This window comes from Plantactinospora sp. ZYX-F-223 (genome assembly GCF_039649625.1).
GTDB lineage: Bacteria > Actinomycetota > Actinomycetes > Mycobacteriales > Micromonosporaceae > Plantactinospora.
In genome coordinates this window covers 57,672-114,925 of sequence record NZ_JBDJAV010000024.1, presented here as the reverse complement: position 1 = coordinate 114,925, position 57,254 = coordinate 57,672, and the positions used below count along the sequence as shown (strand labels likewise).

56 protein-coding genes and 1 pseudogene (2 of these 57 cut by a window edge) are annotated in these 57,254 nt (G+C 71.1%); 21 read left to right on the top strand and 36 right to left on the bottom strand.

The window, feature by feature from the left end; translation table 11 throughout:
- A protein-coding gene (locus tag AAH979_RS24120) for a S8 family serine peptidase (protein ID WP_346260389.1) crosses the window boundary here: on the top strand, positions 1-2,115 show its 3' portion. Its footprint begins 1,164 nt before the window's first position; only the last 2,115 of its 3,279 coding nucleotides appear in the window; its start codon lies beyond the left edge, outside the window; the stop codon is at positions 2,113-2,115.
- Between the two features lie 71 nt (positions 2,116-2,186).
- On the opposite strand, the gene AAH979_RS24115 is transcribed toward AAH979_RS24120, so the two are convergent.
- The 3 genes from AAH979_RS24115 to AAH979_RS24105 form a co-directional block, all read right to left on the bottom strand.
- Positions 2,187-2,429, bottom strand: coding sequence for a DUF397 domain-containing protein (locus AAH979_RS24115; protein ID WP_346260429.1), 243 nt, complete (start codon positions 2,427-2,429; stop codon positions 2,187-2,189).
- Positions 2,430-2,794: 365 nt separating this feature from the next.
- Positions 2,795-3,247 (bottom strand): hypothetical protein, encoded by a 453-nt coding sequence (locus tag AAH979_RS24110; RefSeq protein ID WP_346260388.1) that lies wholly within the window; start codon positions 3,245-3,247, stop codon positions 2,795-2,797.
- Between the two features lie 55 nt (positions 3,248-3,302).
- Positions 3,303-4,334, bottom strand: coding sequence for a 4-hydroxy-3-methylbut-2-enyl diphosphate reductase (locus AAH979_RS24105; RefSeq protein ID WP_346260387.1), 1,032 nt, complete (start codon positions 4,332-4,334; stop codon positions 3,303-3,305).
- A gap of 102 nt (positions 4,335-4,436) precedes the next feature.
- Here AAH979_RS24105 and xseA point away from each other — a divergent pair, with 102 nt between their 5' ends.
- Together xseA and AAH979_RS24095 are read left to right on the top strand one after the other, a co-directional pair.
- The gene (gene xseA / locus AAH979_RS24100; RefSeq protein ID WP_346260386.1) at positions 4,437-5,657 is read left to right on the top strand and encodes an exodeoxyribonuclease VII large subunit; all 1,221 of its coding nucleotides are present in this window, start codon (positions 4,437-4,439) and stop codon (positions 5,655-5,657) included.
- Between the two features lie 60 nt (positions 5,658-5,717).
- The gene (locus AAH979_RS24095) at positions 5,718-5,954 is read left to right on the top strand and encodes an exodeoxyribonuclease VII small subunit (protein ID WP_346260385.1); all 237 of its coding nucleotides are present in this window, start codon (positions 5,718-5,720) and stop codon (positions 5,952-5,954) included.
- Between the two features lie 57 nt (positions 5,955-6,011).
- On the opposite strand, the gene AAH979_RS24090 is transcribed toward AAH979_RS24095, so the two are convergent.
- Entirely contained in the window at positions 6,012-6,818 is an 807-nt protein-coding gene (locus AAH979_RS24090; RefSeq protein WP_346260384.1) for a hypothetical protein, read from the bottom strand.
- Between the two features lie 81 nt (positions 6,819-6,899).
- Positions 6,900-7,532, bottom strand: a complete 633-nt coding sequence (locus AAH979_RS24085) for a DUF4245 domain-containing protein (protein ID WP_346260383.1) — start codon at positions 7,530-7,532, stop codon at positions 6,900-6,902.
- A 176-nt stretch (positions 7,533-7,708) separates the two neighbouring features.
- Here AAH979_RS24085 and glpX point away from each other — a divergent pair, with 176 nt between their 5' ends.
- On the top strand, positions 7,709-8,740 hold the full coding sequence (gene glpX, locus AAH979_RS24080) for a class II fructose-bisphosphatase (RefSeq protein ID WP_346260382.1): 1,032 nt from the start codon (positions 7,709-7,711) through the stop codon (positions 8,738-8,740).
- 32 nt (positions 8,741-8,772) lie between these two features.
- Here the strand turns inward: glpX and AAH979_RS24075 are convergent, their stop codons facing one another.
- On the bottom strand, positions 8,773-9,702 hold the full coding sequence (locus AAH979_RS24075; protein WP_346260381.1) for an NAD-dependent epimerase/dehydratase family protein: 930 nt from the start codon (positions 9,700-9,702) through the stop codon (positions 8,773-8,775).
- A gap of 171 nt (positions 9,703-9,873) precedes the next feature.
- Between AAH979_RS24075 and AAH979_RS24070 the strand changes: the two genes are divergently transcribed.
- On the top strand, positions 9,874-10,614 hold the full coding sequence (locus AAH979_RS24070; RefSeq protein WP_346260380.1) for a TetR/AcrR family transcriptional regulator: 741 nt from the start codon (positions 9,874-9,876) through the stop codon (positions 10,612-10,614).
- Here the strand turns inward: AAH979_RS24070 and AAH979_RS24065 are convergent.
- From AAH979_RS24065 to AAH979_RS24040, 6 genes are all read right to left on the bottom strand, one after another.
- Entirely contained in the window at positions 10,593-11,561 is a 969-nt protein-coding gene (locus tag AAH979_RS24065; protein WP_346260379.1) for an NAD(P)/FAD-dependent oxidoreductase, read from the bottom strand. The genes AAH979_RS24070 and AAH979_RS24065 overlap by 22 nt on opposite strands.
- 111 nt (positions 11,562-11,672) lie before the next feature.
- A complete protein-coding gene (locus tag AAH979_RS24060) occupies positions 11,673-12,317 on the bottom strand; it encodes a rhomboid family intramembrane serine protease (RefSeq protein ID WP_346260428.1) in 645 nt (214 codons plus the stop codon).
- A gap of 132 nt (positions 12,318-12,449) precedes the next feature.
- Positions 12,450-13,139 (bottom strand): lytic transglycosylase domain-containing protein, encoded by a 690-nt coding sequence (locus AAH979_RS24055; protein ID WP_346260378.1) that lies wholly within the window; start codon positions 13,137-13,139, stop codon positions 12,450-12,452.
- A gap of 305 nt (positions 13,140-13,444) precedes the next feature.
- Positions 13,445-14,863: a PhoH family protein gene (locus AAH979_RS24050; RefSeq protein WP_346260377.1), complete on the bottom strand. Its 1,419-nt coding sequence runs from the start codon at positions 14,861-14,863 to the stop codon at positions 13,445-13,447.
- 363 nt (positions 14,864-15,226) lie between these two features.
- Positions 15,227-15,544 carry a hypothetical protein gene (locus AAH979_RS24045; RefSeq protein WP_346260427.1) on the bottom strand — a complete coding sequence of 106 codons (318 nt, stop codon included), beginning with the start codon at positions 15,542-15,544 and terminating at the stop codon, positions 15,227-15,229.
- Positions 15,545-15,800: 256 nt separating this feature from the next.
- The gene (locus AAH979_RS24040) at positions 15,801-16,145 is read right to left on the bottom strand and encodes a hypothetical protein (protein ID WP_346260376.1); all 345 of its coding nucleotides are present in this window, start codon (positions 16,143-16,145) and stop codon (positions 15,801-15,803) included.
- 264 nt (positions 16,146-16,409) lie between these two features.
- Here AAH979_RS24040 and AAH979_RS24035 point away from each other — a divergent pair, with 264 nt between their 5' ends.
- From AAH979_RS24035 to otsB, 3 genes are all read left to right on the top strand, one after another.
- Positions 16,410-16,850, top strand: a complete 441-nt coding sequence (locus AAH979_RS24035) for a helix-turn-helix transcriptional regulator (protein WP_346260375.1) — start codon at positions 16,410-16,412, stop codon at positions 16,848-16,850.
- Positions 16,851-17,008: 158 nt separating this feature from the next.
- A complete protein-coding gene (locus tag AAH979_RS24030; protein ID WP_346260374.1) occupies positions 17,009-17,377 on the top strand; it encodes a hypothetical protein in 369 nt (122 codons plus the stop codon).
- A gap of 206 nt (positions 17,378-17,583) precedes the next feature.
- Positions 17,584-18,408, top strand: coding sequence for a trehalose-phosphatase (otsB, locus tag AAH979_RS24025; protein ID WP_346260373.1), 825 nt, complete (start codon positions 17,584-17,586; stop codon positions 18,406-18,408).
- 59 nt (positions 18,409-18,467) lie between these two features.
- Here otsB and AAH979_RS24020 read toward each other — a convergent pair whose 3' ends face one another.
- The 4 genes from AAH979_RS24020 to AAH979_RS24005 all read right to left on the bottom strand — a co-directional run bounded on the left by AAH979_RS24020 (position 18,468) and on the right by AAH979_RS24005 (position 23,238).
- Positions 18,468-19,238, bottom strand: a complete 771-nt coding sequence (locus AAH979_RS24020; protein ID WP_318397611.1) for an isoprenyl transferase — start codon at positions 19,236-19,238, stop codon at positions 18,468-18,470.
- Between the two features lie 17 nt (positions 19,239-19,255).
- Positions 19,256-20,404: a geranylgeranyl reductase family protein gene (locus tag AAH979_RS24015; protein WP_346260372.1), complete on the bottom strand. Its 1,149-nt coding sequence runs from the start codon at positions 20,402-20,404 to the stop codon at positions 19,256-19,258.
- An 11-nt stretch (positions 20,405-20,415) separates the two neighbouring features.
- Entirely contained in the window at positions 20,416-21,303 is an 888-nt protein-coding gene (locus AAH979_RS24010; protein WP_346260371.1) for a hypothetical protein, read from the bottom strand.
- 63 nt (positions 21,304-21,366) lie between these two features.
- Entirely contained in the window at positions 21,367-23,238 is a 1,872-nt protein-coding gene (locus AAH979_RS24005) for a phosphoenolpyruvate carboxykinase (GTP) (RefSeq protein WP_346260370.1), read from the bottom strand.
- A 501-nt stretch (positions 23,239-23,739) separates the two neighbouring features.
- On the opposite strand from AAH979_RS24005, the gene AAH979_RS24000 reads away from it, so the two are divergent.
- From AAH979_RS24000 to AAH979_RS23990, 3 genes and pseudogenes are all read left to right on the top strand, one after another.
- Complete coding sequence (locus AAH979_RS24000; RefSeq protein ID WP_346260369.1) at positions 23,740-24,189, top strand: GtrA family protein; 450 nt, start codon at positions 23,740-23,742, stop codon at positions 24,187-24,189.
- 61 nt (positions 24,190-24,250) lie between these two features.
- Positions 24,251-24,826: pseudogene (locus AAH979_RS23995) on the top strand (GtrA family protein); the annotation flags it as partial.
- 287 nt (positions 24,827-25,113) lie between these two features.
- A complete protein-coding gene (locus AAH979_RS23990; protein ID WP_346260368.1) occupies positions 25,114-25,614 on the top strand; it encodes a MaoC/PaaZ C-terminal domain-containing protein in 501 nt (166 codons plus the stop codon).
- Positions 25,615-25,721: 107 nt separating this feature from the next.
- Here AAH979_RS23990 and AAH979_RS23985 read toward each other — a convergent pair whose 3' ends face one another.
- Positions 25,722-26,294 carry a PH domain-containing protein gene (locus AAH979_RS23985; RefSeq protein WP_346260367.1) on the bottom strand — a complete coding sequence of 191 codons (573 nt, stop codon included), beginning with the start codon at positions 26,292-26,294 and terminating at the stop codon, positions 25,722-25,724.
- A 233-nt stretch (positions 26,295-26,527) separates the two neighbouring features.
- Positions 26,528-27,481, bottom strand: coding sequence for a biotin--[acetyl-CoA-carboxylase] ligase (locus AAH979_RS23980; protein WP_346260366.1), 954 nt, complete (start codon positions 27,479-27,481; stop codon positions 26,528-26,530).
- Positions 27,482-27,623: 142 nt separating this feature from the next.
- Here AAH979_RS23980 and AAH979_RS23975 point away from each other — a divergent pair, with 142 nt between their 5' ends.
- On the top strand, positions 27,624-29,216 hold the full coding sequence (locus AAH979_RS23975; RefSeq protein WP_346260365.1) for an acyl-CoA carboxylase subunit beta: 1,593 nt from the start codon (positions 27,624-27,626) through the stop codon (positions 29,214-29,216).
- 67 nt (positions 29,217-29,283) lie between these two features.
- Here AAH979_RS23975 and AAH979_RS23970 read toward each other — a convergent pair whose 3' ends face one another.
- The 6 genes from AAH979_RS23970 to AAH979_RS23945 form a co-directional block, all read right to left on the bottom strand.
- The gene (locus AAH979_RS23970) at positions 29,284-30,240 is read right to left on the bottom strand and encodes a hypothetical protein (RefSeq protein WP_346260364.1); all 957 of its coding nucleotides are present in this window, start codon (positions 30,238-30,240) and stop codon (positions 29,284-29,286) included.
- On the bottom strand, positions 30,233-30,733 hold the full coding sequence (locus AAH979_RS23965; protein ID WP_346260363.1) for a SigE family RNA polymerase sigma factor: 501 nt from the start codon (positions 30,731-30,733) through the stop codon (positions 30,233-30,235). The genes AAH979_RS23970 and AAH979_RS23965 overlap by 8 nt, the downstream gene beginning before the upstream one ends.
- Before the next feature lie 94 nt (positions 30,734-30,827).
- Positions 30,828-31,871 carry a 2-dehydropantoate 2-reductase N-terminal domain-containing protein gene (locus tag AAH979_RS23960; protein ID WP_346260362.1) on the bottom strand — a complete coding sequence of 348 codons (1,044 nt, stop codon included), beginning with the start codon at positions 31,869-31,871 and terminating at the stop codon, positions 30,828-30,830.
- Between the two features lie 53 nt (positions 31,872-31,924).
- Positions 31,925-32,665 (bottom strand): M50 family metallopeptidase, encoded by a 741-nt coding sequence (locus AAH979_RS23955; protein ID WP_346260361.1) that lies wholly within the window; start codon positions 32,663-32,665, stop codon positions 31,925-31,927.
- Positions 32,666-32,802: 137 nt separating this feature from the next.
- On the bottom strand, positions 32,803-33,063 hold the full coding sequence (locus AAH979_RS23950) for a hypothetical protein (RefSeq protein WP_346260360.1): 261 nt from the start codon (positions 33,061-33,063) through the stop codon (positions 32,803-32,805).
- A 59-nt stretch (positions 33,064-33,122) separates the two neighbouring features.
- On the bottom strand, positions 33,123-35,285 hold the full coding sequence (locus AAH979_RS23945; RefSeq protein ID WP_346260359.1) for a protein kinase: 2,163 nt from the start codon (positions 35,283-35,285) through the stop codon (positions 33,123-33,125).
- 91 nt (positions 35,286-35,376) lie between these two features.
- Here AAH979_RS23945 and AAH979_RS23940 point away from each other — a divergent pair, with 91 nt between their 5' ends.
- From AAH979_RS23940 to AAH979_RS23920, 5 genes are all read left to right on the top strand, one after another.
- Positions 35,377-35,604, top strand: a complete 228-nt coding sequence (locus tag AAH979_RS23940; protein WP_346260358.1) for an acyl-CoA carboxylase subunit epsilon — start codon at positions 35,377-35,379, stop codon at positions 35,602-35,604.
- Between the two features lie 91 nt (positions 35,605-35,695).
- A complete protein-coding gene (locus tag AAH979_RS23935; protein ID WP_346260357.1) occupies positions 35,696-36,160 on the top strand; it encodes a hypothetical protein in 465 nt (154 codons plus the stop codon).
- Between the two features lie 1,353 nt (positions 36,161-37,513).
- On the top strand, positions 37,514-38,659 hold the full coding sequence (gene mycP / locus AAH979_RS23930) for a type VII secretion-associated serine protease mycosin (protein WP_346260356.1): 1,146 nt from the start codon (positions 37,514-37,516) through the stop codon (positions 38,657-38,659).
- A 66-nt stretch (positions 38,660-38,725) separates the two neighbouring features.
- Positions 38,726-39,451, top strand: coding sequence for a Maf family protein (locus AAH979_RS23925; RefSeq protein WP_346260355.1), 726 nt, complete (start codon positions 38,726-38,728; stop codon positions 39,449-39,451).
- Positions 39,452-39,494: 43 nt separating this feature from the next.
- Positions 39,495-40,148 carry an O-methyltransferase gene (locus AAH979_RS23920; RefSeq protein WP_346260354.1) on the top strand — a complete coding sequence of 218 codons (654 nt, stop codon included), beginning with the start codon at positions 39,495-39,497 and terminating at the stop codon, positions 40,146-40,148.
- Positions 40,149-40,231: 83 nt separating this feature from the next.
- Here the strand turns inward: AAH979_RS23920 and AAH979_RS23915 are convergent, their stop codons facing one another.
- From AAH979_RS23915 to AAH979_RS23905, 3 genes are all read right to left on the bottom strand, one after another.
- On the bottom strand, positions 40,232-40,987 hold the full coding sequence (locus AAH979_RS23915) for an ABC transporter permease (RefSeq protein ID WP_203864409.1): 756 nt from the start codon (positions 40,985-40,987) through the stop codon (positions 40,232-40,234).
- Positions 40,988-41,044: 57 nt separating this feature from the next.
- Entirely contained in the window at positions 41,045-42,001 is a 957-nt protein-coding gene (locus AAH979_RS23910; RefSeq protein ID WP_346260353.1) for an ATP-binding cassette domain-containing protein, read from the bottom strand.
- Positions 42,002-42,113: 112 nt separating this feature from the next.
- Positions 42,114-42,866 (bottom strand): PadR family transcriptional regulator, encoded by a 753-nt coding sequence (locus tag AAH979_RS23905; protein ID WP_346260352.1) that lies wholly within the window; start codon positions 42,864-42,866, stop codon positions 42,114-42,116.
- Between the two features lie 304 nt (positions 42,867-43,170).
- Between AAH979_RS23905 and AAH979_RS23900 the strand changes: the two genes are divergently transcribed.
- Entirely contained in the window at positions 43,171-44,946 is a 1,776-nt protein-coding gene (locus AAH979_RS23900) for a biotin carboxylase N-terminal domain-containing protein (protein ID WP_346260351.1), read from the top strand.
- A 277-nt stretch (positions 44,947-45,223) separates the two neighbouring features.
- Complete coding sequence (locus AAH979_RS23895) at positions 45,224-46,663, top strand: GuaB1 family IMP dehydrogenase-related protein (protein ID WP_346260350.1); 1,440 nt, start codon at positions 45,224-45,226, stop codon at positions 46,661-46,663.
- Between the two features lie 95 nt (positions 46,664-46,758).
- On the opposite strand, the gene AAH979_RS23890 is transcribed toward AAH979_RS23895, so the two are convergent.
- The 7 genes from AAH979_RS23890 to AAH979_RS23860 form a co-directional block, all read right to left on the bottom strand.
- The gene (locus AAH979_RS23890; protein ID WP_346260349.1) at positions 46,759-47,355 is read right to left on the bottom strand and encodes a TetR/AcrR family transcriptional regulator; all 597 of its coding nucleotides are present in this window, start codon (positions 47,353-47,355) and stop codon (positions 46,759-46,761) included.
- Positions 47,356-47,412: 57 nt separating this feature from the next.
- Positions 47,413-48,624, bottom strand: a complete 1,212-nt coding sequence (gene thrS, locus AAH979_RS23885) for a threonine--tRNA ligase (RefSeq protein WP_346260348.1) — start codon at positions 48,622-48,624, stop codon at positions 47,413-47,415.
- Between the two features lie 334 nt (positions 48,625-48,958).
- Entirely contained in the window at positions 48,959-49,822 is an 864-nt protein-coding gene (locus tag AAH979_RS23880; protein WP_346260347.1) for a transglutaminase family protein, read from the bottom strand.
- Positions 49,823-49,874: 52 nt separating this feature from the next.
- Positions 49,875-50,828 (bottom strand): alpha-E domain-containing protein, encoded by a 954-nt coding sequence (locus AAH979_RS23875; protein WP_346260346.1) that lies wholly within the window; start codon positions 50,826-50,828, stop codon positions 49,875-49,877.
- Positions 50,822-52,459: a circularly permuted type 2 ATP-grasp protein gene (locus tag AAH979_RS23870; protein ID WP_346260345.1), complete on the bottom strand. Its 1,638-nt coding sequence runs from the start codon at positions 52,457-52,459 to the stop codon at positions 50,822-50,824. The genes AAH979_RS23875 and AAH979_RS23870 overlap by 7 nt, the downstream gene beginning before the upstream one ends.
- Positions 52,460-52,580: 121 nt before the next feature.
- Entirely contained in the window at positions 52,581-53,177 is a 597-nt protein-coding gene (locus AAH979_RS23865) for a DUF6346 domain-containing protein (protein ID WP_346260344.1), read from the bottom strand.
- 431 nt (positions 53,178-53,608) lie between these two features.
- Positions 53,609-53,986, bottom strand: coding sequence for a hypothetical protein (locus AAH979_RS23860; RefSeq protein ID WP_346260343.1), 378 nt, complete (start codon positions 53,984-53,986; stop codon positions 53,609-53,611).
- On the opposite strand from AAH979_RS23860, the gene AAH979_RS23855 reads away from it, so the two are divergent.
- Positions 53,960-54,472 carry a Scr1 family TA system antitoxin-like transcriptional regulator gene (locus tag AAH979_RS23855; RefSeq protein WP_346260342.1) on the top strand — a complete coding sequence of 171 codons (513 nt, stop codon included), beginning with the start codon at positions 53,960-53,962 and terminating at the stop codon, positions 54,470-54,472. The genes AAH979_RS23860 and AAH979_RS23855 overlap by 27 nt on opposite strands.
- 483 nt (positions 54,473-54,955) lie before the next feature.
- On the opposite strand, the gene AAH979_RS23850 is transcribed toward AAH979_RS23855, so the two are convergent.
- The gene (locus tag AAH979_RS23850) at positions 54,956-56,359 is read right to left on the bottom strand and encodes an NAD(P)H-quinone dehydrogenase (protein ID WP_346260341.1); all 1,404 of its coding nucleotides are present in this window, start codon (positions 56,357-56,359) and stop codon (positions 54,956-54,958) included.
- Positions 56,360-56,465: 106 nt separating this feature from the next.
- Between AAH979_RS23850 and AAH979_RS23845 the strand changes: the two genes are divergently transcribed.
- Positions 56,466-56,921, top strand: coding sequence for a gamma-glutamylcyclotransferase (locus AAH979_RS23845; RefSeq protein WP_101369614.1), 456 nt, complete (start codon positions 56,466-56,468; stop codon positions 56,919-56,921).
- A 36-nt stretch (positions 56,922-56,957) separates the two neighbouring features.
- Here the strand turns inward: AAH979_RS23845 and AAH979_RS23840 are convergent, their stop codons facing one another.
- A protein-coding gene (locus AAH979_RS23840; protein ID WP_346260340.1) for a histidine kinase crosses the window boundary here: on the bottom strand, positions 56,958-57,254 show its 3' end. The gene runs 1,659 nt beyond the window's last position; only the last 297 of its 1,956 coding nucleotides appear in the window; its start codon lies beyond the right edge, outside the window — the gene reads right to left on this strand; it ends in the stop codon at positions 56,958-56,960.

The following is a 57,254-nucleotide window of genomic DNA, read 5'->3' as shown; positions in this document are numbered from 1 at the left end:
GACATGTTCGGCAACGCCAACCTGGACGGTGGGGCGCCCGGCGCGAAGCTGGTCTCCGCCCGCGCCTGCACCTGGGGCGGCGGCTGCACCTTCGCCGCGCTCACCGACGGCATGGTCGAGTTGGTGGTCAACCGCGACGTGGACGTGGTCAACATCTCGATCGGCGGCCTCGGGTCGATGAACGACGGCAGCGACCTGCGCGCGGAGCTCTACAACCGGATCGTCAACGAACTCGGTGTGCAGCTCGTCTTCTCGGCCGGCAACGACGGCCCCGGCATCAACACCATCGGCGACCCCTCCACGGTCAGCGACATCGTCAGCGTCGCCGCCGGGATCAGCCGGGAGAGCTACCTGGCCAACTACGGCTCGGAGACCCGCACGCCGTACCAGCTCCTCTACTTCTCCGCGCGCGGCCCGCGTGAGGACGGCGGCTTCAAGCCGAACATCACCGCACCGGGGTCGGCGATCTCCACCACCCCGCTCTGGCTGCCGGGCAACCCGGTGGCCGAGGCGGGCTACCCGCTGCCGCCGGGCTACCAGATGATCAACGGTACGTCGATGTCCGCCCCGCAGGTGACCGGCGGCATCGCGCTGTTGCTCTCGGCCGCCAAGGCGAACCGCAAGCTGGTCACCACCGCCGCGCTGCGCCGGGCGATCTACTCGTCGGCATCCTGGATCGACGGGGTACCGGCGCACGGCCAGGGCAACGGGCAGCTCAACGTACCGGCCGCCTGGCAACTGCTGGCCGGTGCCGCGCTGGAGACCCGGGGCTACACGGTCGACGCCCCGGTCTGCACGCCGCTGGCGGACCTGTTGGCGACGCCGTACCGAGGCACCGGCATCTACAACCGGTGCGCCGTCGGCGCCGGCGGGCAGAAGCCGAACGCGGCGAAGACCTACAAGGTGAAGGTGACCCGGAACAGCGGGCCGAAGGGGACCGTCCGGCACGACCTGCGGCTGGTCGGCGACACCGGCAACGTCTTCGGCAACCTGCCGGAGCACCTGGACCTGCCGCTGGGCAAGACGGTGACGTTCAGCGTCGAGGCAAAGGCGGGCGTCGGGGCGCACAGCGCGATCGTCGAGGTCGACGACCCGGCGACCCCGGCGGTGGACTTCGAGTTCATGAACGTCGTGACGATCGCCGAGGTGCCGAAGAAGAAGAACTTCTCCTTCTCGGCCGGCGGCAACGTGGACCGCAACCTGTTCAAGACGTACTTCGTCACGGTGCCGGAGGGTGCCGGATCGTTGCAGGTCAACCTGACCGGCATCGCCCCCGGCTCGCAGACCCGGTTCATCGCGATCAACCCGTGGGGCATCCCGGTGGACAACACCGTGAGCACGGCCTGCTTCACCAACTTCTCGGATGTGGCCGCCTGCAAGCCGGACGAGCGGTCGTACGACAACCCGATCCCGGGCGTCTGGGAGATCGAGGTCGAGTCCCGGCGTACGTCGCCGCTGCTCGGCAACCCGTACCAGATCCAGGCCCGGGTGCAGGGCGTCGAGGTCACCCCGGACGAGACCGAGCTGCCCAGCGTGCAGGCCGGGGAGCCCACCCCGGTCGACTGGGAGCTGACCAACCAGTTCGGTCCGGTCGTCGTCACCGGCTCGGGCGGGCCGCTCGGCAGCACCGTGGAGGCGCGGCCGAGCATCGGGCACCACGAGGTGCTGACCTACGAGGTGGCGGTCCCGGCCGGGGCCAGCCGGCTCGACGTGGCGATCGGCAACACCAGTGACCCCGGTGCCGACCTCGACCTCTACGTCTACAAGGACGGCGTACGGGTGGCGTTCGACGCCGACGGTGACTCGGAGGAGTCCGTCTCGCTGGCCAATCCGGCGGCCGGGACCTACGAGATCGAGGTCGAGGGGTACTCGGTGCCGGCCGGTACCACCCAGCTCGACTACCGGGACGTGTTCTTCTCCCCCGCCCTCGGCAACCTGTCCGTGCCGGCGACCTACGAATCGCTGGCGTACCAGGACACGACGACCATCACCGGTTCGGTGACCGCGCTGACGGTTCCGGCCGCCGGCCGGCAGCTCTCCGGCGAGATGAAGGTCGTCACCGTGGACGGTGCCGTGGTCGGCAACGCCCTGGTGAAGGTCGACGCGGTGAACTGACCTCGACGATCCACTGCACCGAACGGGGTCCGTCCCAGCCTGGGACGGACCCCGTTCGACGTCTGGGGTTACTACCGTCGCCGGGCCACCCCGTCGAGGAACGCACGCCAGGCGATCGGCCCGAACGCCAGCGCCGGCCCCTGCCGGTCCTTGCTGTCTGGAGCAGCCCAGGAACCACCGTCAGCTCGAAGCTTCGGACCATGGTGGCGTGTTGCTCGTACTCCAGCATCACCGTCGGGCTGGCGCCGGTTCTGGCGGTACTGCCGATGCGGGTCGCGTTGGCGCTGTCCCGACTCGGTCGAACTCGTCCCGATGCCCTACCAGCCAACGCCCCCGCCGGCCCGAGATCGGATGCGCACCCGTCGTACCGCTGTCGCGCCTGCGGGATTCCCTGGCCCAACCAGCACGCGCGGCTGGCGCTCGTGACCGCCTTCCGGAATGACCGGGTCGGCCTGATGGTGTACCTCGGTGCCCAGCTCGCCCGTGCCCTGCGGGAGCTGCCCGACGTCCACCCCGCATTGCTCGCGGGCCAGATCCTCTACTGGGTACCCGGACATCCGGCGTCGGCCCGTCCAGGACCGGTATCACGCTCACCGGGCATATGCCTCCGAGCCGGAACGGCCGCCGTACCTCCCATGCGGCTCCCGTCCATTTCCTGGCGGTCAGCCCCTCCGGGCGGTCAGCCCCGAGTGGCGCTCTGGACCTGGAACGGGGTGCCCTGCTGGCAGGTGGTCATCAGATTGGGGCGTACCTCGCCGACGACCGTCACCCGGGCTCCGGCGGTGAGCACGTCCCGAGGGCCACCGACCAGCAGATAGCCGTCCAGCAGCAGGCAGTTGGGTTCGACCCCGGCCTGGACCGTCCCGCGCAGCGTGGTCGTACCGCTCGGCGCCGCCCCGCCGCGCGGTGGTTTGGTCGGAGCGGTCGGATCCGCGCTCGGACCGCCGGGGCTGGTCGGACCAGGGCCGGACGGACCAGGGCCTGACGGGCCTGACGAGGCCGGGTCTGGCGAGGGGGACACGGTCACCGGACTTCCTCCCGATCCGTTCGGCGGCGTCGAGCCGGAGTCCGCGCACGCCCCGAGGGTCAGCCCGGCAGCCAGCACCGCACCGACCATCCACCGCGTCGTCATGGCAGATTCGACGCGTACGCCGGGCCGCCCGTTCCGCGCCACGCCGCCCGGCCGGTCAGCCGTTGGCGGCACTCGCCGCGAGCGGGCTCGCCTGCTCGGCCGCCGCCTTGGCCGCCGCGGCCTTCATGTCGCGCCTGAGGTCCTGTGGCAGCGAGAAGGTCAGCCGCTCGTCGGCCGTGGTCACCTCGGTCACGTCGGTGAAGCCGCGCGCGGCGAGATGGTCGAGCACCTCCATCACCAGGTCGTCGGGGACGCTCGCTCCGGAGGTCAGGCCGACCGTGCTGGCCCCGGCCAGCCAATCGTCGGAGATCTCCGAGGCGTAGTCGACCAGGTAGCCGGCCCGGGCGCCCGCGTCCACCGCCACCTCGACCAGCCGCACCGAGTTGGACGAGTTGCGCGAGCCGACCACGATCACCACGTCACAGTCGGCGGCGATCTCCTTGACCACGTGCTGGCGGTTCTGGGTGGCATAGCAGATGTCGTCGCTGGGCGGCGACTGGAGCAGCGGCAGCCGGCGCTTGAGCCGGGCGACGGTCTCCATCGTCTCGTCCACCGACAGGGTCGTCTGGGAGAGCCAGACCACCTTCGACGGGTCCCGTACGGTCACCTTGTCGGCGTCGTCCGGACCGTCCACGAGCTGGATGTGCGCGGGTGCCTCACCTGAGGTGCCGATCACCTCTTCGTGCCCCTCGTGACCGATGAGCAGAATGTCGTAATCGTCCGCCGCGAACCGCCGGGCCTCGTGGTGCACCTTGGTGACCAGCGGGCAGGTGGCGTCGATCGCCTTCAGCGAGCGGGCCTTCGCCTGCTCGTAGACCTCCGGCGCCACGCCGTGCGCCGAGAAGATCACCGTCGAGCCCTCCGGCACCTCCTCGTTCTCCTCCACGAAGATGGCGCCCTGCCGCTCCAGGGTGGAGACGACGTGTTTGTTGTGCACGATCTGCTTGCGCACGTAGATCGGCGCCCCGTAGAGCTTGAGGGCCTCCTGCACGGTCTGCACGGCACGGTCGACGCCGGCACAGTAGCCGCGGGGCTTGGCCAACAGGACACGCTTGCCGGTCTGGGGTGTCGCCTGAGCCTCGGTCACCCGCCCAGTCTACGTTCCGCCCGTGGTCCCGCCCGCTGGCCGCCGTCCCGCCGGGCGGCCGGCATGGCGCGGTGCGGACGGTGGCCGCCGTAGGCTGACCGGATGACCGAGGCCGGCATCCCGCGCAGTACCCCCGACGAGCCCTGGCCGGTCCGGGTGGTCAGCCAGAAGCTGAGCGCCTGGATCGGCAAGCTCGGCTGGGTCTGGGTGGACGGCCAGGTGGCGCAGCTCAGCCGGCGCCCCGGCGCAGCGACGGTCTTCCTCACCCTGCGCGACCCGTCGGCCGACCTCAGCCTCACCGTCACCACCAACCGGGACGTACTGGACGCCGGTGCGCCGGAGCTGGCCGAGGGCGCCCGGGTACTGCTGCACGCCAAGCCCGAGTTCTACGCCGCCCGGGGCACGCTCAGCCTGCGGGCCGACGAGATCCGGCAGGTCGGGCTCGGCGAGCTGCTGGCCCGGCTGGAGAAGCTGAAGAAGCTGCTCGCCGCCGAGGGGCTCTTCGACCGGGCCCGCAAGCGCCGGCCGCCCTTCCTGCCGAGCCGGATCGGCCTGATCACCGGCCGCGCCTCGGCAGCCGAACGGGACGTGCTGACGAACGCCCAGCGCCGCTGGCCGGCGGTGCAGTTCCGTACGGTCAACGTGGCGGTGCAGGGCCCGACCGCCGTACCGCAGATCGTCGACGCGCTCAAGGTGCTCGACGCCGACCCGAGCATCGACGTGATCGTGCTGGCCCGGGGCGGTGGCAGCGTCGAGGACCTGCTCCCCTTCTCCGACGAGGCGCTGTGCCGGGCGGTCTTCGGCTGCCGTACGCCGGTGGTCAGCGCGATCGGCCACGAGACCGACGCTCCGCTGGTCGACTACGTGGCCGACCTGCGCGCCTCGACGCCGACCGACGCCGCCAAGCGGATCGTGCCGGACCTCGGCGAGGAGACCCGGCTGATCCGGATGGCCCGGGACCGGCTCGACCGGGCGATGATCGGGCTTGTCGACCGGGAGGCGCACCGCCTCGACGCCTGGCGGTCCCGGCCCTCGCTCGCCCGGCCGGAGGTACTGCTCGACCAGCGGGCCGCCGACGTGACCGCGCTGCGGGACCGGGCCGTCCGCTGCGTGCAGCACCGGCTCGGCACCGCGACCGGGGAACTCCGGCACACCGTGGCGCGGCTCCGGGCCCTCTCCCCCGCCGCCACCCTGCACCGGGGGTACGCCATCGTGCAGCGCGCCGACGGGCACGTCGTACGGGCACCGGATGAGGTCGCCGCCGGTGACCCGCTGCGGGTACGCCTCGCCGAGGGCGAGCTGGGCGCGGTCGTCGAGCCGTAGCCGTCGCACGGGTGTGTGCGGACCGGCGTCCGGCGCCGGTGTGCTGAGATGGGACCCACCATGACTGACACGGAAGAACGCGCGAGCGGGCCGGGCGACGGACTCAGTTACGAGCAGGCTCGGGCCGAGCTGGCCACGGTGGTCGAACGGCTGGAGGCCGGCGGCACCTCGCTGGAGGAGTCGCTGGCGCTGTGGGAGCGGGGCGAGCGGCTGGCCGAGATCTGCCAGGGCTGGCTGGACGGTGCCCGGCAACGGATCGACGCCGTCCGGCAGGCCCGGGAGACCACCCAGAGCTGACCGGCGGCACCGGGAGCACCGGGCGGAGCGGCAGCGCCACCCACCCGGCACCGGTACTCACTTGTTGAACAGCTCGTACGTCTCGGGCGACGCCTCCACGACCTCGGCCGCCGGTGGCGCCTTGGCCGGGCTCGCCGCCCCGTAGTCGGAGTAGCTGACCGTCAGTTGCTGCGCCTTGCCACCGCCGACCGCCGGCAACTGGATGGTCAGCGAGGTGAGCCGGCCCTGCGCGTCGAGCTTGGCCTCGAACGGCAGCTTGGTCGCCTCGGCGCCGAGCAGCTTGACCGCGTCCTCGTCGACCATGCCGGCGTCGGTGGCCTTGGTCAGGTCGATGGTGCCGGTGTACGCGCCCTCGCCGGTCTTCTGCACGTCGACGACGGCCTTGGTCAGCGCCTCGCTGCCGGCCGGGTCGACGTCCTTGAAGTCGAAGCCCAGCCCCCGGGTACCCGTGATCTTGGACTGGTCCAGGTGCTGGTACTTGCCGGAGTTCAGCTTCTCCAGCCCCGGTACGCCCTCGGCGCCGGTGATCGTCAACTTCACCCAGCTCTCCGGCTCGATGTAGACGATCTCCATGTCCATCGAGAACCCGTCGCTGCCGGCCTTCATGGTCATCTGGGCGCTCTTGCTCGGCAGGTGCACGACGCCCTGACCGTCGAGGTCACTGCCCGTCATGCTGAACCTGAAGTTACCCTTGGTGATCTCCTTGGTCGACGCGAGCAGTGCCTCCTTGGCATCCGTCGGAATCGCCGGCGAGTCGGAGCCGGAGGCGCTCGGCTCGGTGCCCGCGCCCGCGCAGGCCGTCAGAGCCGGCGCGAACAGGGCCAACGTGGCGATCGTGGCGACGCCCCAACGTCGGAATGTCACTGTCGATCCCTCCCCAGAAGGTTGCCCGGCAGGCGTGTGCCCACCGTGATGGCAGACACGAAGCGTACCGATACCGGACAACTACCGCAGGGAAGCGACTATCTGCCGCAGCTCACCCTCGGACGCCCGACCGACCACCAGTACCGTCCGGCCGGGCTCCATCAGCACCAGGGCCGACTCGTCGGAGCGGGCCGTGTAACGCTGCCAACTGCGGCCACCCACCTCAAGCGTGCCCTGCGGCCGCCCGTCGCGGGTCAGCTCGGCCCGCAGCAGCCCGTCGGCCGGCAGGCTGCTCTGCACGAGCTGCACCCCGCCGCCGTCCGGGCTGAGGTAGCCGATCCGGAGGGTCGCACCGCCGGCTTCCCGGCGGAACTCGGCCAGCACGGTGCGCCAGCCGTCGGCCAGGCCGGTCGGCTCACCGACCGGGAAGGCGTTGGCGGCCCGGGCCTCCTGGAACGCGGGGGCCGGATCGACCACCACCGGCTGGTCCGCGTCGAGGACGACCCGGCCGAAGCCGATCACGAGGGCGATCGGCACCAGCAGGACCAGCAGCGAGATCACCATGTCCTTGGTCGACCGCTGTGACCTGATCGCGGTCGGTACGACCCGCTCGTCGTCCGGCCCGGCGCCCTCCGACCGGTCGGCGAGGGCCGCGTCGGGTTCGCCCGGGAGCTGGTCGTCCGGGCTACGGTCGGCAGGCTGGGTGGAGTTCACCCCTCTATCTTGACAGCCTCGCCGGCAGGGCCTTCGGCCCACCGGTTACCGGGATCCGGACACCGGCCCCCCGAACCGGCGTTAAGTTGACCAGCGTGTCAGGATTCCTGACAAGGCCGGCGGCGGCGCGCCGCGCTGTGCCGGGCCACCCCGCAGTGCCGCGAGGAGGAGCCGACATGACCAACACCCGTACCCGGGTGCCACAGAACCTGGACCGCAACCTGGCCCTCGACCTCGTCCGGGTGACCGAGGCGGCGGCGATGGCCGCTGGCCGGTGGGTCGGCCGGGGCGACAAGGAGGGTGGCGACGGCGCGGCTGTCGACGCCATGCGCAAGCTGATCAACTCGATCCCGATGCGCGGCGTCGTGGTGATCGGCGAGGGCGAGAAGGACAACGCCCCGATGCTGTTCAACGGTGAGCAGGTCGGTGACGGCACCGGGCCGGAGGTCGACGTCGCGGTCGACCCGATCGACGGCACCACGCTGATGAGCAAGGGCATGCCGAACGCCCTGGCCGTGCTCGCGGTGGCCGAACGCGGCGCGATGTTCGACCCGAGCGCCGTCTTCTACATGGAGAAGCTCGCGGTCGGCCCGGTCTATGCGGACGCCGTGGACATCAACGCCGGAGTCGCGGAGAACCTGCGCCGGATCGCCAAGGTCAAGGGCACCGAGGTCTCCGACGTCACGGTCTGCGTACTCGACCGGCCCCGGCACAAGGACCTGGTGCAGCAGATCCGCCGGGCCGGCGCCGGCATCCAGTTCATCTCCGACGGCGACATCGCCGGGGCCATCGCCGCCGCCCGGGGCGAGTCCGGCGTCGACGTACTGATGGGAATCGGCGGCACCCCGGAGGGCATCACCGCAGCCTGTGCGCTGAAGTGCATGGGCGGGGCGATGCAGGCCAAGCTCTGGCCCCGGAACGACGAGGAGCGGGAGAAGGCGCTCGCCGCCGGGCACGACCTTGACCGGGTACTCACCACCGACGACCTGGTGACCGGCGACAACGCCTTCTTCGTGGCCACCGGGATCACCTCCGGCGACCTGCTGCGCGGGGTCCGCTACCGGGCCGGTGGCGCGTACACCCAGTCGATCGTGATGCGTTCCAAGAGCGGCACCATCCGGGTGATCGACTCATACCACCGGCTGGAGAAGCTGGCGCTCTATTCGGCGATCGACTTCGACGGCCGGCCCCTGGCCGAGCAGGAGTAGCCCGGGCCGGGAGGCCGTCGGCCGGACCTGGATCAGCGGGACGCCGCCGGGGTGAGCCCGGCGGTCTCCCGCAGCGCGGTGTCCAGCCCGGTCGGCTCGATGCCGAACGTCGCGGTCGCCGCCGAGGAGTCCAGCACGAACGGCCGGCGGAACTGGTACGCCGTCTCCCGCAGCTCGCGGGCCGTCGGGTCGAAGAGCCCGCCGAGCCAGAGCACCGCAGGCGGCATCGAGGCCAGCCGCGGGGCCGGGGCACCGGCCAGCTCGGCGAGCCGGGCCGCCAGCGCCCGGATCGACACCGGCGGCTGACTGGGTACGTGCCAGGGCCGTCCCCAGGCCCGCTCGTCGGCGGCAGCGGCGACCAGGGTACGGGCCACGTCGCCGACGTACGTCCAACTGTGCGGGGCGTCCAGGTCGGCCGGCACGGACGCCCGCTTCCCGGCCAGCACCTTCGGCACCGCGAGGAGGGTGAACAGGGTCTGCGCGCCCGCGCCGAGGTAGTCGGAGCCGCGTACCTCGGTCACCCGGGCCCGTCCGGCCTGGTGCGCGGCCAGCGCGTCCTGCCACATCCGCACCCGGACCTGGCCCTTCACGCCGTTCGGGCGCAGCGGCGCGCTCTCGGTGATCGGCCCGTCCACCGGGCCGTAGCCGTACAGGTTGCCGGTGGTCGCCAGCACCGCCCCAGTGCGCTCCGCCACGGCCAGCAGTACGGCGGCGATCGGCGGCCAGTCCGTCGCCCAGCGGTGGTACGCCGGGTTGGCGCAGTTGTAGAGCGCCGCCGCGTCCTTCGCCACCTCCGCCAGCCGATCCAGGTCGGCCGCGTCGGCGGCGACCCGCTCGATCCCGGGGTGCTCGGGCCCGGTGCCCCGACGGCTGACCAGCCGCACCCGCTCACCCCGGTCGGCGAGCAGCCGGGCCACGCCCTGGCCGACCGGACCGGCACCGACGATCACCTGGAGTGCCATCGACCCCACCTTTCAGATCAACTCTCTGAACTGAGAGCACCGCTCTCTGTTTGCCTCCCCACTGTGTCCCGTGGCGAGGCCGGCGTCAAGAGCACTGCTCTGATTTATGATCAGTGCCACTAAGAGCGCCGGGTGCTCTCGAAGCACGTCCGGGTGTGGCAGGGTGGCGGCATGTCCGCACCATCGATCCGGGCCCGGGTCCGTGCCGAGATGATCGAGGAGATCAAGGCGGTCGCCCGGCGGCACCTCGCGACCGAAGGCGGCAACCTCTCCCTCCGGGCCGTCGCCCGGGACCTCGGCATGGTCTCGTCGGCCATCTACCGGTACTTCCCGAGCCGGGACGCGCTGCTCACCGTGCTGATCATCGAGGCGTACCAGTCGCTCGGTGACGCGGCCGAGGCGGGTGACGCGGCAGCCGCCCGGGACGACCTGCGGGGGCGCTGGCTGGGCGTGAGCCACGCCGTACGGGCCTGGTCACTGGCGCATCCCGCCGAGTACGCGCTGCTGTACGGCAGCCCGGTACCCGGCTACGCCGCCCCGTCCGAGACCGTCGTCCCGGCCCAGCGGGTGGCCTTCGCGCTGGTCGAGATCATGGTCGACGGGGCCGCCGCCGGCCGGCTCGCCCCACCCGACGGCACTCCCGTGCCGCCCCCGGTCCGCGTGGAGCTGGCCCGGCTGCTGGAGCAGCGCCCCGGCGCGCTCACCGAGGAGCAGCTCGCCCGCTGCATGGCCGCTTGGAGCCAACTCTTCGGCCTGGTCAGCTTCGAGGTGTTCGGCCGGTTCGCCCAGGGGGTGGTCGAGGACTGCGAGGCGTACTTCGACTACCAGATGCGGCTGATGGCCGACCTCGCCGGCCTACCCGACGAGCCGGGTCAGCCCGACCAGCCGGGTCAGCCCGCGTCGGAGGAGTGACCGGGGAAGAGGTGCGCGGCCGGGTTGATCACCACGGCCGCGTTGTTCACCGCCGTCGCGGCCTCGCCGAAACCGGTGGCGATCAGCCGGACCTTGCCCGGATATTCGGTGATGTCACCGGCGGAGAAGACCCGGGGCAGATTGGTCACCATGGTGCTGTCGACCAGGATGTGCCGCTTGTCGAGCGCCAGTCCCCACTCGGTGAGCGGGCCGAGATCGGCGGTGAAGCCCAGCGCGGCGACCACGGTGTCGACCGGGATCGTCTCGGTCCCACCGCCCTTGACCGCGATGTCCGCCCCGGTCACCGCGCCCTCGCCGTGCAGCGTCGTCACCTCGGCGTTGACCACGATGCGTACCGGCAGTTCGCGTACCCGGTCGACGGTGGCGGCGTGGGCCCGGAACTTCTCCCGGCGGTGCACCAGGGTGACCGACCGGGCCAGGGGTTGCAGCGCCAGCGCCCAGTCGAACGCCGAGTCGCCGCCGCCGACGATCAGCACGTCCTGCCCGGCGAGGTCGGCCAGGTGCGGTACGAAGAAGACGATGCCGCTGCCGACGAAGTTCTCGGCGGCGGGCAGCGGGCGGGGGGTGAAGCTGCCCAGCCCGGCGGTGACGATGATCGCGCCGCAGTGCAGGATGTCGCCGTTGGCCAGGCTGAGCACCGGCTTGCCGTCCAGGTACGACAACTTCTCCGCGCGTACTCCGAGCAGGTATTCGGGGTTGAACGACGCGGCCTGGGTGACCAGGTTGGCGACCAGGTCGCGGCCCTTGATCGACGGGAACCCGGCGACGTCGTAGATGACCTTCTCCGGGTACATGGCGGTGACCTGTCCGCCCGGTTCGGGCAGCACGTCGATGACCGCGACCGACAACCCCCGGAACCCGGCGTAGTAGGCGGCGAAGAGCCCGGTGGGGCCGGCCCCGATTATCGCGACATCGACCTCACGCATGTGCTCACCGTCGCTCTCCGACCACGGACTGATCAACAGCTGTGCTGATCCGACCGTAGGCGGACAACAGGCATCGAAGCAATAGCCGTCCCACCGGCGGGTGTACGGGGGTCAGGGCAGGGTCATCGTGGACTCCGACCGGTACGGGTCGTCGTCGCGGGGCCGGCGTCGTCGGAAGACCACCGCGGCCACCAGACCGCCGAGCAGCCCGAAGAGGTGCCCCTGCCAGGAGATCGGTTCGTCGGTGGGTAGCACCCCGAGCAGTTGCCAGCCGTAGAGCAGCCCGACCAGCAGCACGACCCCGAAGTTCCACCAGCTCCGTTCCACGATCCCGCGCATGAAGAGCAGGCCGAGGTAGCCGAAGACCACCCCGCTGGCCCCGACCACGATCGACTGAGGCGATCCGGTGATCCACACGCCGAGCCCGCTGACGAACATGATCAGGAGTGTGGAGTAGAGGAACCGCCGCGCCCCGGTGGCGAGTACGAAGGTGCCGAGCAGGATCAGCGGGATGCTGTTGCTGTAGAGGTGGTCGAAGCCGTGGTGCAGGAACGGCCCGAAAAAGATGCCGTCGAGCCCGGCGACGCTCCGGGGCATGATCCCGGCGGTGGTGTCGAATCCGGCGTTCAGCCAGACGTCGAGCGCTTCGATCACGAAGAGCACCGGCACCACGGCGCACATCGCGACGAAGGCCCGACCGAGCGCCGCGTAGAAGGCTTCGGTGCCGAACCGGTTGGGGTCGTTGCCGCGGGACATCGGGTCGAACGTCACCCTCACGTTGCTATCAGCTTCCCGGGCCAACCGCCACCGGAGCCCGCCGACAGGGCCGCACCCGACGGAAAGAGCGGGGGCTCGGACCGTCCGGTCCGGGCCCCCGCTCTCCTGTGCTCAGTAGTAGCCCTCGTTCTGGAAGAACTCCCAGGCGCCGCACGGCGTGTCGTACCGGCCCTTGACGTAACCCAGCCCCCACTTGATCTGGGTCGCCGGGCTGGTCCGCCAGTCGCTGCCGACCGAGCCCATCTTGCTGCCCGGCAGAGCCTGCGGGATGCCGTACGCCCCGGACGACCTGTTCTCGGCCTTGTGGTTCCAGCCGCTCTCCTTGGTCCAGAGCTTGTCCAGGCAGGGCATCTCAGCGATCTTGAAGCCCGCGTCGAGCAGCAGGGCACAGCCGATCTTGCGGTTGCCGCTGTATTCGTTGCACGAGGCGGGGATCGGCCCGGTGTACGGCTTGGTGGCCCCCTCCGCCTCCTCCTTCTCCTGCTTCTCGCGTTCGCGCTTACGGCTCGCGGCCTGCTCGGCCTTCTTGGCCCGCTCCGCCGCCGCCTTGGCGACCTCGGCCGCCTTGCGGGCGGCTTCCGCCTCGGCGGCCCGCTGTGCGGCGGTGGCGCGGATGTGCGCCGCGTGCCGCTCGCGGAGCAGGTCCCACTCCGCCTGCTGCGCGTCGAACGCCGACTCGGCCTCGATGCTGTGTTGCTGCGCTTCCCGGTCCTCGCCGAGGTAGTAACCACCGCCGACGCCCCCTAGGAGCAGGGCGACGGCGACTCCCCGGACACCGAACCGGCTCCACAGCCGACTCACAAAGTGGTCCTCTCGTCGGGGGCAAGGACGCGGCGCGCCGGAAGCGGAACGCCCGCTGGTCACGCCGCGAGCGCCCCGACCCGGTGGGCCGCGACCCCGACCGACTGCTGCCCGTCGGTGCCTCCGCCCGTGAGGAGAACTGATCTCCAGCTATGCCCCTGGGACGTGGGCGCTCGAAGGACACGATTGCGCAAGGTGAGGCGGTTGGGAAACGAGAGGCACAATTTGTGAATTGGGTCACACCATTTATCGGCACAAAGTAGGACAAAGGGGACCGCTACTCCGCCTGCCGGAGCGGTCACCCGCTACAACGGGATGTCCTCCAGCAGATCCGTGACCACCTCCGCGATCGGGGACCGCTCGGACCGGGTCAGGGTGACATGGGCGAAGATCGGGTGTCCCTTCAGCGCCTCGATCACCGCCGTCACACCGTCGTGCCGGCCGACCCGCAGGTTGTCCCGCTGGGCGACGTCGTGGGTGAGCACCACCCGGGAGCCCTGCCCCACCCGGGACAGCACGGTGAGCAGCACCCCGCGTTCCAGCGACTGGGCCTCGTCGACGATGACGAAGGCGTCGTGCAGGCTCCGCCCCCGGATGTGGGTCAGCGGCAGGACCTCCAGCATCCCCCGGGCCAGTACCTCCTCCATCACGTTCTCGTGCACCACCGCGCCGAGGGTGTCGAAGACCGCCTGCGCCCAGGGCGACATCTTCTCCGCCTCCGAGCCGGGCAGGTAGCCGAGTTCCTGGCCACCGACGGCGTACAGCGGGCGGAAGACGATGACCTTCTTGTGCCGGCGCCGCTCCATCACCGCCTCCAGACCGGCGCAGAGCGCCAGCGCGGACTTCCCGGTGCCGGCCCGGCCGCCGAGCGAGACGATGCCGATCGACTCGTCCAGCAGCAGGTCGAGCGCGACCCGCTGCTCGGCCGAACGGCCACGCAGGCCGAACGCCTCCCGGTCACCGCGGACCAGGCGTACGGTCTTGTCCGGCAGCACCCGGCCCAGCGCGGAGCCGCGCGGCGAGTGCAGCACCAGGCCGGTGTGCGTGGGCAGTCCGGCGGCGTCGTCCAGATCCAGCGCCGCGCCGTCGTAGAGCTGGTTGACCTGCTCCTCGCCCAACTCAAGCTCGGCCATGCCGGTCCAGGTCGGATCGCTGGCCTGGCCATGCCGGTACTCGTCGGCGGTCAGCCCCACCGACGCCGCCTTGACCCGCAGCGGCATGTCCTTGCTGACCAGCGTGACCGTCCGGCCCTCGGCCGCCAGGTTGAGCGCGACCGACAGGATCCGGGTGTCGTTGGACTCGGTACGGAACCCCGGCGGCAGTACGCCGTCGTCGGCGTGGTTCAGCTCCACCCGCAGCGTCCCGCCCGCGTCGTTCGCCGGTACCGGCTGGTCCAGCCGGCCGTGCTTGACCCGCAGCTCGTCGAGCATCCGCAGCGACTGGCGGGCGAACCAGCCCAGTTCCGGATGGTGGCGCTTCCCCTCCAGCTCCGAGATCACCACCAGTGGCACCACCACCTCGTGCTCGGCGAACCGGTGGAAGGCGCCGGGGTCGGAGAGCAGCACCGAGGTGTCCAGGACGTACGCCCGGCATTCTGGTGCGGGCTCCGCACTGGCGGCCGGCTCGGACGTCCGGGTGCGGCGTCCGCTCCTGGCTCGCCCCGGGGTCTTGGTGGCGGCCGGGTTCTGGTCGTCGGCCCGAGGGGTGGTACGGCGATTCGTCACAGGCCTGCTCCGGCGGGCGTGCACCCGTCCACCCGCGTTCCGCCTCGTCCGGTGCCCGGAGACACGGGGTCGGATGCAGGCCCCGTGGCACGTGCAGTCGCAGAGTCCGGGCCGGCCGGCTGGCCCGGGACGACCCCGTGCCATGCGTAGACGCTAACCGGGAGATGCCAGCTTGGGCTAGGGCGCACAACTGTGCGACTTCGCACGACGCCGGGCGGCGGACCGGCCGGGATGCATGCCCCCTGCGCGCATCCCGGCCGGTGGGATCACCGTCACCGGTCTGACGTGATCCCGACGGTGCGGGTCCTCACGGACCGGCGCACCGTGCTCGCGGGTGACCACTCACCCCAACCGCGCCGCCGGTCAGGCATTCCTGACGGCGAGGGCGTCGGTGGAGTGCCGTCCGCCGTTGGTCGCGGTCCCCGCGAAAGAGGCGCCCGTATACGTCGTTCCCTGACCTACGACGGTGTGGGCGATGTGCGATGTGCTGGGTGATGGCACCGCCAACACCGAGGCGATGGCCGCCTGCGCCTCTCTACGCCGACGGTTCCAGGCCCCCCGGTCCCCGTCGAAATATCCCTGGCGGTAGCCGAACCGGTAACCGAGCCGGTAGCTGAGCTGGCCGTGCAGCCGTCCGGCCGCATAACTGGCCGAGACGAGCAGCAGCAGGCCGAAGACCATGAAGAACGGACTCACCGCGTCTCCTCGCGCCGCTCGCCGATGCCGCGTCGCCCACCGACGCCACGAGTTCGAGACCTGAGCCGGCCGGTCCGTCCAGAACGCCCGCTCATGCCGGCACTCCCCTGCGCTCCGCGCCGCCATGAGACACATTCGCACTGAGCCGGCCGGTTCGCTGGTAACTCTCGCTCACGCAATCTCCTCGCTCCGCTCGTCGCTGTCCTGGGTTCCACACCCGGTCGACCGGTCGTCGGCCGGGTCACTTCTCCTCCGGGTCGAAGGAGGTGGGATCGGTGATGAGCAGCCGGTCGAGATCTTCCGTGCTCACCTCCTCGACCAGTTCGACACTGATCCGGCAGCCGTCCAGCACGACCTCGGCGACCGAGGCCCGCCGGATCTCGCCGCCGGCGTCGTAGACCCGGACGCTCAACTCCGGGCAGCCGAGGTGGGTCCGCCAGGAGTTCCACTCCGCGCGGTCGCCGACGTTGAGCGAGAGGTAGCGGCAGCCGCGCGCCAGGTAGAGCCGCCATGGCGCACTGAGACCGGCGGCGACGCCGTCGGCGATCAGACCGAATGCCTGGGCCCGGGTTGCTAGTTCGGTCACCGGACTCCTCCAGTCGCGAGGGTGTCACCCCTGCGAGCACGAAACGTCTCATGCACGAGACACACGGTAGGGCGTAACGTACGCGTGACAGTATCAGCTTTTCGTCTGATTACCCCCACACCTACGTACACCTATTGTTGCCACGTGATACCCCTCAGCACAAGCAAGAGCACCGCGCGCCGGAAAAGTGAGCCGTTGTCACGCACGCAGTACAGGCTGACCGCAGTCCCCCCGGAACCGGGCACCTGGCCGTACCGTCACCGGGTGCCGGACCGCGCCCACGGACGGAAGATCGCGTTCGCTGCCTTCGTACGCAAGGCACTCGACGACGCCCGCACGACCCGCGCCTGGACCGGCACGGAGGTCTCCCGGCGTACCGGTGTGTCCCGCCAGACCATCAACCGTTGGGTACGCGGCGAGTGGGCCAGCGATCCCGAGGCCGCCCGGGTGGTCGCGTTCTGCGAGGGCCTGGGGCTGGATCCGAGTGTCGCGTTCGGAGTCCTCGGCTGGGACCGGGCCACCCCGTCCCGGCCGGCGCCGAGCGCCCCGCCGATGGATCCGGACGTCGAGGCGCTGCTGCGCCGGCTGGTCGACCCTAACGTCTCGGACGCGGAGAAGTTCCACATTCGAGAGACCATCCGTTATCTGGCATATCGCCCTCCTTTGCCGCTGGACGTCCGAAAAGGCCGAAAGCAAGCCGGGTAGTTACTCAGATGGCGCAACTTCGCGCATGAGTCCCAACCAATCAGCTCCAGGAATCAATCAGTCGCGCTAACGTCCCTGCGTACTGCTTGGGCTCGTCGTCGGCGGGGGGACGGGACAAGGCCGAATTCAGCCCTGCGGGACAGAAGGAGGGGTCAGCCATGACCCTGAAGTGGATGGCTGTCGTTGTCGCGGCGGTGTCCCTGACCTTGTGCGTGACCGCGAACGTCGTGGTCGGGACGGTGCGCGGCGGCGACCCGGTGCCGTTCCTCGTGAACGTGCTCGCCATTACCGCCACCGGTACCGCCATCGTCCTGGCCGTCGTCGCCGATCTCCACGAGCGGCTCAATGCCCGGATCACCGCACTCACCGAGTTCCTGATCGCCCGACTGAACGAGCTCGACCGCAACACCGGAGACCACAACACCGGTTTCGTCGAGGGCTACCTGCTGAGCCGCAACCAGGACTCGGTGGTGCCTATCGGGCCCCGACTGCACGGCCGCCGGGCGATGCTCGGCGGCGACGACTGAGCTTCCCACCTCCGAGCCGACCACGGCGAGAAGGGGAGATCGCCGTCAGCAGCTCCGCCGGCCGGTTGCCGTGCCAGCCGCCCGGCAGACACCCACCCGTACCACCGGCGGGTCGCCACCGCGACGATCGAGGTTGCCGCCTCGACGAGTGAGACGTTTTCGCTTCGACGTCTGCGGCGGCAACCCGCCGGGGTACGCTGACGCCCGTGCGGCCGATCAACGCGGGGGGCGAGCCCCCGACCCGTCCACTGACTGCCGAGCAGGCATGGCGGGCGACCGCCGAGCGGGCCGGGCGCTGTGTCCTGTTCTTCGACTTCGACGGCACACTCGCCCCGGTCCGGGACGATCCGACGACCGTCGAGCCGGCCCCCAAGGCGCTGGCCGCGATCACCGCGCTCACCGAGGTGGTGCAGCGGGTGGCCATCGTTTCGGCCCGACCGGTGGAGTTCCTCCGCGACCGGTTCGCCGGCGCGCCCGGCGTGGACCTCTACGGCCTCTACGGGCTGGAGCACCTGCACGCCTCGGGCGAGACCATCACCGAGGAGGCCGCGCTGCCGTTCGTACCCACCATGGCCGAACTCGCCGACCGCGCCCGGGCCGAGCTGCCCGCGGGCACGCTGGTGGAGTACAAGCGGCTCTCCGTCGCCCTGCACTACCGCACCGCCCCACACCTGGCCGAGCAGGTCGAACGGTGGGGTCGGGACCAGGCCGACCGGCTGGGCCTGCGGGTGCAGGTCGGCCGGATGGTGCTGGAGCTCAAGCCGCCCGTCGACCGGGACAAGGGGATGGTGATCGACGAGGCGGTCCGGGACGCCGGCTGCGCCTGGTATTTCGGTGACGACGTCTCGGACCTCAAGGCGTTCGCCGCCCTGCGCGCTCGCGAGGCGGTCGGCCCGGACTTCTTCGGCGTATGTGTCGCGGTGGCCAACCCGGAGACCGGCGACGAGGTCTCGACCGCCGCCGACCTGAACATCGAGTCCCCGGAGGCGCTCGGCGACTTCCTCACCGAGGCCCTGCACCGGCTGACCTGACCGGCGCCGCGCCAGGCGGCCGGCGGCCGGCACGCCACCCCGGTCACCCGGCGGGCTGGCTATGCGCCGTACCGGCGTTGCCGGTTGGCGTACGAGCGCAGGGCGCGCAGGAAGTCGACGCGCCGGAAATCCGGCCAGTTCAGCTCGCAGAAGTAGAACTCGGAGTGCGCCGACTGCCAGAGCAGGAACCCGGAGAGCCGCTGCTCGCCACTGGTCCGGATGACCAGGTCGGGATCGGGCTGCCCCCGGGTGTAGAGGTGCTCCGCGATGTGGTCCACGTCGAGCACCTCGGCGAGTTCCTCGATGGTGCCGCCGGACGCCGCGTGCTCGTAGAGCAGGGACCGGACCGCGTCGGCGATCTCCCGCCGGCCGCCGTAGCCGACCGCGATGTTGACCTGCGCCCCGCCGACCCGGTCCTGGGTACGCTCCTGCGCCGACTTGAGCGTGATGGCGGTCTGCGCCGGCAGCAGGTCGAGCGCGCCGACCATCCGCAGCCGCCAGGGATTGCCCTCCTCGGCCAGCTCGACCACCAGGTCCTCGATGATCTGCACCAGCGGATCCAGCTCGCTGGCCGGCCGGCGCAGGTTGTCGGTGGCCAGCAGATAGAGCGTGACGTGCCCGATCCCGGCCTGGTCGCACCAGCCCAGCACATCTTTGATCTTGGCGGCGCCGACCCGGTGCCCGTCGTTGGGGTCGACATACCCCATCTCCCTGGCCCAGCGCCGATTGCCGTCGCACATCACCCCGACGTGCTTCGGCACGGGTTTGCCGGCGAGCTTCGCCGTCAGCCGTCGCTCATACACCGAGTAGATCAGGTCGCGCAGACTCATCCCTTGCAGCGTACCGATCAGAGTCGACTACGGAAGTGCCGGCCGGCCGAGCCGGCCACCGCGCCGGCGACCCTGGTCAATGTCCGGGCATCCAGCCGGCCGTCACCCAGGCCCAGTTCGACCAGGGCCCGGAAGACCCGGGCGTCCCGGTCGGCGGCCCGGACCACCCCGTCCACCACCGGTGCCCGGCGGGCCAGCCAGGCCACCGCCGAGCTGTCCCGCAGGTGAGCGCCGAGCCGGGCCCGCAGCGCGGCGGCATACCGGTCGGCGGCGGCGTACGGCGCCGTGGCGGCGGCCGCCCCGGCCAGCGCCCCGGAGAGGACAGCGTAGAAGATCCCCTCGCCGGTGAACGGGTTGACCAGCGACAGCGCGTCCCCGGCCAGCACGATCCGGCCCCGGCCCGGCGCCGGACGGCGGGTGGAGAGCGGCAGGTGGTGCGCCCGCAGCCCGGTGACGGCCGCCGGGTCGATCTCGGGAAGCAGCGCCGCCAACCGGTCCAGCAGTTCCGTCCGGCGCAGCGGGCGGCCGGCCAGCACCTCGCCGTACCCGACGTTCGCCCGCCCGTCGCCGATCGGGAACGACCAGGCGTAGCCGGGCCAGTGCGCCGCCGAGGTGACGATCCGCTGCTCGGCCGGGCCGGCGGCGTCCGGGGCGTACCCCCGGATGGCCAGCGCCAGGTGGCCGTCGGGATTGGCGCCGTGCCCGAGCGCCCGCCGGACCACCGAACCGGCGCCGTCGGCACCGACCACGGCGCGGGCGGCCACCGTACCGTCGAGCAGTACCAGGCCGTCGGAGCACTCGATCCGCCGCACCGCGTGCCGGCGCAGCTCCGCGCCGGCCGCGAGCGCCGCCGCCACCAGCCGGGCGTCGAAGACCCGGCGGGGCACCGTGTACGCCGGCCGCGGCAGCCGCCGCGCCACGTTCCCGCCGCCGGGGGCCACCAGCCGCAGCGCCGGCACCGGCCGGTAACCGGACACCGGGTCGGAAACGCCCAGTTCGGCGAGTACGTCGAGCGCGTGCGCGGCGATCCCGTCCCCGCAGGCCTTGTCCCGGGGAAAGTCGGCCCGGTCCAGCAGCAGCACCCGCGCTCCCGCCCGGCGGGCCGCCAGCGCGGCGCTGGCCCCGGCCGGACCGGCACCCACCACCGCGACGTCGACGGTCTCCACCGCGGATCAGCTCAGCCCGACCGGGCGGCGGCGGGGACCCGGGCCGAGGGTTCCGCCCGGGCGGCTCGGGCGGCCCGGCGCAGCGCGTAGAGGGTCAGCCCGGCGGCCACCAGCAGCGGCGCACCGTCCCGGACCAGGCCGTCGACCCCGAGCAGCAGCCAGCAGAACGCCAGGTCGACCGCGACCACCAGCACGCTGATCAGCACCAGCAGCCCACCGGCCCAGGTCTTGCCCCGGAGCAGGAAGAAGGTACTGAACAGCACCGCGTAGCTGACCCCGATGCCGATGCCGAACCACAGCACCACGGTAGGCACCGCGAGCAGGCGGCCGTCGAGAATCGTGCCGATTGCCACCAGGCAGGGCACCAGGGTCAACGGCCCGTACGTGAAGGCGGCGACCCGGGCGGTGAGCAGCCAGCCGGCGACCGGCGGCCGACGCGGGGCGACCTCCCGCCAGGAGATGCCCCGCCGGTCGACGACCAGCCGGCTCGGGTGCCGGACCAGGTAGTCCCGCAGCGGCGGCGACCGGTACAGCAGCCAGACGACGGCGGCGCAGAGTGCGGCCAGCACGGCGAAGCCGAGTACTCCGGGCAGCGCCGGTACGCCGGCCCGGGGCACGATCAGCCGGCCGACCGCGAAGACCGTGGTCACCGCGAGGATCAGTCCGAGCGGGCGGGCACCGGCCCGGCCCCGCCGGACGTGCCGGATCAGGATCAGGAACCCGAGGGTGCGCAGCAGCGCCCAGCCGCTGCGTACCGCCAGCCCGAAACCGCGGTCGGCGGCGTACCACCAGTTGAGCACGTCGACCGCGACGGTGGCCGCCGCGGTCGCGGCGAGCAGCCAGGTCAGCGCGCGGACGGCGGACGGCCGCCGGACCTCGGTCGCGGCGGCCGTCGTCATGCCGTCGATGATGCCCGGTACGGGCTACCCGCACACCCGCCCGGGCGTGTCCCTGCCGGGCCGCTACCGGCCCGAGCGGGGCTGGTCCACCCCGACCCGGGCCGCCTCGTCGTCGAGCCGGGCCCGCAGCGCGTCCAGCTCGGCCCAGAGCACGCCCGGCAGCTTGTCACCGAACTTCTCGAACCACTCGGTGACCATTGGCAGTTCGTCGCGCCACTCCTCGACGTCGACCCGGGTGGCGATGCGGAGATCCTCCGGGCTCATGTCGAGCCCGTCGACGTCGAGCGCGCCGGGTGCCGGTACGAAGCCGATCGGCGTCTCGACCGCCTCGGCCCGGCCCTCCAGGCGCTCGACGATCCACTTGAGCACCCGGGAGTTCTCGCCGAAGCCGGGCCAGATGAAGTCGCCGTCGGCGTTCTTCCGGAACCAGTTGACGTAGTAGATCTTCGGCAGCTTCGACTCGTCGCCGTCGGTGCCCTTGCCCATCTCGATCCAGTGCCGGAAGTAGTCCCCGCCGTGGTATCCGATGAACGGCAGCATGGCCATCGGGTCCCGGCGGACCACGCCGACCTCGCCGGAGGCGGCGGCGGTGGTCTCCGAGGAGAGGGTCGCTCCCATGTAGACGCCGTGCACCCAGTCCCGGGCCTCGGTGATCAGCGGGATGGTGTCCTTGCGCCGCCCACCGAACAGGATCGCGTCGATCGGTACGCCGTTCGGGTCGTTGAACTCGTCGGCCACGATCGGGCACTGGAGCAGCGGGGTGCAGAACCGGCTGTTGGCGTGCGAGGAGAGCTCCCCGCTCTCCGGCGTCCAGTCCCGACCCTTCCAGTCGATGAGGTGGGCCGGCGGCTCGCTCATCCCCTCCCACCAGATGTCGCCGTCGTCGGTCAGTCCGACGTTGGTGAAGATGGAGTTCCCCAGGTCGATGGTGCGCATCGCGTTGGCGTTGGTCTTCCAGCCGGTGCCGGGCGCGACGCCGAAGAGTCCGTACTCGGGGTTGACCGCGTAGAGCCGGCCGTCGGGGCCGAACTTCATCCAGGCGATGTCGTCGCCGATGGTCTCGACCTTCCAGCCCGGAATGGTCGGTTCCAACATGGCGAGGTTGGTCTTGCCACAGGCGGACGGGAAGGCGCCGGCGATGTAGTGCACCGACCCCTCCGGCGAGGTCAGCTTCATGATGAGCATGTGCTCGGCGAGCCAGCCCTCGTCCCGGGCCATCACGCTGGCGATCCGCAGCGAGTAGCACTTCTTGCCGAGCAGCGAGTTGCCGCCGTAGCCGGAGCCGAAGGACCAGATCTCCCGGGTTTCCGGGAAGTGCGAGATGTACTTGGTGTCGTTGCACGGCCACGCGACGTCCGGCTGTCCCGGCTCCAGCGGCGCGCCGATCGAGTGCAACGCGTGCACGAAGTCGGCGTTCTCCCCCATCCCGGCCAGCACCTTCGTGCCCATCCGGGTCATGATGCGCATGGACGCGACGACGTACGGGCTGTCGGTGATCTCGACACCGAACATCGGCTGTTCCGCCTCGAGCGGGCCCATGCAGAACGGAATGACGTACATGGTGCGACCGCGCATCGAACCCCGGTAGAGGTCGGTCATGATGCGCTTCATCTCGGCCGGGGCCATCCAGTTGTTGGTGGGCCCGGCGTCGGCCTCGTCGACCGAGCAGATGAAGGTACGGTCCTCGGCCCGGGCCACATCGGAGGGATCGGTACGCCCCCAGAACGAGTTCGGCTTGCGGGCCGGATCGAGGCGCACGAGCGTGCCGGCGTCGACCAGTTCGTCGGTGAGGCGCTGCCATTCCTCGTCCGAGCCGTCTGCCCAGACGACCTGGTCCGGGCTGGTGAGTTCGGCTACCTCTTTGACCCAGGCGAGTAGTTTCGGATGGCTTGTCGGAGCTTGATCGAGACCCCGGATAGTAGCCGGAGCGGCCATGACAGTTCTCCTTTGGTCGACGCTGACCGATTGCAGCGCGCGCGGTGCCGACGCCAGCGGCGACCGCGTCGCCTTGTGAAAGCCTGGGATTTCCGTCAGCGTAAACCGAGCCGGCGTTCGGGGCAGCGAGACTGGTTGTGAAGAACTGCACAAGATGCGGACGGGCTGCCGTAAGGCGATTCTTTCCTCGCTCCCACGCGCAGTTTCACGCAAATCCTTCAGGGCAACAGCATTGCGTCACGGCGTCCTCACAGCAGTCATTGACGCCAGCTGACCCGGATGTCACACCCGACACTCCTTCCGCGAAACGGTCCGGTCGCCGCCGGGCGTCTGCCGCGGTCCGGTCCCGCGAGTCGCCCGTTGCGGGGCGTGGGGACGACCGGCAACCGGTACGCTCAAGCCGTGTCTTCGACCGCCACCGGCGAACAGCCCTCACCGCCGGGCGCCCGCCGCGGTTTGATTCGGACCCTTCTGGACCGGTTCGGTCATCTCATTCATGAGTTGGGCAAGTTCGGCACGGTTGGTGCGGTGGCCTTCGCGGTCGACTTCGTGCTGTTCAACTACGCCAACGCGAGTCTCGGCTGGGAGACCCTCACGGCGAAGACGTTCTCCACGGTCATCGCCGCCACCGTCGCCTTCGTCGGCAACCGGTTCTGGACCTGGCGACACCGGGAGCGCTCCGGCATGGCCCGGGAATACTCGCTCTACTTCTTCTTCAACGCCGTCGGCCTGGGCATCGGCCTCGCCTGCCTGGCCATCAGCCACTACGGGCTGGGCAGCATCTGGCCGGGCGTGTTCAAGTCGCTGATCGCGGACAACATCGCGGCCAACTTCATCGGCGCCGCGCTGGGCACCTTCTTCCGGTTCTGGTCGTACCGCCGGTTCGTCTTCGTCGGCCCGGCGGCCTCCGACGCACCAGAAGTGATCACACAGAGTCACAAGAGGCAGTGACCGGCGACCCACCGGGCCCGGTCGGCGCACTCGGCGCCCACATCTGCCCTAAGGTGGTCGGATGCGTTTCGCCCGTCTGTTGCCCGAGCGCTGGCAGAAGTTCCTGCGTGAGGTGCTGAAATTCGGTGCCGTGGGAGGTGTGAACGCCGCCATCAACTACGCGGTGTTCAACGCGCTGGCGCTCACCGTGTTCGCCGACGGGCAACTCAAGGCGAACGTGGTCGCCACGGTCGTCGCCACCATCTCGTCCTATCTGATGAATCGGCACTGGACCTACCGGGACCGGCCGAAATCGGCGATGCGCCGCGAATACGCCCTGTTCTTCCTGTTCAACGGCGCCGGCCTGGTCATCGAACTCGGCGTACTGGCGCTGGCCAAGTACGGGTTCGGCATCAGCGGCCTGCTGGCGCTCAACGTCGCCAAGACGGTCGGCGTCGGGCTGGCCACGGTCTTCCGGTTCTGGTCCTACCGCACCTTCGTCTTCCGGAAGTCCCCGAGCACGCCGTTCGTCCCGACCGAGCCCGGTGCGGTGGGCAAGAGCACCGGATCCGGCCCGGCGAGCGAGCCGGACGGCGAATTCCTGGCCGAGCTCGACCCGGTCGCCGAATTCGCCGAGGCGGTCAGCGAGCTGACCGAGCCCGAGACCGCCGGCGCCCGGGCCGCTGTCCGGGGCGATCAGGCTGCGGGCAGCGACGAGGCTGCGGGCGGCGACGAGGCTGCGGGCTCGGACACCGCGTACCGGGTGGGCACGACCGCACCCGCACCCGCCACGAACGGGACACGAGCCGACACCGGGTCGCCGGTCGGCTCCGCCCAGCCGCTCGAGGTCCAGTTCGCCGAGACCATCGACGCCGCGTTGGAGACCGAACTCGCCGCCGAGCTGAACGCCGCGCCCCGGCGTTCGTCAGCCCGCTGAGCGACGCGGTGAGCCGATCCGGTACCGGCGCGCCCGCCGAACTGTTCTTCGAGGACCTGACGCCCGGCCGCTCCTTCGACCTCGGGGTCACCGTCGTCGACGGGCGGGAGATGGTCGACTTCGCCCGGCGCTTCGACCCGCAGTGGTACCACATCGACGAGGAACTGGCCCGCCGCAGCCATCACGGTGGGCTGATCGCCAGCGGCTTCTTCACGGTCAGCCTCTTCATGCGGGCGTACGTCGACCACGTGCTGGCCCGGGCCGCCGGAGACGCCTCACCCGGGCTGGAGGAGCTGCGCTGGTTGGCCCCGGTACGCGCCGGTGACCGGCTGGCGACCCGGCTGACCGTACTCGGCAGCAAGCCGTCGGTCGCGCGGCCCGGCTTCGGCACCGTCACCCTGACCGCCAGCATGGATCGGCTGGACGGCCAGGGCCAGCCGGAACGCGAGGTGCTGCGTACCCGCTTCCGCGGCTGGTTCCTGATGCGGGAGCCGGTGCTGCCGGCCTGATCTGCCCCGAAGGGCCCCTGACCGGCCGCGAGCGGCGGGTTTCAGGGGCCCTTCGGCGTATTGCTTCGACTCTTCGCGCAGCCTGCTTTCGGCTGCCGGCACAGCCGTTACTTCGACTCTTCGCGCAGCGGCTTGCCCTCGGTCATGTCTGCCATGATTTCGCGCATCTCGCCGTCACCGAGCGAGTGCTTGTCATGGTTTGCCTCCACGATCTCGTAGAGCATGGTCTGCACCTTCTCCACGCCCGGGATGTCCTCCAACACCGACTGGCCCCGTTCGCCGGCCGACTCGATGGTCAGCGTGCCGCAGCCGAGCAGCCGTTCGAGAAACTTCTGGTTCATCGAGTGGTCGTTGATCCGGCCCAGCGGGATGTCCCGGCGGTCCCGGGAGAAGACACCCTTCTGCAGCAGCACCCGCTCGTTGGTGAACAGGTAGTGCGTGGTCCGCCAGACCAGGTACGGCCAGATGCTCAGCCAGACGACCAGCACCAGCGCGACCGCCGCGATCACGTAGCCTCCAACGGTGCCCGCACCGCCCGACGGCAGCAGAACGAGGCCGGCGACCACCGCGGCGACGGCCAGGACCAGCACCACGACCGGTCGGATCAACGCCTTCCAGTGTGGGTGCAGGTGCGCTACGACATGCTCGTCCTGGGTGAGCACGTCCTCAGGGAAAGCCACCCCATCCTCCTCGTCCATAACCGAATGTCCGCGGTGACCGTAACGGTTCCACGCGACGACCGTGGTATCCGGTATCGACTCTTTACCGACAGTCGGGCGGATCACCGTCGGCTCCAGACCGACACGGTGGCGGATCTCCACGCCGTTGCCCGGGCCGATCACACCGTCACGGCCGCGGCCGTGGAGTCGGAGCCGAACACACCCGGTGGCGGCCGGGGCGGCAGAGGTGCTGGTCAGCGCAGGTGCAGGACGTCACCGGCGGCGATCCGGCGTTCGCCGTCGGCGGTGGTGAGCACCAGTTGCCCGTCCGGGTCGACCGTGCTGGCGGTACCGACCAGCTCGTCGCCGGCCGGCAGCAGCACCCGTACCTCGCGGCCGAGGGTCGCGCAGTTGCGCACGTACGCCTCGTGCAGGCCGCAGGCGAGGGCATCGCCACCGGCGGTACGCCAGCGGTCGTACCAGCGGTCGATGCCGCGCAGCAGAGCCCGCAGCAACGGGTCGCGGTCGGTGGCCGCCGCACCAGCCAGCCGCAGCGAGGTGGCGGGCAGCCCGGTCGGGTTGACCGGCAGCTCGGTCGCGCGCAGCGTCACGTTCACGCCCAGGCCGAGCACCACCGCCTGATCCGCTCCACCGGCTCCGGAGACCCCCTCGGCGAGGATCCCGGCAGCTTTCGCCTCGCCACCCGCCCGCCCGGCAGCATCGCCATCCGGCTGCCCGCTGGGAGGGCTCTCGGAGGGGTGGCCGTTGCGGGGGTCGGGCCAGACCAGCAGGTCATTGGGCCACTTCAGCGCGGAGTCCAGCTCGGCCAGCAGGTCCACCGCCTCCACCAGCGCGACCCCGGCGAGCAGCGGCAGCCAGCCGTACCGGGGTGGCGGCACCACCGGCCAGTCCCGGTCGGGCACGGCCACCCCCGGGCGGAGCAGCACGCTGACCGCGAGCCCGGCCCGGGCCGGCGATTCCCAGGTACGTCCGCGTCGCCCCCGCCCCGCGGTCTGCCGCTCGGCGACCACCACCAGCCCCTCCGGCTCGCCGGCCCGGGCGGCCTCGGCCGCGTCGGCGTTCGTCGACCCCGTCTCGCCGTGCAGCACCAGCCGGGTCCAGAGGCTCTCCGGCGTGATCAGGGCCCGCCGGAGCCGCCGCGCGTCGAGCGGCGGACGGTCCAGGTCGGTGTACGGCGATCCCGGCATCAGCCCAGCGTACGGGTCCGACGCCCGGGGGCGGGTCCGACCGTCGCGGCCGAGGTCTTGCCCCGATCGCCGTCGGGTGGTCCGGCACACGCCCCGGCACCGGGCGGTGGCCTGGGCACGGACCGTCGTTACGATCGCGGACGTGACTGGGCAGCCGAGCACCGCCGACATCGACCCCCACAGCACCGCCGGTCGCCTGGCGGACCTGGACCGACGGGTGGACGAGGCGGTGCACGCCGGGTCGGCCCGGGCGGTGGAGAAACAGCACGCCCGGGGCAAGAAGACCGCCCGGGAGCGGATCGAACTGCTGCTCGACCCGGGTTCCTTCGTCGAGCTGGACGAGCTGGCCCGGCACCGGTCGACCAACTTCGGGCTGGAACGCACCCGCCCGTACGGTGACGGCGTGGTGACCGGGTACGGCACCGTCGACGGCCGGCAGGTCTGCGTCTTCGCCCAGGACTTCACGGTCTTCGGCGGCTCCCTCGGGGAGGTGTTCGGAGAGAAGATCGTCAAGGTGATGGACCTGGCGATGAAGATCGGCTGCCCGGTGGTCGGCATCAACGACTCCGGCGGCGCCCGGATCCAGGAGGGGGTCGTCAGCCTCGGCCTCTACGGCGAGATCTTCTTCCGCAACGTCCGCGCCTCGGGGGTGATCCCGCAGATCTCGCTGGTGATGGGGCCGTGCGCGGGCGGCGCCGTCTACTCCCCGGCGGTCACCGACTTCACCGTGATGGTCGACCAGACCTCGCACATGTTCATCACCGGACCAGACGTGATCAAGACGGTGACCGGCGAGGACGTCGAAATGGAGGAGCTGGGCGGGGCGCGTACCCACAACACCAAGAGTGGCAACGCGCACTACCTGGCCGCCGACGAGGACGACGCGATCGACTACGTCAAGGCGCTGCTGTCGTACCTGCCGAGCAACAACCTCGACGAGTCGCCGGCCTTCGACGCCCCGGCGGACCTGGAGGTCACCGACGCCGACCGGGAGCTGGACACCCTGATCCCGGACTCGGCGAACCAGCCGTACGACATCCACCAGGTGATCGAGCACGTCCTCGACGACGGGGAGTTCCTGGAGGTCCAGCCCCTCTACGCGCAGAACATCGTGGTCGGCTTCGGTCGGGTCGAGGGGCGGCCGGTCGGGGTGGTGGCGAACCAGCCGATGCACTTCGCCGGTTGCCTGGACATCGCCGCCTCGGAGAAGGCGGCCCGATTCGTCCGCACCTGCGACGCGTTCAACATCCCGGTGCTGACCTTTGTGGACGTACCCGGGTTCCTGCCCGGTACCGGCCAGGAGTGGGACGGCATCATCCGGCGGGGCGCCAAGCTGATCTACGCGTACGCCGAGGCGACCGTCCCGAAGGTCACCGTGATCACCCGGAAGGCGTACGGCGGGGCGTACGACGTGATGGGCTCCAAGCACCTCGGCGCGGACCTCAACTTCGCCTGGCCGACCGCGCAGATCGCGGTGATGGGCGCGCAGGGCGCGGTGAACATCCTCTACCGGGGCGAACTGGCCGCCGCCGACGATCCGGCCGCCGTCCGGGCCGAGAAGATCCGGGAGTACGAGGACACCCTCGCCAACCCCTACGTGGCGGCCGAACGCGGCTACGTCGACTCGGTGATCCGGCCGGCAGAGACCCGCAGCCAGATCGTCCGGGCGCTCCGGATCCTCCGCACCAAGCGGGAGATGCTGCCGGCCAAGAAGCACGGCAACATCCCGCTCTGATCCGGGGCTCCTCCCGCTCCCGCTTCCCGAGCCCTCGTCAGGTTCAGCAGGGCGGAGTGGGTCACGTTCAGCAGGGCGGAGTGGCGGCCTCGCAGAGCCGGACGGCGGCGCCCAGCGTCAACGCCCGGGCCCGCTCCGGGTCCGGCGCCTCGTCGACCCGGTCCACCGTCGCGACCAGGTCGCCGACCCGGACGACTCCGACCAGCCGGCTGGCCGGACCGTCCACCACCGCCGAACTGTCCTGCCGGCGGACCGTGGTCTGCCAGTCCAGCAGCACCGACTCGTCCCCGGCGAAGCCCTCGGCGACGACCCGCCAGCGGTGCTCCGCAGCGACGGGGAGCCGGCGACCGTCGACCTCGATCGCGCCGGGTGTGCGGTATTCGGTGCAGAGATCGGGCACGGCACGGGCGTCCGCGAAGACCCGCCGGGCCGCGCCGGGTACAAGCCGGAAAACCCGCTCGTGTACGACTGCCGCCCCGCTGTGCGGATCACCGGGTACCGTCGGCGGCTGCTGCACGGTGTGTCGGCGGGCCATCCGGGCCAGCCCGTCGTAGCGGTCCCGTGCCGCGTACCCGGGACAGCCGAGCGGCACGGTCGGATCGACCACCTCCACCGGCGCGTCCGCCTGCACGTCGACCCGGTCCACCACCAGCCCCGGCCCGACGTCCTCGGGTTGCAGCAGCGCCGACGCCGGGATGGCGACCGGATCCGGCGACGGTACCGGGGGCGACGGTTCGGCGAGCAGCGGCTGCCCGGCCGGCAGCGGTCGTGGCCCGTACCGCTCGACGGCCGCGACCGAGCCCGCCACGACCACGACCAGCACCGCGACCGTCCCGACCAGCGACCGGATCCGGTTACGCCGCCGGGCCCGGGCCCGGATCTCCTCGGGCGCGAGCCAGCGCACCGCGGCGATCTCCTGGGCGACCTGGTCGACGAGACTCGTCCCCGGCCCCGACGACCAGCCCGCCGACGGGTCGGAACGGTGCCCCGGCTCGGGGGTCCGGGTGGACATCGACTCAGGCATCGGCGGCCTCCTCCAGATCCACGACCCTCAGCAGGCCGGCCAGCGCGGCCCGGCCCCGGGCCAGCCGGGCCTTCACCGTGCCGACGGGTGCACCGGTCTCCCGGGCCACCTCGGCCACCGGCAGACCCAGCAGGTAGTACAGGGCGATCGCGGTACGTTGCTCCTCCGGCAGCCGGCGGAGCGCGGCGACCACCTCGACGGTCTCGATACCCGGCGCCGGGGTGTCGGCCGGTACGCCGTGCCGCAGGTAGGCCCGGCTCCGGCTGCGCAGGCTGCGCCAGCGGCTGATCGCCACCCGAGCGGCCACCACCCGCACCCACGCCTCCGGGTCGGCGTACCCGCGCACCCGCGACCAACGCTGCCACGCCCGGATGTACGCCTCCTGCACCGCGTCCTGGGCTTCGGAGAGGTCACCGGTCAACAGATAGACGTACCCGAGCAGCCGTTGCCGGCTCCCTCGGTAGAACTCGTCGAAGTCCTCGACGTCGGGCACCTGCGACCTCCCCTGGCGGACATAGCCAATACGCCTGGGCCCGGTGCTGCGGTTGCCATGCAAGCCGAAACGTTTGCGAACGCGTCCCTCGTCCTCACCTCAGCGGTTCGGTCAGCTCCGCGATCGGGAACTCGCCGGCCGGGAGGTGTTCGCGTACCGCCCGGCGCATCGCCCGCTGCACCGCCGCGTTGGCCGGGGTCGGCACCCCGTGCAGCCGGCCCAGCAGCACGATCTCGCCGTTGAGGAAGTCCGTCTCGGCCGATCCGGCGTCCCGGGCGAGGCTCTGCCAGGTCGAGCCGCCCTGCCGGGGCTGCCCGGCCACCGGTACCACCTCCACCCGGTCGCCCCGCTCGGCGGCCTCCTCCGCCCGCGAGGTGTACGCGATCCCGGCAGCGGTGAGCGCCGCCTCCCCCTCGGCCACCACCGCCGTGAGCAGCTCGGCCACCCGGGCCGCCCGCCGGTCGTCGGCTCCAGGTGCGGCGCGGGCCGACGGGCCGAAGAGCGCCTGCACGGCGTTGCCGAGGTTGCGCAGCAGCTTGCCGTACTTCCAGCGCATCACGTCGTCGCGGACCGGGGCGAGGAGCCGGGCCGCCGCCAGGTCCGCGCTGATCCGGTGCGCGAGGTCGTCGGAACCGTGCGGGAAGGCGCCGAGGTGCAGCATGCCCGAGTACGGGTGCCCGCTGGCCACCACCCGGCCCGGCTCCAGGTGGGTCGCCGGAAGCCAGACGCAGACCGGGTACACCCGGTCGAAGAGCCGGGCGGCGGCGCGTTCGTTCGCCACCCCGTTCTGCGCGGTCAGCAGCGGGAGCCGCTGCGCCGCCGTACCGCCACCCTGGACCGGCAGGTCGGCCCAGCTCCGCAGCGCGGCCTCGGTGTCCTGCGACTTCACCGTCAACACCAGCACGGTGTCCGGAGGCAGCGGCTCGTCGGCGAGGCCGGAGCCGGCGGATGCGGGGTCGCCGATCGCGGGGAGTCGTCCGACGTACTCGCCGTCCGGGGTGCTCAGGGTCAACCCGTGCGCCCGGATCGCGGCCAGGTGCGCACCCCGGGCCACCAGAGTCACGTCCCGGCCAGCCTCGCCCAGCCGTACCCCGATGGTGCCGCCGACCGCGCCGGCACCGATGATCACGTACCGCATCCCGTCCCCTGTTTCCTCGGCCGCTCACCGTGGTCGGCGCCTGGTCGCGCCGGTCAGCCCGGCAGGCTCGTGGAATTCAGTATCGGGCCGGTGAGCAGGGCGGCTCCGGCCAGCAGGGCGATCAGGTTGACCGCGCCGAAGACCCCGACCCAGACCAGTCCCGGCACCCGGGTCAGCCAGGCGAGCTGGTCCGCGTCCGACTGCGGCAGTTGACCCCGCCGACGCAGCGTCTGGAGTTCACCCACCGGCCGTACGCCACCGAGCAGCAGGAACCACACCCCGGTGTACGCGAACGCGGCCTGCACCTCCGGCGAGGCCATCCAGGAGACCCCGAGTACGACCCCGGTGGTGACCACGATCGAGATGATGCCGAAGACGTTGCGGATCATCACCAGCATGGCGAGCAGCAGTGCGACCGCCACCCAAAGCAGCAGGGTGATCCGGTTCCCGCCGAGTACCCAGGCGCCGGCCAGCCCGATCAGCGAGGGTGCCAGATAGCCGGCCAGCAGGGTGAAGACCATCCCGGGACCGGTCGGCCGACCCGCCGACAGGGTCAGCCCGGAGGTGTCCGAGTGCAGTCGGATGCCCTGGAGACGGCGTCCGGTGAGTACCGCCGCGAGCGCGTGCCCGCCCTCGTGCGCGATGGTGATGGCGTTGCGCCCGACCCGCCAGGGCACCCGGGTGACCACCACGGTGAGCGCGACCAGCCCGGTGATCAGGACCAGTAGCGGGGGTGGGTCCGGTTGCGCCCCGAAGAGCTTGTCCCAGAGGTCTGTCAAGCCGTCCACTGACATCCGAGCGAGCCTAGCTCACGTCCGCTACCGCTCAGCGGGGCTGCCTACTCCTTGTCCTCAGTCAGCGACAGCGGGACCCGTCATCACCTGTGCGGGTCGATAACTGATCCGACTGCCGCTGTCGTCGTAGCCCGATCTCAACGAAGCTGACCGGCGGAGCCGGCCCGTGCCCGCCCCGTCGTCGGTATGCCCACTCGGGCCGGCACCGCAGTCCGGTTCGACATGCCTCGTCGCAGCAACAACCAACCACCGACCGTACCGACGGCCACGGCCACGACGCTGGCGAGCGCGATCATCGCGACCATTCCGACGCTCGCCACCAGCAGGGCGAGATCGCCGATCGCGACCAGCATCCACAGGGCGATGCTCGGCTTCGTCGCATGATGTCGGGAACGCATCAGTCGTACCTCCTTCCGTCGAGATCACCACTACCCCGGCAGAAGTGAGGTCATGCCTGTCAACTCTTCGCGGGTCGGAATCCGTCCGCGATGATCTTGAAGGTGGCGAGTTCCCGGTTCCAGTCGGCCGCCTCGGTGTCCCAACGGATCGCGTACGCCTTCTTGCTGCTGGTGACGAAGCCCCGGTTACGGACGTGCATCCGTACCCCGTCCTCGTCGTGCAACCACTCCCAGTCGGCAGCCCTCAGCCAGTAGTCGACGGCCTGGATCGTCACCAGATCGTAGTTCCGGTAGTTGCCCCGGCGAGCGCGCTCCTGCTCCCTCCAGTCGGCCACGGGATCGGGCCGAGGATTGTCCGTCTGGTCGATCATGAGGAAGCGGCGGCTGTTGGGATCGTTGAACTTGACCCGCGGGCCGTCCCGGCTGACCGTCCAACCGTTCGGCACCGGCACGGAGAACCCGGTCGAGTCCCGATGCAGCCGCCACCCCGCCGGGAGCTGCGGAGCAGACTGCCCCGTCGGCGTCACCGGCGGCTGGGCCGGCTGAGCGGTGGTCGCGGCCGGTGTCGGGGTCGGCGGCGCGCTGGTGGTGGGGGCGGACGACGTACCGGCGGGCTGACTCGTCGGCGCGGAGCCGGAGGTCGGGTCCTTGTCCTGGTCACCCGACCCGCCGTCGCGGGCCAGTGGCACGACCACGACGAGGGCGAGCAGGAGCAGCACGACCAACCCGCCGAGCAGCCACATCCGGCGGTTGCCGGCCGCGACGGCGGCCGGCGGGCCACGCCGGTCGCCCTGCCCGTCGCCGTACTCGTCGTCGCCGCTGGCCGGGACCACAGCCCGGCCCGCCGGCTGCGGTGCCGGCGACTGGTCCGGGGTCGCCTCCACCTTCGGCTGGACCGCGGTGGGCGCCGGCGCCGACTTCACCTCGGCCCCGTCGGCCTTCACCTCGGCCCCGTCGGCCGACTCGCCGGGCACGACGACGACTGTCGGCTCGGCAGGTGGCCGGGCACTGTCCGAGCTGGCGACTTCCTCCGGTACCTCGGCTGCGGGTGGCTCCGCCGCCGGCTCCTTCTCGTCCGGGGTGGGCAGCTTGGTCGTCTTGGCGGCCGGTGGAGCGGCCGGCAGCTTCGTGGTCTCGGCGGCCGGCAACTTGGTCGTCTCGGCAGCCGGTGGAGCGGCCGGCAACTTGGTCGTCTCGGCAGCCGGTGGAGCGGCCGGCAACTTGGTCGTCTCGGCAGCCGGCGGCACCGCCGGGGCAGCGGCCGGTGCGATCGGCGGCGCGGCGGGAGCCGGTCGGGGCGACGGCAACGGCACGATCCGGGTACGCGGCTCGCCCGGTCCGCGCGGGCCCTGCGGCCCCGGCCGTCGTACCCCGTCCAGCAGTGACATCCCGGGGTTCCTGCGCCGGCCTGCCGCGCGACGGAGCAACCGCTCCGCCACCTCGGCGTTGATCCGGGTCGTCGGGTCCTTGCGCAACAGCCCGGCGAGCACGGCCTTGAGCGGGCCGGCCCGGCGCGACGCCGGCGGTGGCTCGGTGGCCAGCGCCGCCAACGTCGCGATCGCGGACGGTCGGGCGAACGGCGACTGGCCCTCGACGGCGGCGTAGAGCGTCGCGCCCAGCGACCAGAGGTCACCCTCCGGCCCGGCGGTGCCGTCCCGGGCCCGCTCCGGCGCGATGTACGCGGGCGACCCCAACACCAGTCCGGTACGGGTCACGTTCGGGTCCCCCGGCACGGTGGCGAGTCCGAAGTCGGTCAGCACCACCCGGCCGTCATCGCCGAGCAGCACGTTTCCGGGCTTCACGTCCCGGTGCATCACCCCGGCCCGGTGCGCGGACTTCAACGCACCCAGCACCCCGAGACCGATCTCGGCGGCCCGGGTCGGCGACACCGGCCCGTCGCTGGCCAGCGTGTCCTGCAACGACCGCGACGGGACGTACTCCATGACGATCCACGGATCACCGTCGGTACGCAGTACGTCGAAGACGCGGACCACGTTCGCGTGATTGAGCCGGGCGATCGCCCGCGCCTCGCGGAGCGAGCGTTCACGCATCTCCCGACGCTCGTCCTCGGTCAGCCCGGGCGGCGGGACCAACTCCTTGATCGCGACGTCCCGGTGCAGCACCTCGTCACGCGCCTTCCAGACCCGACCCATCCCGCCCTGGCCGAGCGGCTCGACAAGTCGGTACCGGTCAGCGATGAGTTGTGGAGGCGCACTAGACACCCGTGGACGGTACCCAACGGCAACAAGAGTCACACCCTCGGCACGCCTATCTGAGACGCGCACCAATCGACAGGGACGTACCCTCAATGCCATGGCTGACGAAGAACCACTGCTCCGGGTGGTGCGGGGTACCCCCACACCGGAAGAGTTGGCCGCCCTGGTCGGGGCGATCTTCCTCCGTCCCCGACCGGCCACATCGGTCCGACCCGCCGCCGTGTCGACCTGGGCACGAACGGGTCGTCCCGGTACGGTGTCCCCGTCCGGCATGCCGGCCCACGCCGGCCGTGACGCCTGGCGGGTCTCCGGCCTTCCTCACTGACCTGCTCCGGGCGACCCGACGGGGCTGCCCACGCCGGCCCGTACCCACTAACCTTGGGCGTGGGGCAGTACGTAGCACCTGGGGAGAAGACGTGATACCTGAGGAAGACCGCGGCCCTGCGTGGCTGCGCGACTACGGCGGTGCCATAGAGGCTGACATCCAGCGGATGGAAGAGTTCGCCCAGCAGCTCCTGGCCGAGGTCCAGAAGAACTACGTACCACACATGGAAGAAGTCCAGTCGGACATGCTGCCTAACCTGCCCGCGCCGAATGCAGGCTTCGCCGAGCTGGTGTCGTTCTTCGAGGCGCATCGGAACGTCCAACAGGACACCTCGACACGGGTCTGGGACGTCGGCGACGGCACCGGCGGCCTCGCCACCGCCGCCGAGAAGGTCAGCAAGAACTACGGCAACGCCGACGCGTTCTCGCAGGCCCGGGTCCGCGATGTCGAGAAGGCGCTTGATGAGACTGGTGCAGCGGCACCGCCGCCGCCCAGGTCGCAGAACGTGACAGCGCCGCAGGGTGGCACAGAGAACACGGGGAGCCCCAATGCTTGATGGCGGAGGCGGGGGGAGCGGCCAGATCTCCGGCACGACCAACTGGACCTCGCACGATGTCCGACAGATGTGGAGTCTGTTGGCCAACCAGCAGACGGACACGCACTGGCAGCATGTCAGCGGTTGGCGGAAGACCTCCGAACTCAGCTTGCTCCATCTGTCGCGGTTGAAGCAGTACCGCGACAACCTGATCGAAGCTTGGCCGCCGGAGAAGAGCGAGGCCTCGAAGGCGTACGTCACACGGCTCGACTACCTCATCGAGACGGTGCAGGGCGTCTACGACACGGCCGCTGCCAACCAGCAGGCCCTCACGGGCGTGACTCAGGCGATCTGGGAGTCGCGTAGGGACCTTGAGGAGATCCACAAGGAATACCTCGCGAAGGAGCAGGCCAAGCAGCAGTACGACGCGGCGGTTAAGGCGAACAACGGCCGGCCGCCTGCCGGACAGCAGCCGACGACCCAATCCGACCTGGAAGACCTGAACTGGCGCGCTCGCCACATCATGTACGGGCTAAGCAGCGAACTCGCCACCGCCCAGGTACAGCTTCGCAAGCCTCCGGTGTACCGAAACGATAAGAAACCTATCGATGAGAACGACGGAGGAGGTGGAGGCGGAAGCAGCGTAATGGGCGGTTCAAGCCCACCCGTCCTCCCGCCGGTTGTCCCGATACCGGCAGGTGGTGGAGCAAGTTATACACCGCCACCGACTCCAGCTATTCATGCCGTTGTCCCAACACCCACCGCACCTGGAGCCGGTCCGATCCTTGGTGGCACCGGGCCGATCGCGCCCCCTGCCGTGCCACCAACGCCACCAAGCGTTATCCCACCCCCGCCACCTACCACTGGTCCGGTCCTGCCTCCGCCTCCGATCACCCCCGGGCCCCCACCTTGGGCCAAGCCGCCAGGGCTGCCTCCCGGGGCCAAACCCCCTGGGCTACCTCCTGGCTACCCAACCACATCGATGGTGCCACCAAGCGGTGGACTGAACAACAAGTCGGGCTTTAGTCCCCACGTTGGGATGCCGCCACGAGCAATGCCTCCAGGGGGAATGATTGGCGCATCGCCTGGAGCGGGTTTGTCGCAACCGGCCGCAGGAGCCGGATCAGCAGCGCGACGCATCAACCCGGTTGGCGGCGTAATCGGCGGAGGCACGGGCGCTAGCGTCACCGGCCCTGGTCAGGCTGCTGGCATGCGACCGGGCACGCGCGGCATTAGTCAAAAGAATGGAGATCAGAACAACCAGCATTGGGATCCAGACAATCCCTGGGAGACTGACGAGGGAGTCACCCCCGTCATGATGCCTACCCGCGAGAACGGCAGGATTGATCCTGGCCCGACGATTGGCCATAAGCGGTGACTTCTCGCAGGGCCCGTGCGGCCGTGGCGCTCCTTTGCGCCACGGCCGTCGCCGTTCTACCTGCAGCCCCTGCGCATGCTGATCAAACACGCCGGAACCAATGGCACCTAAGCTATCTCAAGGTAGCAGAAGCTCATAGAGTCAGTCAGGGCGCTGGCGTCACTGTCGCGGTCATCGACAGCGGAGTAGACCCACATCCTGACCTTCGAAACAATCTGCTGCCAGGTACTACCACGTACGCCGGCGGATCTGGCGATGGACGCAGGGATAGCGACCCCGGCGGCCATGGAACCGGAATGGCAGGATTGATTGCGGCCCATGGGCGCGGCACGAACGGAGCGCTGGGCATCGCACCGCGCGCCAAATTGATCCCTATTCAAGACGGCGAAGGCGAAGGCGGCAACGCTAATGACTTGGCGAGGGGAATTGAATGGGCGACGTCCAAGAAGGTTGACGTTATAAGCGTCTCCGCCACCGCAGGCGGCACTCCGAAATTAAGGGAAGCAGTGGAGGCTGCACTTAAGGCGAATATTGTAGTCGTCGCCGGAGTGGGTAATAGGCCGGGCAACTTTCTAGTAGGGTTCCCTGCAGGGTTTAGCGGAGTTCTCGCGGTCGGGGCAACTGATCAGCGTGGAGACCACGCCGAGATCTCGGTGACAGGGAGTAGAGTCGCTATCGTCGCGCCGGGCGTGGACATATACAGCACTTCAGTTGACGGGGGCTACCGCAAGACAACGGGTACATCGGATTCAACTGCGATCGTGGCTGGGGCGGCTGCGCTCGTACGGAGCAAGTTTCCGGATCTGTCGGCGGAGGAAGTCGTACATCGGCTGACCGCGACCGCTGATGACAAGGGGGCGCCGGGTCGGGACGAGGAGTACGGGTACGGGGTACTCAACCTGGTCAAGGCGCTGACGGCGGACGTACCGCCCCTGGAGGGAAGCGCCGATCCGAGCGCTAGTGCCGCACCCAGCCCCAGTCAGACCCAGGCCGGCAACGCGGCACCCGAACCGGAGAACAGGTCGAACGTCGGCTCGACGATCCTGATCGGTGTGCTGGTGGCTCTCGTCGTACTGGGCCTGTTGGTGACCCTGCTGGTGGTGCTCCTGATGCGACGGCGACAGCAGCCGCGCCGCTTCTGAATCGAGCCATCCGAATACCCGGCCCGATCGCGGACAGCCCTCGTCGGGCCGGGTACGTTGGCCGTCGTGCACACGACAGATCGGCTACGCCTGGTGCTCGCCTCAGCGAGTCCGGCCCGACGCAAGCTCCTGCAGGCCGCCGGCATCGAGCCGGACGTACTGATCAGCGGGGTCGACGAATCGCAGGTGGACCCCTCGACCCCGGAAGCGCTGAGCCGCACACTGGCTCAACTGAAGGCACGAGCGGTAGCCGAGCGGATCGCATCGGCTGCCAAAGGTGCCGGTGCCACCGACGAGATCGGAACCAACGCGGCCGAGCCCCGTACGCTCGTGCTCGGCTGTGACTCGGTGCTGGCCTTCGACGGCGAGATCCTCGGCAAGCCGGCCGACGCGGACGAGGCGACCCGCCGCTGGCAGGCGATGCGGGGCAAGAGCGGCGTGCTGCACACCGGGCACTGCCTGATCGACCTGTCGAGCGGGCGCGAGGTTGCCCGGGTCGCCGGCACCGCCGTCTACTTCGCGGAGATCACCGACGACGAGATCGCCGCGTACGTCGCGACGGGTGAGCCGTTGCAGGTGGCGGGCGCGTTCACCATCGACGGGCTGGGTGGCCCGTTCGTCGACCGGGTGGACGGCGATCCCGGCGCGGTGATCGGCCTCTCCCTGCCGCTGTTCCGCCACATGCTCGGCGAACTCGACCTGCTGATCACGGACCTCTGGGCTGCCCGAATGACCCCGTTCGGCGCCGGCGCCGGGACGGCGGCCACGTCGGCGGCAACCGACCCGCACTGACGAACCACTACCGTCGGCCGGCAACCTGGCATAGCGTCGAGCAGTGCCGACGAAGTCGATCCCGCTCACCGAAGACCTGCACGCGTACGTCCTGGCGCACGGCTCCCCGCCGGACGCCCTGGCCCGGGAGCTGATCGACGAGACGGTTTCGCTACTGCCGGCCGACGCCGGGATGCAGATCGCTCCGGAGCAGGCGGGGCTGCTCACCTTCCTGACCCGGCTGGTGAACGCCCGGCAGGCGGTCGAGGTCGGCACCTTCACCGGGCTCTCCTCGCTGGCGATCGCCCGTGGCCTGCCCGCCGACGGCCGGTTGACCTGCTTCGACATCTCCGAGGAGTACACGGCGGTCGCCCGCCGCTACTGGGCACGGGCCGGGGTCGACGACCGGATCGAGCTGCGGATCGGCCCGGCCGCTGAGAACCTGCGCTCCCTCCCCGTGGAGCCGCACCTCGACCTCGTCTTCGTCGACGCCGACAAGCCGGGCTATCTGACCTACTGGGCCGAGTTGGTGCCGAGGATGCGTACCGGTGGACTGATCGTGGTGGACAACGTGCTGCGGGGCGGTCGGGTCCTGGCCCCGCAGACCGTGGCGGACCGGGCGATCGTCGAGTTCAACGAGGCGGTACTCGCCGACGAGCGGGTCGAGCTCGTGATGCTGCCGATCGCCGACGGCCTCACCCTGGCCCGCCGCCGCTGACCCTCACCAGCACCGACGCCGGCACCGGCCGAGGACGGGCGGAACCGGCGCCGGGGCCGGCTCCACCCGTACCCGATGGGGCGCTAGCGGACGCTGCGCGCGAACTCGCGCGCGGCCCAGACCACGGCGAGCGCCGTGATCACCGCCATCACCGAGAGTCCCTGCCAGACGGCGTCGTTGCCGAGATCGCCGGCGAATAGTGCCCGGGCGCCGTCAACCGCCCAGGAGAACGGGTTCCAGTCGGCGATCCCCTGCAACCAGCCCGGCGCGAAGTTCAGCGGCAACAGGATCCCGGAGAGCAGCAGGACCGGCTGGGCGATCGTGTTCATCAGCGGCGCCAGCGCATCCTCGCTCTTCACCACCAGCGCGATCCCGTAGGACAGGGCCGACGTCATCAGTGCGATCAGCGCCAGCATCAGGTACGCCAGTAGCAGGTCCCCGATGAAGACCGAGAGCCCGAAGGCCAGCGCCAGCAGGGTGATGATGATCGCCTGGGCGATCAGCGACACCACGTCGCGCAGCGAGCGGCCGAGCAGCAGGGCGAGTCGGCTGACCGGGGTGACCCGGGATCGTTCGATCACCCCGGCGCGCAGCTCGGCGATCAGCCCGAAGCCCTGGAACAGCCCGCCGAAGATGGCGAGCAGGACCAGCAGGCCGGGCACGAAGATCCGGTACGCCTCCGCGTTGCTCGACGCCTGCAACGCGGGCTTGAGCAGCGGGGCGAAGAGCAGCAGGTACATCACCGGCTGGAAGATGCCGACGAAGAGCCAGACGGGCTGGCGGACCAGCAGCAGGAACTGCCGCTGGAAGATCAACCATGTGTCACGGGCGAATTTCATCACAAGTCTCCTGTTCGGCGGTGCGCGGCGTAGGCGCAGGTCTCGCGCGGCGAGCGGTCAGGACTCGCGCAGCGAGCGGCCGGTCTTGGTGAGGAACACGTCGTCGAGGCTGGGCCGGTGCAGCTCGATCGAGCTGAGCGCGATGCCCGCAGCGTCGAGCGCGCGGAGGATCTGGGGCATGTCCCGGGTCCCGTCGTTGACGTAGAGCCGGAGCGCGCCCTCGTCCGAGGTCTCCAACCTGGTGACGTACGGCTCGGTCTCCAGCACCTTGCCGGCGTCCTGGGCCGAGCCCTCGATGGCGACGAGCACCACGTCGCCGGAGATCTCCCGCTTCAGCTCCGCCGGTGTCCCCTCGGCGACCACCTCGCCGTGGTCCATGATGGCGATCCGGTCGCAGAGCGCGTCCGCCTCGTCCAGGTAGTGCGTGGTGATGAAGACCGTCATGCCCTCGGCGCGGAGCCGGCGGATCTCGTCCCACATGTGCGCCCGGCTCTGCGGGTCGAGGCCGGTGGTCGGCTCGTCCAGGAAGACGATCTTCGGTTCGTGGATGATGCCGAGCGCGATGTCGACCCGCCGGCGCTGGCCACCGGAGTACGTCTTGCACTTGCGGTCGGCATACTCGGTGAGCTGGAACGCCTCCAGGGCGCGTACCGCGCGCCGCTGCGCCTCGGCCTTGCTGAGCCCGTACATCCGGGCGTGCAGGACCAGCTCCTCGCGGGCGGTCGACTCGTCCCAGGTGCTGCCGCCCTGGGCCACGTAACCGATCCGCCGCCGCACCTCAGCCGGGTTGGTCCGCAGGTCGACGCCGGCGATGTTGGCCTCGCCGCCGTCCGGTTCGATGAGCGTGGCGAGCATCCGCAGCGTGGTGGTCTTGCCCGCGCCGTTCGGGCCGAGGAAGCCGAAGATCTCCCCCTCGGCCACCACGAGGTCGACACCGCGGACCGCGTCGACCGACTTCTTCTCCCTGCCCTGCCGGGAGCGGAACGACTTCCGCAACCCCTTTGTCTCGATCATGCCTGCTCCTGGTCAGCCGGACCGGCATCCCCACCGGCCCCATCCCCCGGGGCACGCCAGAAGGCGCCCACCGCAACGCTTCCGGGAGGCTAACGCGATATAGCGCATCTAGTCAACGTTGATTATTACGCGTCGCCCTGCCGTCCCCCGCCGGTCGAGACGACGACTCGGGCGACGACTCCGACGACGACTCCGGCCCCGCCGACGGCGACTCGGGGGGAACCGGTTCGTCGGGCGTACGCCCCCCGCCCCAGCTCGCGTCGACGGCCATCGAGGCGAACTGCGCCCAATCCTGGTTTTCGGCGTAGTCCTCCGGCAGGTACGGCACCCCGGCGTCGATCAGGTCGGCGATCCGCTCGCACCAGCCGATCTCCCCCTCCGCCCGGGCGATCGACAGCTGCCACATCCAGGCGACATGCACCGGCTTGTCGTTCTTCATCCAACCGGACTCCATCGCCGCCCGCAGGCTGTCGTTGACCGCCCGCAGCAGTCGGGCCCGGTTACGCAGCGCCGCCGACGCCTCTTCCCGGGGCAGTGCGGGCAGGAAGGAGAAGGCCGCGAAGAACGGGTCGACGACGTCGCCGAGGTTCCACCAGTTGCCCCTGAGCAGGCCCTGGAACTCGTCCTCGCCCTTCGAGGTGATGCCGTACGTGACCCGGGCCGGACGGGCGCCGACCTGCTCGGTGGCCACCTCCCGTAACAATCCCTCCTCGGTCAGCTTGCGCAGCGCGTGGTAGATCGAGCCGGGCTGGACGTTCGCCCACTTGTCCGCGCTCCAGCTCAGCAGTTCGCGACGTACGTCATAGCCGTGTACCGGTTGCATCCACCGGACCAGGCCGAGAATCATCATTCGGGTAGCCGACACACCCAGAAGCGTAATAACCAAAATTGACTAGCTACCAACGCCGTCCCGTGGCATGGGTCGACCGGCCAGGTAACGGCGTGTAGTTGGTGCCGTGACCAACAGCGACACCGCCTCCTCGGCGGCGGCGGGAGGCGAGTATCGAGCGGGTCGGGAGCGGCGCCGGACGCGGGTCGGCCGGCCGGGTTCACCGCCCCCGCCCGTCGGGCGGGCGGCCCGGGTCGTTGACAATGGCCCCTGGCAACGTCCCTGGCAGCCACCCTGGCGACCGGCGACGGTGGGGAGCGATTCGAGGAGGAGCAGCCGCGTGCGCAAGGTACTGATCGCCAACCGGGGCGAGATCGCGGTACGGGTCGTCCGCGCCTGCCGGGACGCCGGACTGGCCAGCGTCGCCGTCTACGCCGACTCGGACCGGGACGCGCTGCACGCCACCCTCGCCGACGAGGCGTACGCGCTCGGCGGCGAGACCGCGACCGAGACGTACCTGCGGATCGACAAGCTGCTCGACGTGGCCGCCCGGTCGGGCGCTGACGCCGTACACCCGGGTTACGGGTTTCTCTCGGAGAACGCGGACTTCGCCGCGTCGGTGATCAACGCCGGCCTGACCTGGATCGGGCCGAGCCCGCAGGCGATCCGCGACCTGGGCGACAAGGTCACCGCCCGGCATCTCGCGCAGCGGGCCGGCGCTCCGCTGGTGCCCGGCACCTCCGAGCCGGTGGGCGGGCCGGACGAGGTGCTGGCCTTCGCTGCCGAGCACGGTCTGCCGGTGGCGATCAAGGCGGCGTTCGGCGGCGGCGGCCGGGGTCTCAAGGTGGCCCGGACCATGGAGGAGATCCCGGCGCTCTTCGAGTCGGCCACCCGGGAGGCGCTGGCCGCGTTCGGCCGGGGCGAATGTTTCGTCGAGCGCTACCTGGACCGGCCCCGGCACGTCGAGGCGCAGGTCCTCGCCGACCAGCATGGCAACGTCGTGGTGGTCGGGACCCGGGACTGCTCGCTGCAACGCCGCCACCAGAAGCTCGTCGAGGAGGCGCCGGCCCCGTTCCTGACCGACGAGCAGCGGGCGGCGATCCACGCCAGCGCGAAGGCGATCTGCCGGGAAGCCGACTACCACGGCGCCGGCACCGTGGAATACCTGGTCGGCACGGACGGCACCATCTCCTTCCTGGAGGTGAACACGCGGCTGCAGGTGGAACACCCGGTGACCGAGGAGACCGCCGGCATCGACCTGGTCCGGGAGCAGTTCCGGATCGCGTCCGGCGAGAAGCTCCGGTTCGACGCCGATCCCGTGCCGCGCGGGCACTCGATCGAGTTCCGGATCAACGGCGAGGACCCGGGCCGGAACTTCCTGCCGGCACCGGGCACGGTGACCGCGCTGCGGCTTCCCGCCGGGCCCGGCGTACGGGTGGATGCCGGGATCGCCGCGGGCGACGTGATCGGCGGCAACTTCGACTCCCTGCTCGCCAAGGTGATCGTCACCGGCGAGACCCGTACCGAGGCGCTGGAGCGCGCCCGCCGGGCCCTCGACGAGATGGTGGTGGACGGGATGGCCACCGCGCTGCCGTTCCACCGGCTCGTCGTCCGGGACCCGGCGTTCACCGCCGCGCCGTTCACCGTGCACACCAGGTGGATCGAGACCGAGTTCGACAACACCGTGCCGGCGTTCACCGGCGCCACGCCGGCCGACGAGCCGGCCGGCGCCCGGGAGACCGTCGTGGTCGAGGTCGGCGGCAAGCGGCTGGAGGTCAGCCTCCCCGCCGGCTACGGCGCGGGTACGGCCCCGGCCGCCGGCCCGGTTGCCTCCGGTGCCGCCGCCCGACGGCCGGCCCGGCGCGCTGGCCGGTCCGCTGCGGCGGGCGGGGCCGCCGCCGGTGGAGACGCGCTGACCTCCCCGATGCAGGGCACCATCGTCAAGATCGCGGTTGCCGACGGCGACACGGTCGCCGAGGGTGACCTGATCGTCGTCATGGAGGCGATGAAGATGGAGCAGCCGCTGTACGCGCACAAGGCCGGCGTGGTGAGCGAACTCGCCGCCGAGGTCGGCGGAGTCCTCACCGCCGGCGCCGTCATCTGCGTCATCAGCTGACCCGGCCGGCACACATCGTCGACCCTCGGCCGGGAGTCCCCACCACCGGCCCACGGCGTCATCAGCTGACCCGTCCGGCACACGTCGTCCACCCTCGGCCGGGAGTCCCCGCCACCGGCCCACGGCGAGCCCAGACCGGTCAAGCGGCCAGGAGACGACGAGAGCGGGGACACCGGTGCCGCCGGGGCCCGGCGACACCTTCGAGAACCGGAGAGGCCGGTCACGTGACCAGCGGGACTGCCGGGCCGGGTGGATCGTCCTCCGGCATGATGGCCAGGTGCGGTTCATCACCGGCGGAAAGCCCACGCAGGATCTGACCTACAACGACGTCTTCCTGGCCCCGGTCCGGTCGGCCGTGGAGTCCCGGCTCGACGTCGACCTGGCCAGCAGCGACGGGACCGGCACCACGATCCCGATCGTGGTGTCCAACATGACGGCGGTGGCCGGTCGGCGGATGGCCGAGACGGTGGCCCGGCGCGGAGGTCTCGCCGTACTGCCACAGGACATCCCGATCGAGGTGGTCGCCGAGGTGATCGGCTGGGTCAAGCAGCGGCATCTGGTGCACGACACCGCGATCACGCTCGGCCCGACCGACACCGTCGGAGACGCCATCCACCTGTTGCCCAAGCGGTCGCACGGTGCGGTGATCGTGATCGACCCGGACGGGCGGCCGGTCGGGGTGGTGACCGAGGCTGACACGGTCGGGGTGGACCGGTTCGCGCAGTTGCGGCATGTGATGTCCACGGAACTGCACACCGTGCCCGCCGAGGCCGATCCCCGGACCGGGTTCGACCGGCTGTCCCGGGGCCGCCGCCGACTCGCCCCGGTGGTCGACGTCGAGGGCCGGCTGGTCGGGGTGCTGACTCGCCGGGGTGCGCTGCGGGCCACGCTGTACCGGCCGGCGCTGGACGGCAAGGACCGGCTGCGCATCGCCGCCGCGATCGGCATCAACGGCGACGTCGCCGGCAAGGCCGCCGCGCTCTTCGAGGCCGGGGTGGACACCCTGGTGGTGGACACCGCGCACGGCCACCAGGAGCGGATGCTCCGGGCACTGCGGGCGGTACGCAGCCTGGACCCGCCGGTACCGGTGGCCGCCGGCAACGTGGTCACCCCGGAAGGGGTACGGGATCTGGTCGAGGCGGGTGCGGACATCGTCAAGGTCGGCGTGGGGCCGGGGGCGATGTGCACCACCCGGATGATGACCGGGGTGGGCCGGCCACAGTTCTCCGCGGTACTCGACTGCGCGGCCGCCGCCCGCGAACTGGGCCGGCACGTCTGGGCCGACGGCGGGGTACGCCATCCGCGCGACGTCGCCCTGGCCCTGGCCGCCGGGGCGTCGAACGTGATGATCGGCACCTGGTTCGCCGGCACCTACGAGTCGCCCGGCGATCTCTACACCGACGCCGACGGCCGGCGCTACAAGGAGAGCTTCGGCATGGCCTCGGCGCGGGCGGTCAGTGCGCGTACCGCCGAGGACAGCCCGTACGACCAGGCCCGGAAGGCGGTCTTCGAGGAGGGGATCTCCAGCGCGCGGATGTACCTCGATCCGAACCGGCCGGGCGTGGAGGACCTGATCGACGAGATCGTCGCCGGGGTACGCAGCGCGTGCACGTACGCCGGCGCCGCCGATCTCGCCGAGTTCCACGCCAACGCGGTGGTCGGGGTGCAGAGCGCCGCCGGCTACACCGAGGGGATGCCGCTGCCCACCAACTGGTGAGCTGCCGGGAACACCGCCAACAGGTGAGTTGCCGGGAACACCGCCAACAGGTGAGCTGTGCGGAACGCCCGCAACTGCTGAACGGCGGAGACGGCTCAACCGGGTGTCGTGAAGAGCCGGCTGATCACCAGCCTGGCGGCGGCCTCCGGATCGTCGCCGACCTGGTCGCCCCGGAGCGCCCCGCCGAGCCACAGGGTGGCGAAGCCGTGCACGATCGACCAGGCGGCCAGCTCGGTCTGCGCCGCCTCCGGGCCGACCGGTGCCGCCGGCAGGCCGGACACACCGGCCCGGAGTGCCGCCCGGGCCCGCTGCTGGGCGGCGGTGAGTGCGGCGTCGTCGCGGTGGAAGAGGTCCGGCCGGAACATCACCTCGAAGTGGGCCCGGTGGTGCACCGCGAACGTGACATAGCCGACACCGAGTTCCCGCAGGCTGCCGCCGGACTCCTGGCGGATCTGGGCCAGCGTGTCGGCCAGCATCTCGAAGCCCTCGGTGGCGAACGCGGTGAGCAGCCCGGCCTTGTCGCCGAAGTGGTGCGCCGGGGCGGCGTGCGAGACGCCGGCCCGGCGGGCCAGGTCGCGCAGGCTGAGCCCGGCCGGACCGGACTCCTCGATCGCGGTCGCGGCAGCGGAGAGCAACGCCCTCCGCAGGTCTCCGTGATGGTACGGGCGCCCGGCGGCGCTGTCCTCGCTCATGGCGGCCAGCATATCTTGGCATCGACAAGATATGCTGGCCGCACCAGCCGGCCCGGCTCAGGGTAGGAGTTCCGCCGACCGGCCGGCAACCACCCCGGCGATCAGGCCCAACGCGTCCGGCGCCGCCATCGGGTCAACGCCCCGGCCGTCCCGCAACCGCAGCGCCACCTGCCCGGCCGCCACCTCCCGGGCGCCGAGCACCGCCGCGTACGGGACCCGGCGCTGGGCGACGTCCCGGATCCGGGCACCGAGCGACCCGTCGACGACCAGCTCCGCCCGCAGCCCGGCCAGTACGCAGTCCCGGCGGAACGCCTCCGCCGCCGCCACCTGATCCGGCCCGACCGGCAGCACCCGCACCTGGACCGGGGCGTACCAGGCCGGGAAGGCTCCGGCGTGCACCTCGATCAGGTACGCGAAGAGCCGCTCCATGCTGCCGACCAGGCTCCGGTGCACCATCACCGGTCGCGCCCGCCCTCCCCGGGCGTCGGCGTAGCAGAGGTCGAACCGGGCCGGCTTGTCGAAGTCGAGCTGGATGGTGGAGAGGGTCGACTCCCGGCCGGCCGCGTCCCGTACCTGGATGTCGATCTTCGGTCCGTAGAACGCCGCCTCCCCGGGCGCCTCGACGTACGGCAGTCCGGACAGTGCCGCCCGGAGCAGGTCCTCGGCGTGCCGCCACTCCTCGTCGTCGCCGACGTACTTCTCGCCCGGTCCGCGCAGCGACAGCCGGAACCCCGCCGGGCGTACCCCGAGCGCGGCGTGCGCCACCCGGATCAGCTCCAGCACCTCGGCGACCTCGGCGCCGACCTGCTCCGGCGGGCAGAAGTTGTGCGCGTCGTTGAGCGAGATCGCCCGCACCCGGCTGAGCCCGCCGAGCACTCCGGACCGCTCCGGCCGGTACATCCCGCCCAGCTCGGCGATGCGCAGCGGCAGCTCCCGGTAGGACCGGCCCCTGGCCCGGTAGACCAGGGCGTGGTGCGGGCAGAGGGCCGGACGGAGTACGAACTCGTCGTCGTCGGAGAGCCGCAGCACCGGGAACATGTCGCCAGCGAAGTAGCCGAGATGCCCGGACAGCTCGAACAGCTCCCGCTTGCCGAGCGGGGGCGAGTAGACGTGCTGGTAGCCGGCCCGGCGTTCCAGCTCGCGGACGTACTCCTCGACGCTGTGCCGGGCGGCGGCGCCGGCCGGCAGCCAGACCGGCAGCCCGGCCCCGGAGAGCGGATCGGCGTGGAACAGCTCCAGCTCGCGGCCGAGCCTGCGGTGGTCGTGCATGTCAGCTCCCAGATCTGGTACGGCCCGGCGGCTGCTCCGCCCCGGGACCGCGCCGATCTGGTGCGCACGACGAAGCCCCGGAGCGGATCGCCCCGGGGCCAGTCGACGAGTTGGTCTGCGTCAGCGCGGCACGCCGGGGTGTCCCGGCGTCGTCGTCTCGCTCATCGCGCTGCGCATGGCGGCCACGGTACTCCGGCCGGCCGCCTCGCCGCAGCCCATTTCCGCCCGGCCACCAGCGCCGGACGGCGGGACCAAGCGCAGCACAGCGGCACTTGCCGCAGCGCCCGGGCCGCCTACCGCAGGGCAGCGGCACCTACCGCAGGCCGGCCCCGGCTCAGCGCAGTCGGGTGACGGTCACCTCGACGCCCTGCCCGGTGTTGGCCGGGCCGGCGTAGACGCCCTTGAGCGGCGGTACGTCGCCGTACTCCCGGCCCCGGCCGACCACCACGTGCCGCTCGCCGACCGGTACCCCGTTGGTCGGGTCGAAGGCCGTCCACCGGCCGACCCACCACTCCACCCAGGCGTGGCTCTGCCCCACCACGCCGTCCCCGATCGCGGCGTCGGGTGCCGGGTGCAGGTAGCCGGAGACGTACCGGGCCGGGATGCCGATGGTGCGCAGCAGCCCCACCACCAGGTGGCTGATGTCCTGGCAGACCCCCTTGCGCTGCCGCCAGGCCTGTACGGCGTCGGTCTGCACGCCGGTGGCGCCGGAGGTGTACGCGACCTCGTCCCTGACCTGCTCGCAGAGCGCCATCGCGGCGGCGTGCGGGGTCGGCTGGGCGGCCCGGACGGACTCGGCCAGCCCGGTCAGCTCCTCGTCCAGCGCGGTACGCGGGGTGGGCAGCAGCAGCTCGTACCAGCGGTCCGTACTCTCCGCCCCGCGCAGGTCGGCCCAGCCCACCCCGTCGGTCGCCGCCAACTGGTCGCCTGGACCCTGTGTCTCCACGGTGGAGATGGCGGTGACCTGCAACGATTCGTGCGCGCTGTGCACGTCGAAGGCGGTCACCACGGTCCCCCAGTAGTCCTCGTACCGGTAGGTCCGGGCCGACGGCCACACCTCCACCCGCGCCTCCAGCACCGCCTGGCGGGCCTCGTTGCGCGGCGACATCCGCGCCTCGTTGTAGGAGGAGGCCACCGCACCGGCGTAGCTGAAGCCGGTCTGGTGCCGGATCTTCAACCGCCAACTGCCCACCGTCATCGCGTCCCCTTCCTCGCCCGCCGCACTACTCCGCCGTCGCACCCGGTCCCGGTCACGCCACCGCCTCCGGCAGCCAGGCCACCGCCGACGTCTGCCGGAAGTAGCGACGGGAGACCGCGTCGTTCACCTGTGAGCAGGTGCGTTCCAGCCCGGACAGCACCGCGGCGAGGTCGCCGATCAGCTCGTCGGCGGCCCGGAACTCCAGGCCGGTCCGGGCCCGGCCGATGATCCGCTGCGCGTCGGTGGAGACCCCGGTCCGGCCGGGCCGGCCCGGGCCGCCGGTCGGTTCCAGCTCGCGCAGGCACGCCTCGGCCCGGGAGAGCGCGGCGAAGACCGAGCGCGGGAAGAGCCGGTCGAGCAGCAGGAACTCGGCGGCGTACCGGTCGTCGAGCGAGCCGCGGTAGGTGCGCAGGAACGTCTCCCAGGCGCCGCAGGAGCGCAGCAGGGTCAGCCAGGACGGGATGCTGCCGCCGGCGCGTACGTGGGTGGAGAGCAGCCGGGCGGTCATGTCGACCCGTTCGACGCTGCGGCCGAGTACCAGGAAGAGCCAGCCCTCGTCCCGGCTCATGGTGGCGTCGGTCAGCCCGGCCATCACCGCGCAGCGTTCCCGGACCCACCGGAAGAACGCGTGTACGCCCTGCTGCTCGGCCCGGCGCCGGACGGCCGGCAGGCCGTGCCAGGTCGAGTTGAGGCACTCCCACATGTCGGCCGAGATGGTCTCCCGGGCGCCTCGGGCGTTCTCCCGGGCCGCCGCCAGGGCACCGACCACGGAACTGGGGTTCTCCTCGTCGAGGCCGAGCACCCCGACCACCCGGTTGGCGGTGGCCGGCTGCTCCAGCGGCCCGACCCCCATCACGGTGAGCAGGGAGCGGCAGGCGGTCGCCTCGTCCACCCAGGGGTCGGCGAGCATCCGGTGCAGGTGCACGTCGAGGATCCGGGCGGTGTCCTCGGCCCGCTCGACGTACCGGCCGATCCAGTAGAGCGACTCGGCGATCCGGCTCAGCACCGCGACCGCTCCGACCCGCTGCCGTCCCGGGCGGACTGCTGCTGTTGCTGCTGCTGCACGCCGACCAGGCCGGCGTCCGGGCCCGGGTCCGGGCTGCGCGGCGCCGGCACCGATGCCGGCGGCGACCCGTCCGGGTCGGCCGGCTCGATTCCCGAGGTCTCGATTCCCGAGGTGAGGTCCACCGGGCTGAGCCCGGAGGCCGGCTCGGCGAGTATCCAGGTGTCCTTGGAGCCGCCGCCTTGGCTGGAGTTGACCACCAGAGCGCCCTCCGGCAGCGCCACCCGGGTCAGCCCGCCCGGCAGCACCGTGACCCGCTGCCCATCGTTCACCGCGAACGGCCGCAGGTCGACGTGCCGGGCCCGCAGCCGGTTGCCGACCAGGGTCGGCACCATGGAGAGCGCCACCTCGCGCTGGGCGATCCAGCCGCGCGGGTCGACGGCGATCCGGTGCCGCAGCTCGGCCAGTTCCTCGTCGGTCGCCTGCGAGCCAATCACGATGCCGGAGCCGCCGGAGCCGTCAACCGGCTTGAGCACGAGTTCGTCGAGCCGGCCGAGGACGTGCTCGCGCACCTCCGGGTCCTCCAGCCGGTACGTCTCCACGTTGGACAGGATCGGCTGCTCGGCCAGGTAGTAGCGGATCAGCTCCGGGACGTACGAGTAGAGCAGCTTGTCGTCCGCGACCCCGTTGCCGACCGCGTTGGCGATGGTGACCCGGCCGGCCCGGGCCGCGTTGAGCAGCCCGGCCACCCCGAGCACCGAGTCGGCCCGGAAGTGCACCGGGTCGAGGAACTCGTCGTCGATCCGCCGGTAGATGACGTCGACCCGCTGCTCGCCCGCGGTGGTCCGCATGGCGACCTCGTTACCCACGCAGACCAGGTCTCGACCCTCGACCAGCTCGACGCCCATCTCGCGGGCCAGCAGGGCGTGCTCGAAGTAGGCCGAGTTGTGCACGCCGGGGGTCAACACCACCACCGTGGGGTCGGTGATCCCGACCGGCGCCGCCGCGCGCAGCGCCCGCAACAACTGCCCCGGGTACGACTCGACCGGCTGGATCCGGGTCGCGGCGAAGACCTCCGGCAGTACGTGCGCCATCGCCCGGCGGTTCTCCATCACGTAGCTGACCCCGGACGGGACCCGGACGTTGTCCTCCAGCACCCGGAAGTCGCCCCGCTCGTCGCGGACCAGGTCGACTCCGGCGACGTGGATGCGTACCCCGTTGTGCGGGACGATCCCGGCCGCCTCCCGGTGGAAGTGCGCGCTGGTCACCACCACCCGGCGCGGCACCACCCCGTCGGCCAGCACCTGGCCGGCGCCGTAGATGTCGGCAAGGAACGCCTCCAGGGCCCGTACCCGCTGGGCGACTCCGGCCTCGACCACCCGCCACTCGCCTGCGGCGATGATCCGGGGCACGATGTCCAGCGGGAACGGCCGCTCGACGCCCTTGAGCGCAAAGGTGATCCCCTGGTCGAGGAAGGCCCGGGCGAGCACGTCGGCCCGGACCCGCAGCTCGACGCTGGACAGCGGTTGCAGGGTGGCATGCAGCGCCTCGTACGCGTCCCGAGGCATCCCGGGCGCGCCGAACATCTCGTCCCAGCCGGGCCCGAGGCGGTAGTCCTCGAACAAGTCCGCCATGACCTGACGTTACGCCGATCTCGTTGCGCCCGCGTAACACGGCGACGACGCATGATCGCCAATTCCCGATCGGACTCCAGGTCAGCAAGCCTTTCAGTTGCCTCGGCGAGTCCGCCGGCTGTCAAACTCGTCGATCTCTGTCACGGCTGACGGGGGCTGGACGGTGCGGGCCCCCGGGATCTGTCGGCCTGACTCGCACGAGCCTGCGTACGCCCGTCCGCAGGCTGTCCCAGAGCACCCACAGCATCGCCAGGGCGAGCAACACGGCGATCATCGCGAAGGCGGCGGCCACCACCGTGGCGAGCGGGCGGGGTGGGCGCTCCTCCCGGGCGAGCGACCGCCCACCCCGGCTGTAGCCGAGATCACCGATGGTGACCGTGGTACCCACCTCGTCCACGCTGAAGAAGCCCCGCTTGCCGGGGGTTAGCACCTCACGGTCCCCGTCGCTCCAGACGACTTCGGCACGGCACTCGGCCCAGTAACCGAACCCGTGGCCGACCGGCCCGTACCGCTCACAGGAGCGCACGGTCGCCTGACCGGTCCGCTCGGCATCGTCGAAGTCGGTACCAGTGAACATCGCCGCTGTCATGCTCAGCTCGGCGAACAGGAAGATGGCCAGGAGCAGCGCCAGGTAGCCGGCGGCACGCGCAAATCTGCCATGCCTGGCCGGAGAACGGACCGGCGGCCGGGCAGGGCCGGGTTCGTTCTCCGCATACACTGCTGCCGGTTCCTCCGGCCTGTTTCGCTCCTGCTCTACCCGCTGCTGCTCCTCGACCCGGCGGCGAAGCGGCGACGACGTGATCACCTCCACCGAGGCGGTCACCCTGGCCCTGGCCGTGCCCGGCGCGCTCGGGGTGTACGTGGTCCCGAACCGGCAGGACACCGACGCCTGACCTCCGTTCCGTACGTTGCGGGCCCGACCTCATTCCCGAGGTCGGGGCCCGCTTCTTGCTGGTCGGTGCCTTCCGATCCGGCCTGCCCCACCTGCATCGGGCTGTGGCCGGCGGCCGGAGGGTGGCTACGACGACACCAGCAGCCTGCCCGACCGTTGCCGCGACCGGGTACCACGGTGGCTGCCGAGCTGTGGATATCTGGGGCGCCTGTGGACGGCCGCCTGATCGTGCCCTGGGTGTGGTGGGGCAGCCGCGTCTACACCAGGTTGCGCACGGCGCCGACCAGCTCGCTCAACCGTGCGTACCGGCGACCTTCCGCAGCCATGTCACCGCTGACGGATTCCGCGAGCGGCGTCTCGACGGCGGTTGCGCCCTGGACGAACAGGCCCTGCGGGGAGATGGTGAGGAAGTACTGCCGTTCCTCGGGCGTGACCGGGATCGGCGCGCCCCCCGGCCGAGGGTCACCCTTACGCCGAATGGCCCACAGCCCCTGTGACCCCGACAACCGCGACTTCAGCGAGTCGACTCGCTCGTCGGTGGCGCGTCCCATGAACTCAATGATTAGTTGATCGGCAAATTCCGCCGGCAGCCGACCATGTACGGCGTCGTGGACGTTGAGTACCACGCCGATCATCTGAAAAACGTCCTCCGGATGCTCACCCCGGAATATGCGAGTTATCTTCACGTCAGCAACCTCGGCCACCACGACGGCCCCCGACGCTTGGACGCCCTCGGAAACGCTTTTGTAGTACGACGCCGGGAGCGCTGCCTCCCCGAGCGCGAAAGTCTTGAGGGCGGCGACGGCGTCAGGGCGGTGTACATCCAGGCTGGCCGTGACAGGCGTCGTCGTCGCTACGGCTCCGGCCGCAGGATGCAGCGCCAGGCATATCTGTACGACACCACGAAGCAGTTCGAGTTCCTGCTGGCCGAGCCCGTGCTTCGGTGGTTGCTCTGCCCGCCGGACGTCATGCGCGGACAGCTCGACCGGCTTCAAACGATCGTCGGGTTGCCCAACATCCGGTTCGGCATCGTCCCGATGGGTGTGCCGCTAACCACCGCACCCCAGCATGCCGTCCAGCTGTATGACGACCTGGCGATCGTCGACACCTTCCTCGGTTAGATCACCTATCGCGGCGATGACGCCGACGCGCACGCCAGGGTGGTTGATCGGCTGTGGGAGCAGGCGGCGGTCGGCGAGGACGCGCGCCGCCTGATCGTCCGGGCAGCCAGCGACATCACCCACGGCACGTAGGTCTCGGTCGCGATGGAGCCCTACGGCACGTAAGCGCGACCACCGGCCCGGATCGACAGAGACCCGGGCCGGAATCTGGCCGGTCAGGTGCTGCGGTTGACCTCGGCCACGAAGAAGTTCGTAGCTTCTGCTCGGTGCCTTGATCACCGGTGGCGGGCTCGCCGATTAGGAGGGCCGCCGGCGCGGGACCCGCCGGCGGCCCGGTGGCGAACCGCTTCGACCACCGGGAACGGGGGACCCGACGGGATACGGCTCGCGCGCCGACAACGGTACGCCGCCGGCCGCGCCACCACCGCCCCGCGAAGCTATCCGTACCACCCGCCCGGAGCCCCCGAAGAGCCGCCGGAGCCGCTACTCCAGCCCGTGCAGCATCAACTGCCGGGCCGCCTCGGTGATCGATCCGGACAGCGAGGGATAGATGGTGAAGGTCATCGCCAACTGGTCGACGGTGAGATTGTTCTCCACCGCCATCGTGATCGGCAGGATCAGCTCGCTGGCCTTCGGCGCCACCACCACGCCGCCCACCACCTGCCCGCTGGCCGGCCGGCAGAACAGCTTGATGAACCCGTCCCGCACGTCCGCCATCTTGGCCCGGGCGTTGCCGGCCAGCGGCAGCATCACCTGGCGGGCCGGTACCCGCCCGGAGTCCACCTCGTTCTGCGACACCCCGACCGTGGCCAGCTCGGGATCGGTGAAGACGTTGGCGGCGACGGTACGCAGCCGCAGCGGCGAGACCGCCTCGCCCAGCGCGTGCCACATCGCGATCCGGCCCTGCATGGCGGCGACGCTGGCCAGCGGGAGTACCCCGGTGCAGTCACCGGCGGCGTAGATGCCAGGCACGTTGGTCCGGGAGACCCGGTCGGTGCTGACGTAGCCGCCCGGTGCCACCGTCACGCCGTACTCGGTCAGGCCGAGGTCGGCGGTGTTGGGGATCGAGCCGACCGCCATCAGCGCGTGCGAGCCGGACACCACCCGGCCGTCGGCGAGTTCGACCTCCACCCCGTCGCCGGAGCGGCGGACCGCGTTCGCCCGGCTGTTGTTGAGGATCTCCATCCCCCGGGCCCGGAAGACCTGCTCGATCGCCATCGCGGCATCGGGGTCCTCGTGCGGCATCACCCGGTCGCGGCTGGAGACCAGGGTCACCTGCACCCCCATCGCCAGGTAGGCACTGGCGAACTCGGCGCCGGTGACGCCGGAGCCGATCACGATCAGCCGCTCCGGCAGCTCGGTCAGGTCGTAGACCTGGCGCCAGTCCAGGATCCGCTCGCCGTCCGGGACCGCGGTGGGCAGCACCCTCGGGGTGGCGCCGGTGGCGATCAGCACGGTCGAGGCGTCCATCGAGTACGTGGAGTCACCGTCCGACGGGGTCACCAGCACCCGGTGGGTGTGACCGAGCGTGTCCTCGCCGAGCCGGGCCCGACCGGAGACGAAGGTCACGCCAGCCTTGATCAGCTTTGCCTGGATGTCGGCGGACTGGGCGAGTGCGAGCCGCTTGACCCGGCCGTGGACGGTCGACGCGTCGACGGTGATCGCGTCCAGCCCGTCCGAGTGCACCCCGAACTCCTCGGTGTCCCGATATCCGGTCACCACTTCGGAACTGGCGATGAAGGTCTTCGACGGTACGCAGTCGTGCAGCACGCACGCCCCGCCCGCCCCGTCGGCCTCGACCACCGTCACGTCGGCGTCCAACTGGGCGGCGACCAGCGCCGCCTCGTAGCCGGCCGGCCCCCCGCCGATGATCACAATCCGGCTCACAGTGCTCGCCCTCCGTCGATGCTTCCAGTGACAATCTTGTGCAGAACCCGTCCGACACGCACGGTCGTATTCTCCCCCACCCCTCCACCGGGCTATCGTCATCGCCGTGCGTCATTACGCCGCGTACGGCTCAAACCTCGATCCCGCCCGGATGCGTGCCTACTGCCCGCACTCACCGATGGTGGGCACCGGCTGGCTGGAAGGCTGGCGGCTCACCTTCGCCGGTGAGGGGGTGATCGGCTGGGAGGGCGCCGTCACCACCATCGTCGAGTCGCCCGGCGATCGGGTCTTCGTCGCACTCTACGACGTGCACTCCTGGGACGCCGCCCAACTCGACGAGGTCGAGGGGGTGGCCTCCGGCACGTACCGGAAGCTGCACGTCCGGGTGGTCACCCTGGACGGCGAGATCACCGCCTGGGTCTACGTCTTCGCCGGCTACGAGGGCGGGCTGCCCACCGCGTGGTACCTGTCGGAGATCGCCAACGCGGCGGAGAAGGCCGGTGCGCCCGACGACTACGTGGCCGAGCTACGCTCCCGGCCGACCGGCACCGCCTCGGCCTGACCCGGCCGCCTCCGCTACCCGGCGAAGCCGTCTCCGCTACCCGGGGCGTGGGCAGGGGATCTCCACCGTCACCAGCGTCGGGCCGCCGACCGGGCTGTGCACGGTGAGTACCCCGTCGAACGCGCCCAGTCGACGTCGCACGCCGCGCAGCCCGGTGCCCCGGGCCGGATCGGCGCCGCCCCGACCGTCGTCGACGACCGTGATCCGCAGCACCGTACCGGTGTGCGCGATGTCGATCTCCACCGTGCTCGCACCGCCATGCCGGCTGGCGTTGGCCAGCGCCTCCAGCACGCAGAAGTACGCCGCCGACTCCACCGGCGCGTCGAGCCGGCC

Bases quoted from the DNA above. Each gene is read 5' to 3' on its own strand.
- AAH979_RS23870 (WP_346260345.1), bottom strand. From the start codon at position 52,459: ATGGCGGACTTGTTCGAGGACTACCGCCTCGGGCCCGGCTGGGACGAG.
- AAH979_RS24005 (WP_346260370.1), bottom strand. From the start codon at position 23,238: ATGGCCGCTCCGGCTACTATCCGGGGTCTCGATCAAGCTCCGACAAGC.
- AAH979_RS24070 (WP_346260380.1), top strand. From the start codon at position 9,874: ATGTCCGCACCATCGATCCGGGCCCGGGTCCGTGCCGAGATGATCGAG.
- AAH979_RS24110 (WP_346260388.1), bottom strand. From the start codon at position 3,247: ATGACGACGCGGTGGATGGTCGGTGCGGTGCTGGCTGCCGGGCTGACC.
- AAH979_RS24075 (WP_346260381.1), bottom strand. From the start codon at position 9,702: ATGGCACTCCAGGTGATCGTCGGTGCCGGTCCGGTCGGCCAGGGCGTG.
- AAH979_RS23980 (WP_346260366.1), bottom strand. From the start codon at position 27,481: ATGCCGGGATCGCCGTACACCGACCTGGACCGTCCGCCGCTCGACGCG.
- AAH979_RS24010 (WP_346260371.1), bottom strand. From the start codon at position 21,303: ATGACGACGGCCGCCGCGACCGAGGTCCGGCGGCCGTCCGCCGTCCGC.
- AAH979_RS23880 (WP_346260347.1), bottom strand. From the start codon at position 49,822: ATGACGGTGGGCAGTTGGCGGTTGAAGATCCGGCACCAGACCGGCTTC.
- AAH979_RS23910 (WP_346260353.1), bottom strand. From the start codon at position 42,001: ATGATCGAGACAAAGGGGTTGCGGAAGTCGTTCCGCTCCCGGCAGGGC.
- AAH979_RS23950 (WP_346260360.1), bottom strand. From the start codon at position 33,063: ATGCGTTCCCGACATCATGCGACGAAGCCGAGCATCGCCCTGTGGATG.
- glpX (WP_346260382.1), top strand. From the start codon at position 7,709: ATGACCAACACCCGTACCCGGGTGCCACAGAACCTGGACCGCAACCTG.
- AAH979_RS23940 (WP_346260358.1), top strand. From the start codon at position 35,377: ATGGCTGACGAAGAACCACTGCTCCGGGTGGTGCGGGGTACCCCCACA.
- AAH979_RS23970 (WP_346260364.1), bottom strand. From the start codon at position 30,240: ATGCCTGAGTCGATGTCCACCCGGACCCCCGAGCCGGGGCACCGTTCC.
- xseA (WP_346260386.1), top strand. From the start codon at position 4,437: ATGACCGAGGCCGGCATCCCGCGCAGTACCCCCGACGAGCCCTGGCCG.
- AAH979_RS23955 (WP_346260361.1), bottom strand. From the start codon at position 32,665: ATGTCAGTGGACGGCTTGACAGACCTCTGGGACAAGCTCTTCGGGGCG.
- AAH979_RS23890 (WP_346260349.1), bottom strand. From the start codon at position 47,355: ATGAGCGAGGACAGCGCCGCCGGGCGCCCGTACCATCACGGAGACCTG.
- AAH979_RS24020 (WP_318397611.1), bottom strand. From the start codon at position 19,238: ATGAGTCTGCGCGACCTGATCTACTCGGTGTATGAGCGACGGCTGACG.
- AAH979_RS24030 (WP_346260374.1), top strand. From the start codon at position 17,009: ATGACCCTGAAGTGGATGGCTGTCGTTGTCGCGGCGGTGTCCCTGACC.
- AAH979_RS24065 (WP_346260379.1), bottom strand. From the start codon at position 11,561: ATGCGTGAGGTCGATGTCGCGATAATCGGGGCCGGCCCCACCGGGCTC.
- thrS (WP_346260348.1), bottom strand. From the start codon at position 48,624: ATGCACGACCACCGCAGGCTCGGCCGCGAGCTGGAGCTGTTCCACGCC.
- AAH979_RS24060 (WP_346260428.1), bottom strand. From the start codon at position 12,317: ATGTCCCGCGGCAACGACCCCAACCGGTTCGGCACCGAAGCCTTCTAC.
- AAH979_RS24045 (WP_346260427.1), bottom strand. From the start codon at position 15,544: ATGGTCTTCGGCCTGCTGCTGCTCGTCTCGGCCAGTTATGCGGCCGGA.
- AAH979_RS23960 (WP_346260362.1), bottom strand. From the start codon at position 31,871: ATGCGGTACGTGATCATCGGTGCCGGCGCGGTCGGCGGCACCATCGGG.
- AAH979_RS23860 (WP_346260343.1), bottom strand. From the start codon at position 53,986: ATGATCGGCGTGGTACTCAACGTCCACGACGCCGTACATGGTCGGCTG.
- AAH979_RS23915 (WP_203864409.1), bottom strand. From the start codon at position 40,987: ATGAAATTCGCCCGTGACACATGGTTGATCTTCCAGCGGCAGTTCCTG.
- AAH979_RS24095 (WP_346260385.1), top strand. From the start codon at position 5,718: ATGACTGACACGGAAGAACGCGCGAGCGGGCCGGGCGACGGACTCAGT.